Origin of the sequence: Streptomyces sp. NPDC006385 (assembly GCF_040612485.1) — a bacterium.
Taxonomy (GTDB): Bacteria; Actinomycetota; Actinomycetes; order Streptomycetales; family Streptomycetaceae; genus Streptomyces.
The window spans coordinates 57672-113725 of the sequence record NZ_JBEXQG010000002.1; the positions used below are offsets into that span (position 1 = coordinate 57672).

A 56054-nucleotide genomic window follows, 5' to 3' on the forward strand; every position below is an offset into this window, starting at 1 on the left:
CGGGCCTCGACAGCTGGATCGACTGTCTGGATCGCCGTGTCGAGGTCGGCCGTCAATGGATTGGGCTCGGTCGTCTCGAAGATGTTGACGCCCACGATCTTCTCTTGACCGGACTCAATACGGGCACGGCGCTCGGCGTGCGAGGAGACGAGCTGCGACTTGAGGTAGCCGGACTCGACGGCGGCCATCGCGCCGCCCATCTCCTGGATCCGCTCGATCTCGGCCAGGGACTCCTCGACGAGCTTGGCGACCTTCGCCTCGATGACGTGCGAGCCCTCGAAGATGTCCTCGTACTCCAGCAGGTCGCTCTCGTGCGCGAGGACCTGCTGGATGCGCAGCGACCACTGCTGATCCCAGGGGCGGGGCAGACCCAGCGCCTCGTTCCAGGCCGGCAGCTGCACGGCACGCGCGCGTGCGTCCTTGGAGAGGGTCACGGCCAGCATCTCCAGGACGATCCGCTGGACGTTGTTCTCCGGCTGCGCCTCGGTCAGCCCGAGGGAGTTGACCTGGACGCCGTACCGGAAGCGACGCTGCTTGGGGTTCTCGATGCCGTACCGCTCGCGCGTGATCTGGTCCCAGATCCGCCCGAACGCCCGCATCTTGCACATCTCCTCGATGAAGCGGACGCCCGCGTTCACGAAGAAGGAGATACGGGCCACGACGTCCCCGAACTTCTCCTCGGGGACCTGCCCTGAGTCGCGTACGGCATCGAGAACCGCGATCGCGGTGGACATCGCGTACGCGATCTCCTGGACCGGCGTGGCGCCCGCCTCCTGCAGGTGGTAGCTGCAGATGTTGATCGGGTTCCACTTCGGGATGTGGGAGACCGTGTACGCGATTATGTCCGTCGTCAGCCGGAGTGAGGGCCCCGGTGGGAAGACATGGGTCCCCCGCGACAGGTACTCCTTGACGATGTCGTTCTGGGTCGTGCCCTGGAGCTTGGTGATGTCCGCGCCCTGCTCCTCCGCGACGACCTGGTAGAGCGCCAGCAGCCACATGGCGGTGGCGTTGATCGTCATCGAGGTGTTCATCTGCTCCAGGGGGATGTCCTGGAACAGCCGGCGCATGTCACCGAGGTGCGCGACCGGCACGCCGACCCGGCCGACCTCGCCGCGGGCGAGGATGTGGTCGGAGTCGTAGCCGGTCTGCGTCGGCAGGTCGAACGCGACCGACAGGCCGGTCTGGCCCTTGGCGAGGTTGCGCCGGTACAGCTCGTTGGACGCCTCGGCCGTGGAGTGACCGGCATAGGTCCGCATGAGCCACGGCCGGTCCTTCTCCCGCTTGCCTTCGGCGGGCTGACGCTCAGTCATCTATGACCCCGGGTGTCTCAGATGTTGCGGAAGCGGTTGATGGCGTCGATGTGCTTGGCGCGCATCTCCTCGTCGCGCACGCCCAGGCCCTCCTCGGGGGCCAGGCACAGCACGCCGACCTTGCCCTGGTGGAGGTTGCGGTGCACGTCGTACGCGGCCTGGCCGGTGTCCTGAAGGGAGTACACCTTCGACAGGGTCGGGTGGATCTTGCCCTTCGCGATGAGCCGGTTGGCCTCCCAGGCCTCGCGGTAGTTGGCGAAGTGCGAGCCGATGATCCGCTTCAGCGACATCCACAGGTAGCGGTTGTCGTACTCGTGCATGTAGCCCGAGGTCGAGGCGCAGGTGGTGATGGTGCCGCCCTTGCGGGTGACGAAGACGCTCGCGCCGAAGGTCTCACGGCCGGGGTGCTCGAAGACGATGTCGATGTCCTCGCCGCCGGTGAGCTCGCGGATGCGCTTGCCGAAGCGCTTCCACTCCTTGGGGTCCTGGGTGTTCTCGTCCTTCCAGAACCTGTAGCCCTCGGCGTTGCGGTCGATGATCGCCTCGGCGCCCATGGAGCGGCAGATGTCCGCCTTCTGCGGCGAGGAGACGACGCAGATCGGGTTGGCGCCGCCGGCCAGCGCGAACTGCGTGGCGTACGACCCGAGTCCGCCGCTCGCGCCCCAGATCAGGACGTTGTCGCCCTGCTTCATGCCGGCGCCGTTGCGGGAGACCAGCTGGCGGTAGGCGGTGGAGTTGACCAGGCCGGGGGCGGCGGCCTCCTCCCAGCTGAGGTGGTCGGGCTTGGGCATCAGCTGGTTGGACTTGACCAGCGCGATCTCGGCGAGGCCGCCGAAGTTGGTCTCGAAGCCCCAGATGCGCTGCTCGGGGTCGAGCATGGTGTCGTTGTGGCCGTCGCTGGACTCCAGCTCGACGGACAGGCAGTGCGCGACGACCTCGTCACCGGGCTGCCAGGCGTTGACGCCCGGGCCGGTGCGCAGGACGACGCCCGCGAGGTCGGAGCCGATGATGTGGTACGGCAGGTCGTGGCGCTTGGCCAGCTCGCTGGTGCGGCCGTAGCGCTCCAGGAAGCCGAACGTCGACAGCGGCTCGAAGATCGACGTCCACACCGAGTTGTAGTTGACCGACGAGGCCATGACGGCCACCAGGGCCTCGCCCGGACCGAGCTCCGGCAGCGGAACCTCGTCCAGGTGGATCGACTTGCGCGGGTCCTTCTCGCGGGTCGTCATGCCCGCGAACATCTCCGTCTCGTCCTTGTGCACGGTGATCGCGCGGTACGACTCGGGCAGCGGCAGGGCGGCGAAGTCCTCCGACGTGGAGTCGGTCGACTGGATCGCGGCCAGGATGTCCTTCACGGTCACGGTGTTGCCTCCGGCGATGCGCACCCTGAGGGAGGGGTGCTGAGGGTTACGTCGGTGCTGCTGAGGGTTTGGGTTGGTTGCCGTCGGTTCGGCGGGTGGTGCTGTTCGGCAGCGCTTTGTGGCGCGGGAGGTTGCCTGTGACGCAGGCGCCGGGCGCGCAGGCCCCGGGAGGGGCTTGCGGGGACAGCCGGCGTACGAAAGGTCTCTGCACGCCGGCCGCCCGGACACTTTCAACGTATGGCACGGCGTGTCACCTGGCAAGGCACTGGGTGCCAGAACTTGCTCTCAGATGAAATCTTTACGTAACAAATGAGCGATGATCGATCGAATCGCCCTGGAGGGAAGGTTGAAAAGGGGCTTTGACATGCCAAAACGGCCACCCTGGGGGGTGGCCGTCAGCACAGCGGAAGAGGTGCCTCAGCGCTCCTTGAGCGCCTGCTCGATGGTCCGCATCACCTCGTCGAGCGGCGCGTCGGTCCTGGCCACCGCAACCAGCACCTCCCCTTCCGAGCCCACGGAGGCCGGCGCTGTACGCGGCGCGCTCTCCCGGCCCGCCCCGATGCCCGTCCCGAACGTCCTGCGCACGATCGCGAAGGCGTGGTCGAGCTGTGCCTCCACGTCGCCCTGGCCGCCCGCGCGCAGCCAGCGCCGCAGGACGTGGTTGTGCGCGGTGACGACCGCGGACGCGGCGACCTCCGCGAGCAGCGGGTCGTCGTTGGCGTCGTCGTCGTGCGCGTGCTCGTCGAAGTGGCCGAGGAGGTAGCGGGTGAACAGGCGCTCGTAGCGGGCCACCGAGGCGATCTCCGCCTCACGCAGGGTGGGCACCTCGCGCGTGAGCTTGTAGCGGGCGACCGAGATCTCCGGCCGGGCCGCGTACATCCGCATGACTTCCTTGATGCCGCGGCACACGGTGTCGAGCGGGTGCTCGTGCGCCGGTGCCGCGTTGAGTACGGCCTCCGCCCGGATCAGCGTGTCGTCGTGGTCCGGGAAGATCGCCTCTTCCTTCGAACGGAAGTGGCGGAAGAACGTGCGGCGGGCGACGCCGGCCGCGGCCGCGATCTCGTCGACGGTGGTCGCCTCGTACCCCTTGGTCGCGAACAGCTCCATCGCGGCGGCCGCCAGTTCTCGGCGCATCTTGAGTCGCTGGGCGGCCGCGCGACTGCCTGCGGCGCTCTCCGGCACGTCGGGCGTGGCTGGTGTACGTGAGGACTTGGCGGGCTGGGGCATGACCCGAACGTACTGCATGTGCGCAGCTTGATGCGCATGCACAGGGTTCCCGCCGCCCTCGGCGGGCGGGGCCGAGCCGCGCCGGGAGGCCGGGGGCGGGCTGCCGGGGTCCAGCAGTCCGCCCCACTCCTGACCGCTCCTGAACCGGTCCCCGGGCCGCTCAGCGCCGGGCATATTCGCGGAAGCCCCGGCCCGTCTTGCGGCCGAGGCAGCCCGCGGCCACCAAGTGCTCCAGGAGCGGTGCCGGAGCGAGACCGGGGTCGCGGAACTCGCGGTGCAGGACCTTCTCGATCGCGAGGGACACATCGAGTCCGACGACGTCCAGCAGCTCGAACGGGCCCATCGGGTAGCCGCCGCCCAGCTTCATCGCCGCGTCGATGTCGTCGAGCGACGCGTAGTGCTCCTGCACCATCTTGATCGCGTTGTTCAAGTACGGGAACAGCAGCGCGTTGACGATGAAACCGGCCCGGTCACCACAGTCGACCGCGTGCTTCTTGATCCTGACGCAGACCTCGCGGACCGTCGCGTGGACGTCGTCGCCGGTCAGCACCGTCCGGACGACCTCGACCAGCTTCATCGCCGGCGCCGGGTTGAAGAAGTGCATGCCGATCACGTCCTGCGGACGCGAGGTGGCTCGGGCGCAGGCGACCACGGGCAGCGACGAGGTGGTGGTGGCCAGCACCGCGCCCGGCTTGCAGACCTTGTCCAGCGTCGCGAACAGCTGCTGCTTGATCTCCAGGTCCTCGGCGACGGCCTCGACGGCGAGGTCGACGTCGGCGAACGCGTCGTACGAGCCCGCCGCGGTGATCCGGTCCAGAGTCTGCGCGGCGGCCTCGGCGGTCATCCGTCCCTTGTCGACAGAGCGGGAAAGGGACTTGCCGATCCGGGCCTTCGCCGCCTGCGCCTTCTCCTCGCTCCGGGCGGCGAGCACGACCTCGTACCCGGCCTTGGCGAACACCTCCACGATGCCGGACGCCATGGTGCCGGAGCCCGCGACACCGACGGAGCGCACCGTCCGACCGGGCGTCAGGGCGGCGCCCTCCAGCGGTGTCAGCGCGTCCCGCACGACGGTGGCGCTGCCGGGAGCCTCGTACGTGTAGAAGCCGCGGCCCGACTTACGGCCCGTCAGGCCCGCCTCGCTGAGCTGCTTGAGGATCGGGGCGGGGGCGTGCAGACGGTCGTGGGACTCGGCGTACATGGCCTCCAGGACCCTGCGCGCGGTGTCGATGCCGATCAGGTCGAGCAGCGCCAGCGGGCCCATCGGCAACCCGCAGCCCAGCCGCATCGCGGCGTCGATGTCCTCGCGGGAGGCGTACTTCGCCTCGTACATCGCCGCCGCCTGGTTGAGGTAGCCGAACAGCAGGCCGTCGGCGACGAAACCGGGCCGGTCGCCGACCGCGACGGGCTCCTTGCCCAGCTCGATCGCGAGGTCGGTGACCGCGGCGACGGCCTGGGGCGCGGTCAGCACCGAGGAGACGACCTCGACCAGCCGCATCGCCGGCGCGGGGTTGAAGAAGTGCAGGCCGAGCACGCGCTCGGGGCGGGCCGAGTCCGCGGCCAGGCGCGTGACCGAGAGGGCGTTGGTGCCGGTGGCCAGGATCGTCTCGGGGCGCACGATCCCGTCCAGCTCGCGGAAGATCTGCTGCTTGATCTCGTACGACTCCGGAGCCACCTCGATGACCAGGTCCGCGTCGGCCGCGGCCCGCAGGTCGGTGGAGGTGCGGACGCGGGCGAGGGCGTCCGCGCGGTCCTGCTCGGTCAGCTTGCCGCGCTCCACGGCACGGGCGGTCGAGGCCTCCAGGGCGGCGACCGACTTCGCGGCCGCGCCCTCGCTGATGTCGATGCCGATGACCTCGCGGCCGGCCTTGGCGAGGACCTCGGCGATACCGGTGCCCATGGTGCCGAGGCCGACGACGGCAACGGTCTTGAGCGGGGACGCGGGGGTGTCGGACAGGGGAGTGGCCATCGCGGGACTCCAGGGATGAGGGTGACGACTGGAAGCGCGCCCGGGTGCGCCGAAGGGGGCCCGACCGGAGTCGAAGCCGAACCATGGAGCGCACCGGGTGCGGAAGGAGTGCGGGTGTTGCCGGGCTGCGAGCGCACACGCCCGGTGCCGTCGCTGCGGACGTGCACACGTCCGAGGAGCGGTGATGACCGACCGGCCCTGTCCCGTGGCCGAGTCGTACTGCGGTACTCGATGTACCGAACCGACTGCATCTCGCGGCAACTGCGTCACCAGGCCGCCGCAAGGGGTTCGCGAGTGGGTGACTCGCTCGTATGAGCTTAACCAGTGGGTAACGAGCGCGCCAGTCCCCGAGTTTGTGATGTAGGTCCCGCTCGCCGACGGTCCGCTCTACGCTCGCCTTCATGGACGAAGAGTTGCGATCACTCACGGAGCGCTTACGGCAGGAGTCCGGGGCGTCGGCCGCGTACGACCGCCTGGTGGTGACCGAGGACCCCGACGAACTGGCCGACGTGCTCACCGCGCCGGGGCAGCCGCTGTGGGCCAGGGAGCTGGCCGCGTTCCGGCTGGGCCTCGCCGGGGACCGGCGTGCCTTCGAGTCCCTCGTCCTGCTGCTCAACCACCGCGATCCGCAGCGCTGTGCCTCCGCCGCCCACGCCCTGGCCCGCCTCGGCGACCCGCGCACCGCCCGCGCCGCGGCCGCCCTGGCCACCAACGAACTCCGCGTGGCCTACGCCCTGCACCCCGTCCGCCTCCTGACCGAGCTGCGCGCCCCCGAGTCCGTGCCGGCCCTGATCACCACCCTGGAGCGAAGGCTCCGCCCGCACGACCCCTACCGCCGTGTCGCCCTCGCCTGCGTGGAGGGCCTCGGCGCACTGGGCGACACCCGAGCCAGACGCGTCCTGAACGAGGCCCTGGCCCACCCGGCGCTGGCGGAGGCGGCGGTCCAGGCGCTGGCGCGGATCCCGAGACAGACGAGACAGACGAGACAGAGGTGATGCTCAGCCGGTCCCCAACTCCCGCACGTAGCGCACCTCCGGCACCGCCACGCCGTCCACCTCGAAGGGCTCCTCCGTGCCGTCCGCCCGGAAGCCCGCCCGTTCGTAGAAGCGCCGGGCGCGCGTGTTGTCCTTGAGGACCCACAGGAGCATGCGGGCGTGCCCCGCGGCCGTGCGCCGGCGTACCGACTCCTGGAGCAGGGCGCGTCCGATGCCGGCGCCGTACCGTCCGGGGTCCACGTAGAGGGCGTACAACTCGGCGTCGGCGGCGCCCGCTTCGCCTGACATGCCGTCGCGGTACGGGCCGTGGCAGGCCCAGCCGACGATCTCGCCGGCGCGCTCGGCGACCAGGTCCACCACGCTGCCGTCGGACTGCGAGAGATGGGCGCGGCGCCGCTCGGCGTCCCGCGTCACGTCGAGGGAGTCCAAGTACGACTGCGGTACCAGACCCTGATAGGCGCTCTGCCAGCCGCCGACGCGGATCTCGGCGACGCGGTCGCAGTCGGCCGGGGTCATGGGGCGGATGCGCGTGTGGTCGTCGTCCATGGCGGCACCGTAGACACCGCTCGCCCGGGGCCGCCTCCGATTAACCCGGCGATCGATCCGGCAGCACCGCGAACGCCTCGACCTCCATCAGGAACTCCGGCCGCACCAGCCCGGCGACGCGCACCGCCGACGCCGCGGGCAGCCGGTCGTCGGGTATGCGCTCGGCGCGGGCCGCGCGGAGGGCGGGCATGTGTGCCATGTCCGTGACGAAACAGTCCGGCCGCGGCCGGAGCGGCTCGCCGTCCTCGTCCAGGGGAGCCGGCCGGAGACGGCGACGAAACGGCCGGTGCCGAGCACGACATGCGCGTACTGGGCGGCGGGGCGACTCCGTCGGGGGCGGGGATCCTGGTCAGCTCACTCATGCGTCCATCGTGGACCACGGGTCTGACAACGCCCCCGACGGGCGGCCGGGCGGTCGGCCGCTCAGTGGCGGAAGCCGAGCAGTTCGTGCAGTTCGGCGCCGCGCGGTGAGATCGACGCCACCTTGGAGTTCAACGGCTTCGGGTCGGGCAGCGCCGCGCACACCGCGTCGAACTCACCCCTGCCGCGGGGCACCGTCCCGTCGGTCAGGTAGGCCGCGAGGTGCTTGTCCAGGCACCTGTTGCCGCCCAGCGTGATGCCGTGGTTGCCGCCGCCCCGCTCGACCACCAGGCTGGACCGGGCCAGCTTCCGGTGCAGCGTCACGCCGCCCTCGTACGGCGTGGCCGCGTCGTCGGTCGCCTGGAACAGCAGCATCGGCGGCACCTTGGCGTTGTCGACGTCCACCGTGCGGAGCGTGTCCGTCGGCCAGAACGCGCACGGCGCGTTGTACCAGGCGTTGTTCCAGGTCATGAACGGCGCCTTCGTGTACACGGCCCAGTTGTCCGCCCGCCACCGCTGCCAGCCGCGCGGCCAGGCGGCGTCACGGCACTGCACCGCCGTGTAGACGCTGTAGCCGTTGTCGTCGGACGCGTCGCCGGCGGCGAACTTCTCGTACGCCTCGACCAGCGGATCGGCGTCCTTGTCGTTCACGTACGCCGCGAACGCCTCGGCGAGATAGGGCCAGTAGCCGTTGTAGTACCCGCCGGGCAGGAAGGTGTCCTCCAGTTCCGAGGCGCCCACCTTCCGGTCGGCCGGCGTCTGGGCCAGGGCCGCCCGCATCGCGTACCACTTGGTCTCGATCACCGCCGGATCGGTCCCGAGCCCGTACGTGGCGTCGTGCTTGGCGACCCACGCCATGAAGGCGCGATGGCGGTCGTTGAAGGCGAGGTCCTGCGCGAGGTTGTCCTCGTGCCAGACACCGGTCGGGTCGACGACCGAGTCCAGGACCGCGCGCCGCACCCGCTGCGGGAAGAGTTTGGCGTAGACCGCGCCGAGATAGGTGCCGTACGAGTAGCCGAAGTAGTTGATCTGCTTCGCGCCGAGTGCCGCGCGGATCCGGTCCATGTCCCGCGCGGCGCTGATCGTGTTGATGTACGGCAGCACATCCGCGTACTTCTCGCCGCACGCCCGCGCGAAGGACCGGGCCCGGCGGAGGTTGGCCCGCTCGATCCACGGCGTCTTCGGCACGGAGTCCGGGCGCACCGCGTCGAAGTGGCCGGGCCGGCAGTCGAGGGCGGGTCTGCTCTTGCCGACGCCTCGTGGGTCGAAGCCGATGACGTCGTACTGTGCCGCCACCGCCTTGGGCAGGGCCGAGGCGACGAAACCGGCGAGTCGCAGACCGCTGCCTCCGGGCCCGCCGGGGTTGACCAGCAGGGGCCCCTGGGACTTCTCGGCGGTGTGCGGGACTCGGGTCAGGGCGAGGGTGATCTGTCGTCCCCGCGGACGGGAATGGTCGAGCGGCACCTCCAGGGACGCGCACTGGAGCGTCGGGTGGTCCTTGGTGCCGCACTTCTTCCAGGTGAGGGGCGCGGCGTGAGCGGGTTCCGGGGTGTGCCCGGCGCTCGCCTCGGTGGGGACGGCCGTCACGGCTCCGGCCATGACGACGGCGGCGCCGCACAGCACGGCTGCGCGTTTTCCCATGGGGTCCTCCCAGGACGGAGAGGTTCGGGCCGCGCGTGCCGCGGCCTCGCCGTATTCGTCCCGGAACGGGCGCGGGGGAGAACTGGTTCTGGTGAGACTTGACCCGATCGGGTCGAGAGATCCGCTCCGTTGCCCTCAGATGAGGGAGAGCTGTGTCGGTTCGGACAGCGCCTGCCCGGCCTGCTCGGGCTCGGGCTCGCGGATCCGCCGGGGCATCCCCGCGCGCGTGGGGCCCATGCCGTACTCCTGCGCCAGGTCGTGCACCTGACGGGTGATCCGGCGCTGGTACCACTTCGGCGCGTAGGCGCCGTCCGCGTACAGCCGCTCGTAGCGGCGCACCAGATGCGGGTGCTCGCGGCCGAGCCAGGCCATGAACCACTCGCGGGCCCCGGGCCGCAGATGCAGCACCAGCGGGGTGACGGAGGTGGCGCCGGAGGCGGCGATCGCGCGCACGGTGGCCCGTAGCTGTGCCGGGTCGTCGCTCAGGAACGGGATCACCGGCGCCATCAGCACACCGCACCCGAGCCCGTGCTCGGTGAGGGTCCGTACGACGTCCAGGCGCCGCTCGGGGGCGGGCGTGCCCGGTTCCACGGTGCGCCACAGCTCGGCGTCGGTGAAGCCGACCGAGACGGAGACGCCGACGTCCGTCACCTCGGCGGACTGCTTCAGCAGGTCGAGGTCGCGCAGGATCAGCGTGCCCTTGGTCAGGATCGAGTAGGGGTTGGCGTGGTCCCGCAGGGCGGTGAGGATGCCCGGCATCAGACGGTAGCGGCCCTCCGCGCGCTGGTAGCAGTCGACGTTCGTGCCCATCGCTATGTGCTCGCCCTGCCAGCGGCGCGAGGAGAGCTGGCGGCGCAGCAGCTCCGGGGCGTTCACCTTGACCACGATCTGGGAGTCGAAGCCGAGCCCCGTGTCGAGGTCGAGATAGCTGTGGGTCTTGCGGGCGAAGCAGTACACACAGGCGTGCGAGCAACCCCGGTAGGGGTTGACCGTCCACTCGAAGGGCATGCGGGAGGCGCCCGGCACCCGGTTGATGATCGAGCGGGCCCGGATCTCGTGGAAGGTGATCCCGCGGAACTCCGGGGTGTCGATCGTGCGGGTCGTGACCGCGTCCGCGCCGAACAGCGCGGCGTCGGCCCGGCTGTGGTCGGACTCCAGGGTGAGGTTCTCCCAGCGCATGGTGCCTCCTCGGTAGCACTGGGCCCCAGAATAGAACACATGTTCCCTTGATCGTGCGATCCCTGTCCGGGGTCCGTTTTCGATCACTGTGCGATCGCTTCGGTGTGCTGAGAGGGACCCCGATTTGGGCCGTCCGGGAGCGGGGTGGTTGGCTTGCCCCAACCCCGAGAACTCTGGTCCTGGAGGAAGTCAATGGCGCAGGTCGAGGCCACTACGGAGCGGGTCGTCGCGGCGGACGCGGAGAAGGTGTTCGACGCCCTCGCCGACTACAGCGGCACCCGGCACAAGCTCCTGCCCGAGCACTTCAGCGAGTACGAGGTGCGCGAGGGCGGCGACGGCGAGGGCACCCTCGTCCACTGGAAGCTCCAGGCCACCAGCAAGCGCGTCCGCGACTGCCTCCTGGAGGTCAGCGAGCCCACCGACGGCGAGCTCGTCGAGAAGGACCGCAACTCCTCCATGGTCACCACCTGGCGCGTCACCCCGGCCGGCGAGGGCAGGTCCCGGGTCGTCGTCACGACCACCTGGCAGGGCGCCGGCGGTATCGGCGGCTTCTTCGAGAAGACGTTCGCGCCCAAGGGGCTCGGCCGGATCTACGGCGTGCTGCTCGCCAAGCTCGCCACCGAGGTCGAGAAGTAACTCCCGGCCGCTGCGCCGACGGCTCGCAACGTGCCGCCCTCCGGCGGCCGTTGCCCTCGCTCACCGGATCGAGTGGATCTTTCCCTCGCCCGGCGAAGTGCCGTAACTCGTCGCGCTTGCTCGTAGTTGTCGCTTACGCGGGAATTGTGTGGCAGCGCGACGAGGGGAGCGGTACGTGGGCGGGATCACTCTGGTACAGGACGAACCGGCCGCGGCGCCCCCGGACGCCCCCGCTCCCGAGCAGGTCCGAGGTGCCGAACTCGGCCCGCGCCGGGTGCGGTTGGTCTTCTGCGCGCTGCTGCTCGCGCTGCTGCTGGCGGCGCTGGAGCAGATGATCGTCGCCACCGCGCTGCCGAAGATCGTCGGCGAGCTGCACGGCCTGGACCGGATGTCCTGGGCGATCACCGCCTATCTGCTCACCGCCACCATCGGCCTGCCGATCTACGGCAAACTCGGCGATCTCCTCGGCCGCAAGGGCGTCTTCCAGTTCGCGATCGTCGTCTTCGTCGTCGGCTCCGCGCTCGCCGGACGCGCCGAGACCATGGACCAGCTGATCGCCTACCGCGCCGTTCAGGGCGTCGGCGCGGGCGGCCTCATGATCGGCGTGCAGGCGATCATCGCGGACATCGTCCCGGCCCGGGAACGCGGCCGCTTCATGGGACTGATCGGCGCCGCCTTCGGGCTCGCCTCGGTCGCCGGGCCCCTGCTCGGCGGCTACTTCACGGACCACCTCTCCTGGCGGTGGTGCTTCTACATCAACGTCCCCTTCGGCCTGGTCACCCTGGCCGTCGTCGCCGTCGCCCTGAAGCTGCCCAAGCCGCGGACCAAGGCGCGGCTCGACATCCTCGGCTCCCTGCTGCTCGCCGCCGCCTCCACCTGCCTGGTCCTGCTCACCAGTTGGGGCGGCACGGAGTACGCCTGGGACTCCCGGGTCATCCTCGGCCTCGGCGCGGGCGCGGCCGTCGCCACCGTCCTCTTCCTCGTCGTCGAGCACTTCGCCGTCGAACCCCTCATCCCGCTCAGGCTGTTCAGGGACCCGGTCTTCAACGTCACCGGCCTCGTCGGCCTCGTGATCGGTGTCGCTCTGTTCGGCGCGGCCAGCTATCTGCCGACGTTCCTGCAGATGGTCGACGGGGCCACGGCCACCGAGTCGGGCCTGCTCATGCTGCCGATGATGGGCGGCATCGTCGGCGCCTCGATCATCTCCGGCCAGCTCATCAGCCGCACCGGCCGCTACAAACTCCACCCCGTGCTCGGCAGCGCGCTCGCGGTCGCCGGCATGTGGCTGCTGTCCCGCCTCGAAGCCGACACGCCCCGGCTGCACTACAGCGTCTGGATGGCCGTCCTCGGCGCCGGCATCGGCATGGTGATGCCGGTCCTGATCCTCGCCGTGCAGAACTCCGTACGTCCCGCCGACCTCGGCACCGCCACCAGCGCCAACAACTACTTCCGGCAGATCGGCGGCAGCGTCGGCGCGGCGGTCTTCGGCACCCTCTTCGCCGACCGGCTCCACCACGCCCTGGCCGAACGGCTGCCCGCGCGCGCGGGCGCCGACCTGCCCGACCCGGAGTCCCTCACCCCGCAGCTCGTCCACGCCATGCCCCCGGCCCAGCGCGACGCCTACATCCAGGCGTACGCCGACGCCATGCCGAGGATCTTCCTGTACCTCGTCCCGGTACTCGTCCTCGGCCTGCTCATCGCGCTCCTCCTCAAGGAGAAGCCCCTGGTGTCCCACGACGCCCCGGCTCCCGAGACGGAACAGGAGCCGGTGAACACCCAGGTCCCGCAGGCCCGTTCGCCGCACTCCGCCGCGGTCCCGGTCTTCGGCACGGTGCAGCACCCGGACGGGACCGTCGTACCGCGCGCCGCGCTCACGCTCATCGACGTCACCGGACAGCAGGTCGGACGCGGCGCGAGCGCCGAGGACGGGCGGTACGCGCTGGCGACGCCGGGCCAGGGGACGTATGTCATGATCGCCGCGGCGGGCGGCCACCAGCCGCAGGCCGTCTCCGTGACCGTCGGCGAACGCCCCGTCGAGGTGGACATCGTCCTCGGCGGCGCCGGACGCCTGGCCGGGAAGGTGCTCACCCCGGACGGCACGCCCGTGGACGCCACCGTCACGCTCACCGACGCCCACGGGCAGGTCGTCGCCACGACCCGCAGCGGCCGCGAGGGCGGATACGTCATCCCCGAACTGGTCGCCGGCGAGTACACCCTCGCCGCCAGCTCGCCCGCCTTCCGCCCGGCCGCCGTCCCCGTCACCGTCCAGGCGGCCCGCGAGACCCGCCGGGACATCGAACTCGCCGGCGGCGCCGTCCTGCGCGGCACCGTGCGGGCGGGCGGCGGGCGACCCGTGGAGGACGCGCGCGTGACCCTCCTCGACGCCGCCGGCACCGTCATGGACACCCTCACCACCGGCCCCGACGGAACCTTCCGGTTCGTCGACCTGTCCTCCGGCGAGTACACCGTCATCGCCACGGGTTACCCGCCGGTCGCCAGCGTGCTCCAGGTCGCCGGAGGAGGCCGTACGGAACGCGATCTTCACCTCGGGCACGAGGACTGAGGCGAGGAGCGGTGTGAGGAGCGGTGTACGGCGCTGTCCTGCGGGGACGCGAGAGGGGCGGGCGGTCCGCCACCCGAACGCGCCGCCGTGCGCCCGTCACACCAATTACCGTATTGCCGCACATCGTTTCCGTCCGGAGCCGTACGGTGGAGTAGGCGGCACAGATCTTGCGCAGCCGTGGGGAGAGAGGGCCTGGGGCATGAACCGTGGCACCGAGAGGGACGGCGCGGGGGCGGAGCACGCCGCGGCCGGCCGTATCCCGCTGGCCGTGGTCGTGGTGGACCGCGAGGGCCTCGTCTCCCACTGGAGTTCCGGCGCACGACGCCTGTTCGGCGCCGCGAGGGAAGAGGCGATCGGCCGCCCGGCCGTCGATCTGCTGCCCGTCTCCGGAGCGCTGCCCGAGGAGGAGGACGTCGCTCCGTACGGGGCGTACGCGGCGTACTCGGCGTACGACGGACACGGCCACGACCTCGAAACGTCCCTGGACGGACGGCTGTTCTACCCGGCCGCGGGGCGCGCCCGCCTCACCGTGCCCCAGCGAAGCGAGATGGGGGTCCCCCCGCCCGAAGGGTGGGGGAGCGACCGCGTCGACGTCCTGTGGTGGGCCTACCCGCTGGTCGGCCCCGGCCCCGAGCGGCTGCTCGTGCTCGCCGCCGACGTGGGCAGACTCCAGCAGGACGCGCAGCACGCGCAGGAGGACGCGGACACCGGCTTCGAGCGCGTCGCACCCGGCTTCGCCCTGCACACCGACTTTCCCGGCGCCGAGGAACTCGCGGGCAAACTCCCCGAGATCCTGCCCAGCATGAGCGTCGAGGAGAGCGCCCGCGTCGTCGGGCAGGTCCTCGAACTGGGTTATCCGGTCCTGGAGTTCAGCCAGAACGACCGGGTGCCCGTCACCCCCGACTGGGGCGTGCCCCGGCGCGCCGAGCGCAGGGCCCGCCGCCAGCGGGCCGCCCGGGCCGCCGCCGAGGGCCTGCCGTTACCGAAGGAGTACACCGACGAGGGCGAGGACCTCGAATACGTCGCCGTACGCGAACGCCTGGAGTTCCTCAACGAGGTCAGCGGCCGTATCGGCACCTCCCTCGACCTCGCGCAGACCATCATCGAGGTCAGCAAGGCCGTCGTGCCCCGCTTCACCGACGTCGCCGGCACCTATCTGCGCGAACAGGTCGTCGCCGGCGAGGGATTCCCCGACGGCGTGCCCGACACGACCACCATGTGGCACCGGGTCGCCGTCGAGCACACCGACGAACCCGGCCGCTGGGACGACGTCGTGCCGGTCGGCGAGGCCATGCCCTTCCCGGCGCACACGCCGTTCTTCCAGTGCATGACCACCGGCGAACCCGTCCTCGTGCCGCGCATCAGCGAGGAGATGGGCCACGCCATCGCCTCCCAGTTCGAAAAGCGGGACATCCGGCCGCTCATCACGGGCCGCTCCATGCTGGTCGTGCCGCTCAAGGCCCGCAATGTGGTGCTCGGCTTCATGATCCTGCTGCGCCACCCCGAGCGGCCCGTCTTCAACGACATGGACCGGGTCACCGGCGCCGAACTCGCCGCCCGCGCGGGCCTCGTGCTCGACAACGCGCGCATGTACACCTACCAGGAGGCCGTCGCCGAGACCCTCCAGGACAGCATGCTGCCGCACATCCCGCCGCGCAGGGCGGGCTGCGACATCGCCACCCGCTATCTGCCCGGCACCCTCCTCGGCCGGGTCGGCGGCGACTGGTTCGACTCCGTCAAGCTGCCCGGCGCCCGCACCGCCCTCGTCGTCGGCGACGTCATGGGACACGGCCTCAACTCGGCCGCGATGATGGGCCAGTTGCGTACGGCCGTGCAGACCATGGCCGCCCTCGACCTGCCGCCCTCCCAGCTGCTGCGCAACCTCGACGACCTCGCCCAGCGCCTCGGCGACACCTACCTCGCCACCTGTCTGTACGCCGTCTACGACCCGATCGCGAGCGAACTGCACCTCGCCAACGCCGGCCACATCCCACCCGTCCTGGTCCGCGCCGAGAACGGGCGCAGCGAACTGCTCGACCTGCCCACCGGCGCGCCGATCGGCGTCGGCGGAGTGCCCTTCGAGGCGGTACGCGTGCGCGTGGCGCCCGGCGACCGGATCGTGATGTGCACCGACGGTCTGGTCGAGGTGCGTGGCGAGGACATCGGGGCCGGCCTGGCCGCCCTGTGCGAGTCCGCCGCTCATCCGGCCGCGTCCATGGACGAGGCATGCGACACCATCATCCGCGCCCTCGCGGTGACATTCTCGAAAGCGGGCCGCGGCGGCCGCAAGGACGACGTGGCCCTGCTGATGGCCCGCCTCAACGGCATCGAACCGAAGGACGTCGCCGAATGGCGGTTCCCGATCGACCCGGTGGAGGTCGCACGGGCCCGCGCCGTCGTCCGTGAACAACTGCACGACTGGGGTCTGGCGAGGCTGGCCGACAGTGCGGAGCTCATGGTCAGCGAGCTCGTCACCAACGCCGTACGGCACTCGCACAGCCGTCCCGTCGAGCTGCGCCTCGTGCGGGGCGACGCACTGCTGTGCGAGGTGGACGACGACGACCACGACCTGCCCACCCTGCTCAGCGCGGGCCCCGGCGACGAGGCCGGGCGCGGGCTGCGGGTCGTGAGCACGCTGGCCCGCGAGTGGGGCGCCAGCCGTACCGGCGCCGGCAAGACCGTCTGGTTCGAACTCTCGCTCCCGCGCCGCTGAATCCGTGTGCCCCGCAAGGGCGTACGCCGGCGTACAGGTCTCGAATGCGCAGTGAAGGTATGCGCCATGCGCTTGTAGCCGTCACCGGGGCGCGATAGACCGTACTCGCCCGTCACTTCACGACGGGTCGGCATCGCACCCTGGGGAGTCGGTCATGAGCGTGACGAGTCGGTACCGCGAGGCATGGGAGGGCTTCTGGCGTGAGGCGCCCGGTGAACCGGGGGCCGTGCTCTGGGACGCGGAACCGGCCCTGACCGTCGGCCGCCATCTGACCCTGTTCGAGACGCACCTGACCGAACCCGGCCTGCCGATGGTGGACCTCGGCTGCGGCAACGGCACCCAGACGCGTTTCCTAGCCGACCGCTTCCCCCGCGTCGTCGGCGTCGATCTGTCCGACGCGGCCCTCGACCACGCCCGGAACGCCGACCCCGCGGGGCAGGCGACGTACCGGATGTTCGACGCCGTGGACAAGGCGGGGGCCGAGGCGCTGCACGCCGAACTCGGCGACGCCAACGTGTACATGCGGGGCGTACTGCATCAGGCCGAGCCCGACGACCGGCAGCCGTTGGCGGACGGGATCGCCACGCTGGTGGGTGAGCGCGGCCGTGTCCTTCTCGTCGAACTCTCCGAGTCCGCGAAGCCCGTCCTCATGGGCCTCGCCCAGAGCCCGGCCGGACCGCCGCCCAAGCTCGTGCCCATCTTCCGGCACGGCATCGCCCCCGGCGAGGTGGCCGACGCCGCGGTGCCCGAGTATCTGCGGGCAGCCGGGCTGACCGTCCTCGCCGGCGGCGAACTGCCGCTGATCACCACGGAGTACGGGCCCGACGGCACGCGGATCGAGCTGCCGTCGAGGTGGGTGGTGGCCGGCCGGACCGCGTGACGGAGGGCGAACTCGTCCCCAGGGCCGCTCAGTTGACGCTACGACCCCTGCGGTACGCCGCCCAGCCCGCGGCGAGCAGCACGGCCGCGAGCGCGGCGACGGAGAGCACCGTGACACCGGTGGAGGCGAGGCTGCCGCCCGTGGTGGAGGCGGTGTCCGTGCCGCCGCTGCCGTCGGTGCCGCCGCCCGTGGTGCCCGTGCCGGGGTTGCCGTTGCCGCCCGTGCCGCCCGTGCCGCCGGTGTCGTCGTCCGTGTCCACCGGGTCCTGTCCGACGAAGGCGACCGGGACCTTGACGTCCTGGGAGCGGTCGCCGGAGAGGGTGTGGTCGTTGCGGGTGGCCAGGACGCAGGTGACCTTGAAGCAGTCGGTGTACTCGTCCTTGGCGTCGACGGTCAGCTCGACCTCGAAGGTGCCGCCCGCGCCGTACGGGATCGCCAGGTCCTCGCCGTAGTCCGGTGGGTCGGAGGAGATCCACGCGGAGGAGTGCGAGCCGCCGGTCATGTCGACGCCGCCGATGCACGGCGTGGGCAGTTCCCCGTCGCCGTTGTCGACGCACAGGGCGACGTAGATGCCCTTCTTCGCGTCGTAGCCGGAGCCGGTGACCTTCAGGGTCTGGTTCTCGGTGGCGAGGTTGTTGACCGGGGTGACGGTGAGCTTCTGGCCGTTCGGGCCGGTGACGGTCTTCGAGCCGGACGGCTCGCTGTCCTGGCCGTTCCCGCCGTCGTCACCCCCGCCCCCGCCATCGCCGCCATCGCCGCCGCCCCCGCCGTCGCCCGACTCGGTGACCGTGAGGGTGATCGGTGATGTGCGGGTCGTGCCGGCGGAGTTGGTGAACTCGGCGCGGTAGCGGTAGCCGTCGTGCGAGGCGCGGGCGGTGAAGGTGTACGCGTTGTCCGTCGCCGCCTCGACCGTGGACCACGTCTGGCCGCCGTCGGGGCTGACCTGCCAGCGGACGGTGGGCTCGGGCGTGCCCTCGGCGGCGGCGACGAAGGTGACCTTGTCGCCGGGTGCGACGGCCTGGTCGGTAGGGGACTGGACGACCTTCGGGGAGAGGCGGCGGTCGAGTTTGACGACCTTGCTCTCGGCCTGGTTGGTGACGTAGACGGACGTGGCGCCGGGGGCGACGGCGACGCCAGCGTAGGCGCCGGCACGGCTGCCGGGCAGGGCGACGGGCTCGGCCGCCCGCTCGAACGAGGCGCTGTCGTAGACCTCCAGGGCGCCGACCTGGTCCGCGCCGTCGTCGGCGGTGCCCCAGTCCTCGCGCAGGACGAATGCCTCGCCGCTCGTCCGGTCGAAGGCCGTCGCCGTGGCCCGGTCCTTGCCGGTGAGCTTGGCCAGCGGCTTGCCGTCCTTGTCGAAGACGAGCACGTCGTAGGCGCTGCCCACCCAGACGTTGCCGGTCGCCGGGTCCGTCTCGACGAAGTAGACGGCCGCCGCGGGGAGTTCGACGGTGGCGGTGACGGTGAGGGAGCCGGTGTCGACGCGGTACAGCTTTCCGCCCGTGGAGTCCGCCGACCAGGCGGTGCCGCGCGCGGTGTCGACGCCGAGGATGCCGCCGCCTTCCAGAGCGGCCGTCTGCTTGACGGTGCCGGTGGCCGTCTCGACCTCGGACAGAACGGCGCCCTGGGCGACCAGCGTGGTCGTCCTGGCGGTGCCGGGGCCGACGCCGGTGACCGCGCCGCCGGCCAGCCACACGCCCTTCGCCGCCGGGTCGCCGTCCTTCGCGGTGCCTATGCCGCGCAGCGGGTAGTGGAAGACGACGCCGTCGCCGGCCAGCGGGGCGGCGATCCAGCGGACCACGCGGCTCGCGAGCGCGCCGTTGGAGCCGGGGGCCTGCTGGATGTGACCGAGGAGCTTGCCGTCCTTTGCATCGAGGGCGTACAGGCCCTGTTCGGCGACGTCCGCGGTGTCGGGGATGTTGTCCGAACCGACGTACAGCTTCCCGGAGTCGGGATGCAGCAGCAGGTCCAGTGGGCGGCCCGCGGTGGTGAACTCGGCTGCCTGGACGTAGGAGACGGTGCCCGGCGGCATGTCCACGCCGTCGCCGCCGTCGTCCCCATCGCCGGGGTCCTGGCCCTCGAAACCGACGGGGACACGCACGTCCTGGGAGCGGTCGCCGGGGTTGCGGTGGTCGACACGGGTGACCACCGAGCAGGCGACCTTGGCGCAGTCGAGGCTGCTGTCCTTGGCCTTGACGTCGATCTCGACGTCGAAGGTGCCGCCCGCGCCCCAGTGCACGGCCAGGTCACCCGCGTACGCGTCGCCCTCGGGGACGATCCACTGCGAGGAGCTGCCGGTGCCGCTCTGGTCGGCGCCGCCGAGGCACGGCGAGGGGACGCGGTTGTCGCCGTTGTCCTTGCACAGGGCGACGTAGACGGCCTTGGCCGCGTCGTAGCCGGAGCCGGTGACGCGGAGCGTCTCGCCGTCCGGGTCGAGGCGGGCGGAGGCGGAGACGGTGAGCTTCTGGCCGTTCTTGCCGAGGGCCGTCTTCGGTGTGTCGGCTGCCTGCGCGGCGCCGCCGGCGGCCACGGAGGCCAGCACCGAGGCGGCCACGAGCGCGGCGGCGCCCAGGAGCGCCGCCGGTCGTCTGTGCTGCATGGGGGTTCCTCCGGTCACTGGAAGGTGATCGGCACGTGGACGTCGTACTTGCGGTCCTCGCTGTCGAAGTGGTCCGCGCGCGTCACGACGGCGCATGTGACGTCCTCGCCGCAGACGCTGCCGTCGTCGAGGGCGGCCTTGACGTGGATCTTCACGCTGAAGGTGCCGCCCGCGCCGAACTTGGAGCTGTTGGCGAACATGCCGCCGAAGGTGTTGTTGACCCAGTGCGAGGCACCGGTGGTGCCGCTCTCGTCCTGGCCGCCCAGGCACGGGGTCGGCTTGCTCGCGCCCTGCGCCCCGTCGACCACGCACAAACCGACGTAGATGCCCTGGCCGGGGTTGTAGCCGGAGCCGGAGACGGTGATGACCTGGCCGCCGGCGGCGGCCGTGCCGGGCGAGTTCAGTGACAGGTTGTACGTCGCGCCGCCGTCGGTGACCGTGCGGGTCGAGGTGGCCGCGGAGGCCGAGGTGGCCAGGCCCAGGGTCAGGGCGGCGGAGGCGGCGACGGCGAGGGCCGCGCGGGCGGCGGGGAGGGCTCTCATGAGGAACGGGACCTTTCCAGGAGGCGTAAGCCTTGACTTAGGTAAGGCTAACCTAAGTATCTGTCGGGGCTGTTTGTCAACGGAGGGTGAAGGGCCGTCAACCACACGGTCAGGAAGCGGAATTGGCGCGCACGGCGAACTCCGTGACTGCGGTCCGTGCGCCGTCCACCGTGGACAGCTCGACCGTGTGCGCGCCCTCGGCGGCGCTGTCGTACACCGGGAAGGACCGGGAGACCCGTCCCGCCTCGTCGGCCACCGCCTGGTACCGGGTGTCCCCGTCGATCGCGACCAGGACGACCTCGCCGGGCTCGAACCCCGTGCCGCTGACGGTCTGTTCGCCGCCCGCGGCCAGTGCGTCGACGGTCACGGCCGCGCCGGGGGCGGGCGTTTTCGGCAAGGCCGGGGCATGGGTGCTCTGTGAGGGCGGCGGTGGCGGTGCCGGCGCCCGGTCCGGCGGGGCGGGGTCGGTGGGCTCGGGGGAGCCCGGGGCGCCGGTCCTCACCGTCACGTCGAACCGGCCCAGTCCGTCACCCCGTGTGAAGGGGTCCCCGCTCCACGCCGACAGCAACGTCGCGCCCTCGGCGGTGAGTGACGCCCGCAGGCCGGTCCACGTCACGCCGCCCGCCCGTACGACTGGGGCGGCGCCGCTCGTCGTCACGTCCGCCAGCGGCAGTTCTCGCGCCCGGCCGTCGACGGCCGTACGGGCGTAGAGCACGCCGTCGTCGGCACCCGCCAGCCGCAGCCGCAGGCCGCCGAGCGTCAAGGGCGGCAGCGTGTCGGCGGACGGGACGAACCGGGCGGCGCCCCCCAGGTCGACGTCCACGGCGCCGGTTTCGAGATCGGCGCTGCCGCCCGTGGCCGGGAACGACGTGCGGTGCTCGGATCCCCGTACGGCGGGTTCGGTGACGTCGATCGACATCCCGTGCCCGGTCGGCTCCGCGTCGGTCGTCGTCCAGTGCGCGTCCCCGCCGGAGACCGCGCGCGGGAACGCCTCCGCGTCCTGTGCCACCGCCGACCCCGCGGCGGGGCAGAGCAGTGCGAGCAGGGCGCCGCCCGTCACGGCGGCGGCGGTGCGGGGTCTCTTCGCCATCTTCAAGTCTCCCTGGGAAGTGTCAGGTCGAGTGGGAGTGTCAGGTCGAGTACGTACGGATCAGTCCGCTGTCGCCGCCCGGCGCCTGCGTGCCCAGAGCCAGGCCCCGGTGCCGGCCGCGACAAGGCCCGCCGCCGTCGCGCCCGCCGTCAGGGCGACCGAACCGGTGCTCGCGAGCGGCCCGTCGGCGGCCTGCTCGGCGCCGTCACCCGAGCGGCCCGTACCGCCACCGCCGGTCGTGTTCGCGTCCGCTGTCGCGGTAGGCGTCGCCGGGGCGCCCTCCCCGCCCGACGCGCCCGGGCCGCTGCCGCCGAAGGTGACCGGGACCCTGACGGTCTGGCTCTGGTCGCTGCCCCGGGTGTGGTCGTTGCGGGTGATGACGGCACACCGCACGCCGGGCTTGGCGCAGTCGGTGTTCGCGTCCTTGGCCCGCACGGCCAGCCGCACGCTGAACGAGCCCTTGTGGCCGCTGCCTTCGTACGGTTTCGCCAACCCCTCGCCGTACGACGGCGGGTTGGAGGAGATCCACGCGGACGCGCCGGACTCGCCGGCCATGTCCACTCCGCCCACGCAGGGCGTGGGGGTCTTCCCGGCGCCGTTGTCCACGCAGAAGGCGACGTAGATGCCCTTCTCGGTGTTGTAGCCGGTGCCGGTCACCGTCACCGTCTCGCCCCCCGGATCGAGGCCGGCGGACTTGGAGACGGTGAGTTTCTGGCCCTCGGGGCCCGTCGCCGAGCCGCCCGCGGCCCAGGACTGTCCGGAGGTCGCGAGCAGCAGGGTGACCGCGCCGGCCAAGCCCAGGACTGCTCCAACTCCCTTGCGATGCAGGCCACTTGCCCATGCCATGAGGAACCCCCACCAGAAGAAACTAAGGCAAGGCTAACCTAAAGTACTGCTTACTTGTGTGCCAGGAGAGAGAGGAAAGAAACCATGCGCGCATCCCGGAGACGCCTCGCCGCCCTCGGTCTGACACTCGCCCTGCTCACGGCCGCCTGCGGTGGGGGCGCGGGCGTGTCGGACGGTCCGGACCCCTCCGCGGACTCCGCGAGCGCACGCGCCGCCGCGGCTGGGAGGCAGCTCGCGAAGAACACCCTCGAACCGCTCCAAGGCAAGCCGCCCGCACCGAAGTTGCCGGTCACCGTCGACTCCGCCGACGGGCGCGAGGTGACCGTCGAGAACGCCTCGCGGATCCTGCCGCTCAACGGCGGTGTGGCGGAGATCGTGTTCACGCTGGGCCTCGGCGACCGAGTCGTCGGCCGGGACATCACCGCCACCTTCGCGGAGGCGAAGAAGCTCCCGCAGGTCACCAAGGCGCACGACGTGAGCGCGGAGAGCGTGCTCTCGCTGCGGCCGACCGTCGTGCTCGCCGACACCGACACCGGGCCGAAGGAGGCCATCGACCAGATCCGCGGCGCCGGTGTCCCCGTCGTCGTACTCGACCCGGCCACCGAACTCGCCGACGTCACCACGCGCACCACCCGCGTCGCCGAGGCGCTCGGCGTCCCCGAAGCGGGCAAGGCCCTGAACAAGCGCATGAGCGACGAACTCACCGCGGCCCGCGCCGCCGTGCCCGAGGGAAGCAGGCCCAAGGTCGCCTTCCTGTACCTCCGCGGCAGCGCGGCCGTCTATCTGATCGGCGGCAAGGGTTCGGGCGCCGACTCGCTGATCGAGGCCGCGGGGGCGGTGGACGCGGGCAAGGACGCCGGGCTGGACAAGCCGTTCACGCCGATCACCAGCGAGGCGCTGGTGCGGGCCCAGCCCGACGTGATCCTGATGATGACCAAGGGGTTGGAGTCGGTCGGCGGTGTCGACGGGCTGGTCGACATCCCCGGGGTCAGCCAGACGCCGGCGGGGATGAACCGCCGGGTCGTCGACATGGAGGACGGCGTCCTGCTCGGTTACGGGCCGCGGACGCCGTTGGTGATCGACATCCTGGTGGACCGCATCCACCGGACGTGAGGCACCCGCATCCGCTGGAGCCGCGGGGGAGGGGCAGACCCGCCGGCTTCCGCGGCCCCGGGAGGGCCGGCGCGTCCCAGCCTCCCGCATGCGCGGTGCAGGCCACCGACCTCGCGGCCGAACACCTCGCCCATGGGAACGGCACCGCCCGGCCGAGCTGCTCGCCGCCCGCACGGCGCCTGGCCGACGCGCACGGCGCCCGCTGCCCGCCGACACCGGCGACCGCCACGCCGACCGCCTCCTCTACCGTGAAGGGCCTGGACCTCGCCGCATGCCGGGTCGCGGCGTTGGTCAGCGCCTCCGTGGGCTTTTCGTGACTTGGCGGCGAGGGGCGTACTCGTCGCCGGCGGAGCCCGGTGCAAGGCCCGCTCCCCGCGGCACCGGGGACCGGTGCGAGTGGCTCACCGGACGCGCCGACGCCTCGATGGCGACGTGCGGTGGGCAGGCCGTTCCCAGGGGACTCGGCGTGGCCGAGAATGATCGACATCCTCAGCCCTCCTTCTTGTCGCCGTGGACGAGTCCGGGGTCGGCCACCTGCGGGCGTTCCGACCAGAAGGCGGGTGCCCTCAGATGCCACACGCCCATGAGGACCACCCCCGTGAGGGCGATGCCGATGCCGATGAGCAGCGGCGGGCCGAGCCCGAACCACGAGACGCCGCTGTAGGAGTTCTCGGGATCGGACATGTCGCCGACCGACTCGACCAGCAGCCAGACCAGCAGCCCGGCGCCGACCAGCGGGCCGAGACCGAAGAAGACGAAGTGGCACAGGCTCTCGGTGAGATGGCGGCGGTAGTAGACCGCGCACGCGAGGCCCGTCAGCGCGTAGTAGAACGCGATCAGCAGGGACAGCGCGGTGAGCGAGTCGAAGAGGGCGTTCTCGCTGATCCGGCGCACGGCGAGGTACCAGGCGATGGCGATGCCGGCGACCCACCACGTGCTCACGTCAGGGGTGCGGAACCGTGCGTGGATGTGGGCGAAGTGCGTCGGCAGCGCGTGCCGGCGGGCCATGGACAGGGCCGTGCGCGAGGCGGGGATGATCGTCGTCTGCGTCGACGCCAGCGCGGAGGTCGAGACCGCCAGCAGGACGACCCAGTCCCAGGCCCCCATCGCCTCGCCGGCGAGCAGGGCGAAGACGAACTCCTCCTCCTCGGCGTTCCCGGCGAGGAACGCCGGCCCGGCGTAGGCCACGACGGCGAGGGCGACCGCCACATAGGTCACCAGCAGGATGACCGTCGACCACACGGCGGCCCTGCCGGGAGCGGTGGCGGAGTTCTCGACCTCCTCGGTGAGGTTCACCGCCGACTCCCAGCCCCAGTACATGAACACGCCCAGCAGCAGACCCGCCGTCAGCTCGGCGCCCCCCGCACCGAAGGGGTCCAGCCAACTGATCGACGGTCGCACGGAGTCGGGCGTGCCGGTGCCCGCGTACACCCGGTGGATCGCCACCACGGCGAACGCGAGCAGGCAGGCGACCTGTGCGAGGATCAGCGCGTTCTGCACCTTGGCCGACACCTCGGTGCCGATGACGCACACGGCCGTCATCACGACGATGACCAGCACCGTGAGCAACTGGCGCACGAACTCGTTCCCGACCCAGTGGTCGAGTCCGAGGGCGAGCAGGGCGAAGGTCCCCGCGACGTCCGCCAGCGATCCGACCACCAGGACCCCGGTCATCGTGATGGCCCATCCGCCGAGCCATCCGGCCCACGGCCCCATCGCCCGGGTGACCCACGAGAAGGTCGTCCCGCAGTCCTGGTCGACCCTGTTGAGGGAGGAGAACGCCGACGCGATCAGCAGCATCGGGGCGAACGAGGCGAGCATGACGCCGGGAGCGTGGACCCCCACGAGAGCCACCACCGGGCCGATGACCGCGGCCAGCGAGTACGCGGGCGAGGTGGAGTTGAGGCCGATGACGAGTGCGTCGAGGAACCCGATCGCATCGGCCTTCAGACCCTCGGGTGGGTGGCTGTCCGCGGCGCCTTCGGCCATGCTCCCTCGCTCAGGTCGGGTACGACCTCATCAAACCGGGAAGCGTGGGGCCCGCCGTATCTGTGCTGTCCGGTCGCGGCATGTGTCACCCGTGTGCGCCTCGTGCGGACACGTCACCGTCGGCCGCTACCGCGGGAGGCGTGCCCGCCGCTGCCATGGCGGCCAGTTCGTCCGGACTGCGCGGACCGGGTGCCGTGTCGTCCAACAGTCCCTGCGCCCGCAGCAACCGGGCGGCCGCGATGCCCCAGGGCAACCGCAGCCCCGCCTGCCGGAGGAGATCGGTGCGGGCCAGCATCGCGGCCGCCGGGCCGGTGCGCACCCCGGACGGGGTCAGGAGCGCCGCGTCGTCCGCCCAGCGCAGGGCGAGGTCGACGTCGTGGGTGGCCATCACCACCGTGGTGCCGCCCGCGCGGAGCCCGTCGAGGGTGGCGAGCAGGCGTTCCTGGCCGTCCGGGTCGAGCCCGGCGGTCGGCTCGTCCAGGATCAGCACACGGGGCCGCATCGCCACCGCGCCCGCGACGGCCGTGCGCTTGCGCTGCCCGTACGACAGCAGGTGCGTGGGCCGGTCGGCCAGCGCGGTGATGTCCAGGGCGGCGAGCGCCTCGTCGACTCTTGCCCGCACCTCGGCGTCGGACAGGCCGAGGTTCAGCGGTCCGAAGGAGACGTCCTGGGCGACGGACGCGGCGAACAGCTGGTCGTCCGGGTCCTGCACCACCAACTGCACGGTCGTCCGCAGCCGTGTCAGCCCCTTGCGGTCGTACGTCACCGGCGAACCCTCCACCGTCAACCGGCCCTCGTGCGGGCGCAGTCCGCCGCTGAGCAGCCGCATCAGCGTGGTCTTGCCGGTGCCGTTGCGGCCGAGCAGCGCCAGCGCGCGCCCCTCGGACACGTCGAAGTCGAGGTCGCTGAGGACGAGAGGGCCGTCCTCGTAGGCGTAGGACACGCCCCGCAGGGCGACGAGGGCGGTGGGCTCGCTCATGGCAAGGCCCTTTCCAGTACGAGGGTGAGGGCGGCCAGCGCCACAAGCAGTGCGCAACTCGCGGCCGTGAAGCGGACGGAGACCCGGGCCTCGGGCACCAGGACGCGCAGGGTGCCGTCGTAGCCGCGCCCGGCGAGCCCGGCCTGGAGCCGGGTGGCCCGGTCGAAGGCCCGTACGAAGGCGGTGGCGCCGAGCCCGGCGAGGGAACGCCACTCCGCGGCCCTGCCGGTGTGCCCGAGCCGGGCGGCCTGGGCCTCCCGGATGCGGCGTACCGAGTCCAGGAGCAGGAAGCTCATGCGGTACGTCACCAGGGCCACGTCGACGACGGGCGCGGGCACACCGGCCTTCACCAGGCGGGGCAGCAGGTCGGACATCGGGGTGGTGAAGGCGAACAGCAGCACGCCGAGGGAGGCGGCCGAGGTGCGCAGCAGCAGCTCCCCGGCCCGCAGCGGACCGTCGTGCGCGAGGGACACGAAGCCCTGCGGCCCGCCGACCTGGACGACCAGCGTGACCGCGCCGGTCACGCAGAAGCCCAACGGCACGCGGTACGCCCGCCACAGCCGGCGCCCGGGCACGCCCGCCGGCCCCAGCAGCACCACGAGGGAGGTCACGAGCACCAGGGCCGCGCCCGGCCAGGGCGGCAGCGAGATCGCGAGCACGGTGAGGCCGAGCCCGAGCACGGCCTTGTCCACGGGGTGACGGCGGCGCCAGCGGCTGCTGTGCGCCGCCGCGTCGATCGGCAGCACGAGAGATCAGGACCTTTCGGCCGTGGACTCCTCGGCGGTGTCACCGGCCGCGCTCTTGGGGGCCCGTTCCCGCTCCAGCGCCCGTTGCTCACCCTGCCGCCGCCCCCGGTGCAGGCCGAAGTAGTAGGCGAGGACTCCGGCACCGAGGGCGGCCTGGAGGGAGAACAGCGCCGACTCGATCTCACCGGACGGCGGCTCGTACAGTGGCGAGAACCAGGGCTCGTAGTCCGGCTCGATCTCGGTGATGGCCGTCTCCGCCTCGCCGTCGGCGCCCGCGAACGGCTCCTCCTTGTGGTCGCCGAGGCCGAGGGCCAGCGGCAGCACCGCGAGCGCGGCCACGACGAGCAGCAGCAGGACGTTGATCTTCGTGTTCTTGCTCATCGGGCCACCGCCTCGGTCTCGGTCCGGGACCGCCTCGTGGCGAAAAGCACGCCCAGCCGGGTCAGTTCGCCCTTGCTGGACTGCACCAGCAGCCGCATGACGAGCACCGTGAGCAGGCCCTCGCTCACCGCGAGCGGGATCTGCGTGACGGCGAAGATGGAGCCGAACTTGCCGAGCGCGCCCAGGAATCCGCTGCTCGGGTCGGGGAAGGCGAGCGCCAGCTGGACGCTGGTGACGCAGTAGGTGGACAGGTCGGCGACGAACGCGCCGAAGAAGACGGCGACCATCAGCGGCACGTCGTACCGCCGCAGCAGTCTGTAGGCCGCGTACCCGGCCCAGGGGCCGGCGATCGCCATGGAGAAGACGTTGGCGCCGAGCGTGGTCAGGCCGCCGTGCGCGAGCAACAGGGCCTGGAAAAGCAGGGTGATGGTGCCCAGGACCGCCATGATCGGGGGCCGGAACAGGATGGCGCCGAGCCCGGTGCCGGTGGGGTGCGAGCAACTCCCGGTCACCGAGGGCAGCTTCAGCGCGGACAGGACGAACGTGAAGGCTCCGGAGGCGCCGAGGAGCAGTGTGCTCTCGGGATGCTCCCTGACCTCACGGGTGAGCGACCGGACTCCGTGGACGACGAACGGCGCCGACGCGACGCCCCAGGCGACCGCGTGCGCCGGAGGCAGAAAACCCTCGGCTATGTGCATGGCTCAGCAGACCCTCTCCAGCACCTCGTGGATGGTTGACGCGCCTTGGCCGGTCTCCTGGCTTACGGGTACCACCGCCCGTGCTCCGCCTTCCCGGGTCCCGAGGACCCAGTGGCTGCCCGTGAGGGCCGGAGCCGGACTTCCCGATTCACAGTGGCGAGGGCCGCACCGGCATCACACCGGATTTCCCGTTCACCAAGGCGTGGTGACAGTAGTGCCCGCACAGGGTGGCTGACAAGCGTGCCTGGGGGCGTGAAAGGGGCGTTCGCCTGCGGCGCGGCGCGGCGCGGAACGTGGCCGGGCGCGAGGCTGTGCGGGAGGTGCTGGACAGGCAGGCCCTACTGGTCGGCCTCGCCCGATGGGCGGCGGCGCCGCTGCGGCCGGGACGGGTCGAGGCTCTGGACCTGCCAGAGGCGCGGCGGAGCTGGGCAACGCGGTCGGCTACCACTGCCCCCCACCGGACGTCGGAGGGAGTCCTGGAGCAGCAGTACCCACCGGACGCTGGTGGGAAGGACTACTACCGCCCCACGCAGCACGGCGGGGAACGCATCCTGCACGAGCGCCTCACCAAGCTCCGCCGTGTCGTCCGCGGCGAGTAGAGGCACGAGCAGCGCAGGAGACGAGGTCACATCAAGCGACTGCGGTTCCCTCAAGCTCGACCATCTGGCCGGGAATGGCCAGTCGCGTCACCCCGAGCATCGCGGTGGTCGGCGCGACCTTGGCGGCGCCCAGCCGTGCGGCCAGCACGCCGTAGTGCTGGAGGATCAGATCGACGTCGGTCGTGTAGACGTTGAGCCGGACGAGGTTCGCGAGAGACATGCCGGCCTCGGCGAGCACGGCCTCCACGTTGTCGATGGCCAGAGCCAACTGCGCCGCCATGTCACCGTCATGCTCGGGCTTGCCTTCGCCGCTCATCGCGGTCTGCCCCGAGATGTACAGGGTCCGTGAGTGCCCGGAGACGACCTCACCCTGGTTGAAGCCCATCTCCACCCACCACTGGTGCTACTGCTGCGCCAGCGCGGTCGGCTGACCGCGGACACTCTGGCCCGCGAGCTGGAGGTATCCACCCGCACCGTGCTGCGCGACAGAGAGGCACTGTCCGCAGCCGGCGTCCCGGTCTCAAGGTGGCCGACGCACTGCCCGAAGGGCTTCGGGACACCGCGGCCGACGCGGCGCGGCGCTTACTCATCGACCCGGAGACCGACCTTCTCTCGCGTCGCGTGGCCGCCGAGGAGGTGCCCGACACCATAGCGGCCGAGCTCCGGCGCGCGGTGTTCGCCGGACACAAGCTGCGCATCCACTAAGCGGCTGTGGACCAGAACCCGAAGTGGCGCACGGTGGATTTGATTGGCCTGGTCACCGTAGGGGGCCAGGGCTACTTGCTGGCCACGAGGGCCGGCGCGGACCGCACCTACCGGCTGTCCCGGGTGCTGGCGGCCGAGGAACTCGACGAACCCGCGCAGCGACCGGACACAGTCGATCTGGACCAGGCCTGGCAGGAACGTAACACGCGGTTTCGGACCGGCGGCGACCAAGTCGTCGTGCGGGTACGGGTGGACCCGGCGCGGCGGGACGACCTGGTGGGCACCGCGCTGGCCGTCCGCGCCGAAGAGGCCGAGGCGGACGGCTGGCTGCGGCTGGACGTGACCTTCCAGGATTCCAGACACGCCGAATGGGCGCTGTGGCAGCTCGCCACGAACGCGGAAGCCCTGGCCCCGCAGTGGCTGCGCGCCTCCCTGCGCAACCGTGCCGCCGCGATCGCCACCCGCTATGGAGTGCCACACCGAGAGGGCGCTTCGTGAGCCATGTCCGTTCCGAGAGGTGGGCGGGGGCACGACCGCCGGTCTCGGGACCTCGTCGGTTTCTGTCGTCGTCGGACGCAGTGAGGATGCGGGGGTGGTCCGGGTGGACGGACAGATCCGGGCTGGTCATAGGCCGTATGAGGTGAGTTCGGTGGTCCGGACCACCGATGGTCATCCACAGCCCTGGCCGAGGCGGCCGGCCGACGCGTACCGTTTCGAGGCATGAAAATCCTGATCAGTGCCGACATGGAGGGCGCCACCGGCGTGACCTGGCCGGGTGACGTATTGCCGGGGACGCCTCAGTGGGAGCGGTGCCGGGGGATGTTCACCTCGGACGTCGACGCCGCCGTGCTGGGCTTCTTCGACGGGGGTGCCGACGCCGTCGTCATCAATGAGGCGCACTGGTCCATGCGCAACCTGCTGCTCGAACGACTGGACGAGCGGGCGGAGATGCTGACCGGCCGGCACAAGGAGCTCTCCATGGTCGAGGGCGTGCAGCACGGCGACGTGGACGGTATCGCCTTCGTCGGCTACCACGCGGGCGCCGGCATGGAGGGCGTCCTCGCCCACACCTACCTCGCGAACCAGATCACAGGGGTGTGGCTGAACGACGTCCGCGCGAGCGAGGGACTGCTGAACGCGCACGTCGCCGCCGAGTACGGCGTACCCGTCGTGCTCGTCACCGGCGACGACGTCGCCTGCGAGGACGCGCTCGGATACGCGCCCGAGGCGCTGAAGGTCGCCGTCAAGGACCACGTCTCGCGGTACGCGGCCGTGTGCCGTACGCCGGCCAGGACCGCCGCCGACATCCGTGCCGCGGCGAAGGAGGCCGCCGCGCTGGCGGTACGCCAGGAACCGGTGAGCGCCGGACCGTTCACCGTCGCCGTCGAGTTCGACGCCGAGCACCTGGCGATGGCCGCCACCGTCGTCCCGGGTGTCGAACGGATCGGGGAGCGGAAGGTGGAGTACACCAGCGAGCGCATGTACGACGGTATCCGTACCTTCAAGGCAGTGACCACGATCGCCTCGGCCGCGGTGGAGGAGCAGTATGGCTGACCGGCAGGCACTGGACGAGGTCGTGACGTTCACCTCCGACCTCATCCGCGTCGACACCACCAACCGCGGCGGCGGGGACTGCCAGGAGCGCCCCGCCGCCGAGTACGCCGCCGCACGGCTGGCCGAGGCGGGCCTGGAGCCCACGCTGCTGGAGCGCGCCAGGGGCCGCACGAACGTGGTCGCCCGCATCGAGGGCACCGATCCGTCGGCGGACGCGCTGCTCGTCCACGGCCATCTGGACGTGGTGCCCGCACAGGCCGCCGAGTGGAGTGTGCACCCCTTCTCGGGGGAGATCCGCGACGGCGTCGTGTGGGGCCGGGGCGCGGTCGATATGAAGAACATGGACGCGATGATCCTCGCCGTCGTCCGGGCCTGGGCCCGGCAGGGCGTACGGCCACGACGGGACGTCGTCATCGCGTTCACCGCCGACGAGGAGGCGAGCGCCGAGGACGGCTCCGGATTCCTCGCGGACCGGCACGCCGGGCTGTTCGAGGGCTGCACCGAGGGCATCAGCGAGTCCGGCGCGTTCACCTTCCACGACGGCGCCGGCCGGCGGATCTACCCGATCGCGGCCGGGGAACGCGGCACCGGCTGGCTCAAGCTGACGGCTCGCGGACGGGCGGCGCACGGCTCCCAGCCGAACCGGGACAACGCGGTGACCCGCCTCGCCGCGGCCGTCACCCGCATCGGCGCCCACGAGTGGCCGCTCCGGCTCACCCCGACGGTCCGCGCCGCCCTCACCGAACTCGCCGCGCTGTACGGCATCGACACCGGCCTGGACGACGTGGACCGCCTGCTGGAGAAGCTCGGCCCGGCGGCCGCGCTCGTCGAGGCGACCGTCCGCAACAGCGCCAACCCGACCATGCTGGAGGCGGGTTACAAGGTCAACGTGATCCCGGGCGAGGCGGTCGCCTACGTCGACGGGCGCTATCTGCCCGGCGGCGAGGACGAGTTCCGCACCACCCTCGACCGGCTCACCGGCCCCGACGTGGAGTGGGAGTTCCACCATCACGAGGTCGCCCTCCAGGCGCCGGTCGACTCGCCGACGTACGCCAGGATGCGCGCCGCCGTCGAGGAGTTCGCCCCCGAGGGGCACGTGGTGCCGTACTGCATGCCGGGCGGCACGGACGCCAAGCAGTTCTCCCGGCTCGGCATCACCGGCTACGGCTTCTCCCCGCTGAGGCTGCCGGAGGGCTACGACTACGGCGCCATGTTCCACGGCGTCGACGAGCGCGTGCCCGTCGAGGCGCTGCACTTCGGCGTCCGGGTGCTCGACCGCTTCCTGCGGACGGCCTAGGCGAGGTGGGGAGGACAGTGCGGACCCTGGCGTACGGCTCCTGGCCCTCACCCATCGACGCGGCCCTCGCCGCCGCGCACGACGGGCACCCCGAGTACGTGGGCTTCGTCGGTGACGAGGTGTGGTGGACCGAACCGCGGCCCACGGAGGGCGGCCGGCGCACGCTGGTGCGGCGGCGGAATGAGGAGGTGGGGCGCGAAGCGCCTCCTTGGAAGGGCGGTGGTGGGAGAGGGGCGGGCGGCCACGAGGAGTCGGTCCTGCCCGCTCCGTGGAACGTGCGCAGCCGGGTCGTCGAGTACGGCGGTCAGCCCTGGGCCGGCGCGATGGTCGACGGACGGCCGCTCGTCGTCTTCGTCGACTTCGCCGACCAGCGGCTCCACCGGTACGAGGAGGGAAGCGACCCGCGTCCGCTCACTCCCGTGTCCGCGGTGGGCGGCGGACTGCGCTGGGTGGAGCCGCAGGTGCGCCTCGAACGCGGTGAAGTGTGGGGTGTGCTGGAGGAGTTCACGGGGGAGGGGCCCACCGATGTGCGGCGCGTCCTGGCCGCCGTCCCGCTGGACGGCTCGGCGGCCGAGGACCGGAGCGCGGTACGCGAACTCACCGACGGCCGGCACCGGTTCGTCACCGGGCCCCGGATCTCGCCCGACGGGCGGCGCGCGGCATGGCTCGCCTGGGACCATCCGCGCATGCCGTGGGACGGCACGGAGCTGCTCGTCGCCGACGTCGGCGCCGACGGCACCCTCGGCGGCCCGCGGACCGTCGCCGGTGGCCCGCGGGAGTCGATCGCGCAGGTCGACTGGTCGGAGGACGGCCGACTGCTGTACGCGAGCGACCGCGGCGGCTGGTGGAACCTCTACCGCGACGGCGACCCCCTGTGCCCGCGCGAGGAGGAGTTCGGCGGGCCGCTGTGGAAGCTCGGCCTGCGCTGGTTCGCCCCGCTGGCGGGCGGGCTGATCGCCGTCGTGCACGGTCGCGGGTCCACCGCCCTCGGGGTACTGGACCCCGAGACCGGTGAGATCGTCGACGCGGCGGGCCCCTGGACCGAGTTCGAGCCCACCCTCGCGGCGCACGGCGAACGGGTGATCGCCGTCGGCGCCAGTCCGCGCAGCGCCCACGAGGTGGTCGAGCTCGACACCCGCACGGGCCGGGCCCGGGTGATCGGAGCCGAGCACGTCGACGCCGTCGACCCCGCCTACTACCCCGAGCCACAGATCCGCACCTTCACCGGCCCCGCCGGGCAGGACATCCACGCGCACATCTACCCGCCGCACAACCCCGGCTGCGTGGCCCCCGGCGGCACCCCGCCGCCGTACGTGGTCTGGGCGCACGGCGGCCCCACCTCCCGGGCGCCCCTCGTGCTCGACCTGGCCATCGCCTACTTCACCTCGCGCGGCATCGGCGTCGCCGAGGTCGACTACGGCGGCTCCACCGGGTACGGCCGGGCGTACCGCGACCGGCTGCGCGAGCAGTGGGGCGTGGTCGACGTCGAGGACTGCGCGGCCGTCGCGCTCGCCCTCGCCGACGAGGGCACCGCCGACCGCGCCCGGCTCGCCATCCGGGGCGGCAGCGCGGGCGGCTGGACGGCGGCCGTGTCGCTGACCACGACCGACGTCTACGCCTGCGGCACGATCCTCTATCCGATCCTCGACCTGACCGGCTGGGGCACGGACGAGACCCATGACTTCGAGTCCCGGTACCTGGAGAGCCTCGTCGGACCGCTCGCCGAGGTCCCCGCACGGTACGCGCAGCGGTCGCCCGTCGCGCACGCCGACCGCCTCACCGTGCCCTTCCTGCTGCTCCAGGGCCTGGACGACGTGATCTGCCCGCCCGCCCAGTGCGAGAGGTTCCTGGCCCGGATGGCGGGGCGCCGGGTGCCGCACGCCTACATCGCCTTCGAAGGGGAGGGCCACGGCTTCCGGCGGGCGGAGACGATGATCCGGGTCCTGGAGTCCGAACTCTCCCTGTACGCCCAGGTCTTCGGCCTGCACCCGCCCGGCATCCCGATCCTGGAGCTCGCCGAGTGAATCCGACCGTACGGCCACTCCTCCGGCCGCCCCGGCTCGTCCCCGGCGCCCGTGTGGCCGTCGTCGCGCCCAGCGGGCCCGTGCCCGAGGAACGGCTCCAGAGCGGGCTGGACGTGCTGCGCGGCTGGGACCTCGACCCGGTGGTGGCGCCCCATGTGCCGGCCCGGCACGGCGCGTTCGGCTATCTCGCGGGCGCGGACGCCGACCGGGCGGCCGATCTCCAGAACGCCTGGTGCGATCCGTCCGTCGACGCCGTGCTGTGCGCCCGCGGCGGCTACGGGGCACAGCGCATGGTCGACCTCCTCGACTGGGCGGCGATGCGGGCGGCCCGGCCGAAGGTGTTCGTCGGCTTCAGCGACGTCACGGTGCTGCACGAGGCGTTCGCCGCCCGGCTGGGCCTGTCCACCCTCTACGGGCCGATGGCGGCCGGCGTCGACTTCATCAAGAACGCGCGGGCGCAGGAGCATCTGAAGGCCACGCTGTTCGAGCCGGAGTCGGTGCGCACGATCACCTCCACCGGCTCGGCGCTGGTCCCGGGCCGGGCGCGGGGCGTCACGCTCGGCGGCTGCCTGTGCCTGCTCGCCGCCGAGTCGGGCACCCCGCACGCCCGGACCTCCGCGCGCGGTGGCCTGCTGTGCCTGGAGGACGTGGGCGAGGAGACGTACCGGCTCGACCGCTGTCTCACCCAGCTCCTGCGCGCCGGTGTGTTCGACGGCGTGCGCGGCGTGCTGCTCGGGTCGTGGCAGGAGTGCGGGCCGTACGAGCGGGTGCGGGCGCTGCTTCTCGACCGGTTGGGTGACCTCCGTGTGCCGGTGGTGGAGGAGTTCGGGTTCGGGCACTGTGAAGATGCGCTGACGATCCCCTTCGGAGTGAGCGCCGAACTCGACGCCGAGGCAGGGACCTTGACGCTCGACGTGCCCGCCCTCAAGTGATCCGCCTTCACTGAATGTCCGTCAAGAAACCTCCGTTTCGCCGATTGACCCGGTCTGACACGTGTCACACCATGACAACCGACCAGTACTTACTGGTCGGTAAGCAGGGCTGTCCTCAGTGTGGAGGTCTCAGTGTCCCGTCGTGTGCCCAGATTCCGAGCCCCTCTCGCCCTCCTCCTCGGCGCCGCCCTCACCGCACCCCTCGCCCTCCCCGCTCCGGCCGCCGCGACCGGCCGGTTCACCGTCACCGCCCTGCGGTTCACCGTCCAGGCGGGCGGCCGTAGCTGCACCGTCGACGCCGACCTGTACCGGCCCGCGGGCGTGGACCGCGCCCACCCGGCGCCCGCCGTCCTCGCCACCAACGGCTTCGGCGGCAGCAAGTCCGACGGCTCCACCGACGCCATCGGCAAGGCGTTCGCCCAGCGTGGATACGTCTCGCTCGTCTACTCCGGGCTCGGCTTCGGCAGGTCCGGCTGTCTGATCTCGCTCGACGACCCGGGCATCGACGGTGCCGCCGCCTCGCAACTGATCGACTTCCTGGGCGGCAGGCGCACCGCCGACGACGGCACCAGGACCGACTTCGTCACCCTCGACACCCCCGGCGACCCGCGCGTCGGCATGGTCGGCGGCTCCTACGGCGGGGCCATCCAGTTGGCCACGGCGGCCGTCGACCGGCGCCTCGACGCGCTGGTGCCGATGATCACCTGGAACGACCTGGCGTACTCCCTCGACCCGAACAACGCGGTGGGCGGCGGCGGCGTGCCCGGCGCCTTCAAATGGCAGTGGGCGAACGCCTTCTACCTCATCGGCGAGGGCCAGCCCCTGCTGGAACCGAGCCTCGACCCGTCCCGCGTCAACTCCCTCGCCTGCCTGCACTTCGTCACCAAGGCCTGCCGAACCGTCCGCACCCTCAACTCCGGCCGCTACCCGGCGAAGGAGACCGCCGAACTGCTCGCCTACGCGCACAGCGTCTCCCCGGTGTCGTACCTGAGCCGCGTCAAGGCACCCACCCTCCTCGTCCAGGGCCAGGCCGACAGCCTCTTCAACCTCAACGAGGCGACGGCGACGTACAAGACCCTCAAAGCCCAGGGGACACCGACGAAGATGATCTGGCAGTCCTGGGGCCACAGCGGCGGCCTCACCGGCCCGGCCGCCGGTGAACTCGACCTGGACCGCGGCAACCTGGAGACCAGCTACGTCGGCCGGCGCATCCTCGCCTGGTTCGACCGCCACCTCCGCGAGAACGACGTCGACACCGGGCCGGCCTTCGCCTACTACCGCGACTGGATCACCGACCCGGACAGCACCTACGCCACCGCCGACCGCGTCCCCGCGCTCAGCCGGACGTTCTACCTCTCCGGCGACGGCAAACTCGTCGACAACCGCGCCAAGGTGGCACGCGGCAGCCGTACGTACACCAACTGGCCGGTGTCCACGAGCCATTCGGAGAGCTCGCTGTCGGGGATGCTCGGGATGCCGGACCCGGCGCCCTACGACACGAAAGGCACCTACCTCGGCTGGACCAGCGAGCCGCTCGCACGCACGACGGATGTCGTGGGCGCCCCCCGGGCCACGCTGAAGGTCGTCTCCCCGAAGGCCGAGCGGACCCAGCACTCCCAGGACGCCGCCGACAAGCTCGTCCTGTTCGCCAAGCTGTACGACGTCGCGCCGGACGGCACGCAGACGCTGGTGCGCCGGCTGGTCGCGCCGGTGCGGGTGCCCGATGTCACGCAGCGCTTCACCGTGACCCTGCCGGGGATCGTGCACCGGTACGACAAGGGGCACCGGCTGCGGTTCGTGATCGCGGCGAGCGACGACGCCTACTTCGGGAACCGCGGGATCAAGCCGGTCACGGTGGTCAGTGCGCCGGGGGACACGGGGGTGCTCCGGCTGCCGGTGATCGGCTGAACCCCGCGGAGGTCCGGCGAAACCGGTGGCCGTCGTAGGCTGGCGCAATGCCGCACCCCGCGACCCGCTATCTCGCCGAAGGCCCCCGCGTGGGCATACGTCACTTCACCTACGACGACGGCGCCGAGTTCACCGCGCGCGCCCGGGAGAGCAAGGAGCTGCACCACCCGTGGCTGTTCCCGCCGGACGGCGCCGCGGCGTACGCCGCCTACGCCGGGCGGCTGATCGAGGATCCGGCCAAGGCGGGGTTCCTGGTCTGCGCGAAGGACGACGGCGGGGGCATCGCCGGGTTCATCAACATCAACAACATCGTCGAGGGCGCCTTCCGGAGCGGCGCCCTCGGCTACGGCGCCTTCGCCCACGCCGCCGGGCGCGGCCTGATGCGGGAGGGCCTCGACCTGGTGATCGGGCACGCCTTCGGACCGATGCGGCTGCACCGGCTGGAGATCAACGTGCAGCCCGCCAACACCGCCTCGATCGCCCTCGCCCGCGCCTGCGGCTTCCGCCTGGAGGGCTTCTCGCCGAACATGCTCTACGTCGACGGCGCCTGGCGCGACCATGAGCGGTGGGCCGTCACCGTCGAGATGCGGAGCTCCGCCTGATCCTCGTCATCCAGCCTGGCGGTCCACGTACTCGTACACCGCCCCGTCCGGATGCATGGCGATCAGATTGCGGCCCGCCGGCGTCGGGACCGGGCCCGCGATGATATGGGCACCCAGCTCGCTGAGCACCTGATGGGTCTCCTCGACGTCCTTGACGGCGATCGTCGCCGCGACCTTGCGCAGGACCTCCAGCTCCGCCTGCGGACCGCTCATCAGCAGGAAGCAGCCGATCGCCGCCACCTGCACGCCACCGCGTTCGAAGCGGAGGGCGGTGCCGCCCGCGAGGCGTTCGTAGAAGGGGACCGCGGCCTCCAGGTCGTCGACGCACACGCGCAGCGTGGCTCCCAGAATCTCCATGCGAGAAGCCTAGTTGGGGGCGGCCGGAGAGGGAGATCGTTTCACGCGATCCCCTCACTCACCGTTATGCGTACGCGTGTACGGGTACTCGGCGGCCATGGACCGCTTGGATCACCTTGAGCATCTCGACAAGCACCTGGTCGACGAGCTGGCGCAGGTGGCGCGCGAGACGGTACGTGACGAGCTGCGCGAACAGACGCGCAGGCAGCGCCGCAGGGCCATGCTGTACGCCGCGTCCGGCGCCGTCGCCCTGTACGCGGGCGCCTCCCTCGCGCTCGCCCTGGGGCTGGGCCTCGCGGCAGGGCTGCCGGACTGGGCCGCGGCGCTGATCACCGCGGCGATCCTCGGCGTGGCGGCGTACGTGCTGCGTGGCGCGGCGCGTCCGTCGGCTTCGCGGCCGACGCCGGAGCATCGGGCCGGGGCGGTCACCGCGCCCGACCGCGTCGTCGGCGGCACCGCGCCGGGCTCCCCGCCGAGCGGGCTCGGCGTGCCGTACCCGCCGATGCCGCCCGGGGCACAGCCGCCGGGCCCTGACGACATCAACCCCGAGCGGCCGCACCACCGGGCGTGACACCCGTGCGCAGACCGTGGAAGGGGAACCCGCCCGGGCGCGGCAGGGCCGTGGTGGTCACCGGGGCCAGCGGCGGCGTGGGCCGGGCCACGGCCCGCGCCTTCGCCGCGCGCGGCGACCGGGTCGCCCTGCTGGCCCGGGGGCGCGAGGGCCTGGCCGGCGCGGCGGACGAGGTGCAGCGGGCCGGAGGCGAGGCCTTGGTCGTCAGCGTGGACATGGCCGACGCCAAGGCCGTCGACAACGCGGCCCAGCAGGTCGTCGAGGCGTTCGGGCACATCGACGTCTGGGTGAACAACGCCTTCGCCGGGATCTACGCGCCGTTCACCGAGGTCACCCCGGAGGAGTTCCGGCGGGTGACCGAAGTGACGTACCTGGGCTATGTCTTCGGCACCCGCGCCGCCCTGCGTCACATGCTGCCGCGCGACCGGGGCACCATCGTGCAGGTCGGGTCCGCGCTCGCCTACCGGGGCATTCCGCTGCAGTCGGCGTACTGCGGGGCCAAGCACGCCATCCAGGGGTTCAACGAGTCGTTGCGCTGCGAGCTGCTCCGCGACGGGAGCCGGGTGCGGACGACGATGGTGCAGTTGCCGGCCGTCAACACCCCGCAGTTCGACTGGGTGTTGAACCGGCTGCCGGGACGGGTCCGTCCGGTGGCGCCCGTGTACCAGCCGGAGGTGGCGGCGCGGGCGATCGTGCACGCCGCCGGGCACGCGCGACGCAGGGAGTACTGGGTGGGGGGCGCCACGGCGGCGACGCTGGTCGCCAACGCGGTCGCCCCCGGGTTCCTGGACCGGTACCTGGCGCGGACCGGCTTCGACGCGCAGCAGGACGAGGGCGAGCCCACGGGACCGGGCAATCTGTGGACGCCAGCGGACGGACCGCACGGGCGGGACTTCGGGGCGCATGGCCGCTTCGACGAGGAGTCCCGGCCGAGGAGCCCGCAACAGTGGTTCTCCCGCAATCGCGGCAGGATGGGGCAGGCCCTCACGCTCGGTGCCGGCGTTCTGGCCGCGCGACGGCTGACCCGTCTGACCCGTCGCTAGCCGACCCGGTACTCCTGGACCTCCTCCGCCCGTAGCGTCAGGCCGTGGCCGATGCCCTGGGCCGGGGTGATCGTGCCGCCCAGTCGCCGATCGCCGCCGGGCCGTACGCCCAGCCGGCCGGTGCCGGTCGCGTCGCCCGCCGTCACCTCGACGATCACCACCGTCGTGGCGTTCCAGGACAGCGTGCCGTCGGCCCAGGTTCATTCGCCCAGGCCCGCCCCTCGTCACCGCTGGAGCTGCGGCAGCACCTTCGTGCGGTAGAAGTCGAAGAAGCCGCGCTGGTCGGGGCCGATCTGGTTGACGTAGATCCGGTCGAAGCCCGCCTCGGCGAAGGCGTCGAGCGCGCCGACGTGCTCCTCGACGTCGTCCCCGCACACCGTGTTCTCGCTCACCATCTGCTCGGTGACCAGCGGTTCCAGCTGCTCGAAGTGGCGGGGCGAGGGCAGGATCTGGCCCATCTCGCCGGGCAGCAGCTGGTTGGACCACAGCCGGCGCACCGTGCGCACGGCCTCGTCACGGTCGGCGCCGTAGCAGACCTTCGTGCCGCCCATGACCGGCTTGCCGTGCCCGCCGCCCTTGCGGAACTGCGTCACCAGCTCCTCGTCCGGCGTCATCGTGATGTAGCCGTCGCCGACCCGGGCCGCCAGAGCCGTCGCCGCCGGTCCGAAGCCGGAGATGTCGATCTGGACCGGCTCGTCGGGGACCGTGTAGAGGCGGGCGTTCTCCACCCGGTAGTGGCTGCCGTAGTGGCTGATCTCCTCGCCGGAGAACAGCCGGCGCATGATCAGGATCGCCTCCTCCAGCATCTCCAGGCGGACGCTCGCGGGCGGCCACACATGGCCGAGGATGTGCTCGTTCAGGGCCTCGCCGGAGCCGACGCCGAGCCGGAAGCGGCCGTTCGTCATCACCGCGCAGGTCGCCGCCGCCTGCGCCACCACCGCCGGATGGATCCGCACGGTCGGGCAGGTCACGGCCGTCTCGATGGGCAGCGACACCGCCTCCGAGATCGCACCGATCACCGACCACACGAAGGGGCTCTCGCCCTGCGCGTCGTTCCACGGGTGGTAGTGGTCCGAGATCCACAAGGACTGGAATCCGGCCTGCTCGGCCATCCTCGCCTGCTCGACGAGATCGGCGGGACGGAACTCCTCGGTCGCCAGGAAGTAGCCGTATTCGGGCATGGGGGGCACCTCCGGAACTGCCGCGACGGCGGCGGGGACGGTCGCCGTCCGGGTACCCGGCGGCCCGGCGGGAAACCGGTCCGGCCGGTTCTACCTGCCGGAAGGCGGCGCTGTCCGGGCCGACGTTTGGCGGCCCCGACCAGGGGGACGCGGAAGGCTCCCGAACCGAGGTGAGCGACACCGGGCTGAAGACGCCCGTGGGCGAAACGAGCCATCAAGAACGTCGGAGGCCAACCGTGAGTCGACCCCGCATCGTGATCGTCGGCGCCGGATTCGCCGGGTACCGTGCGGCCCGCACGCTGTCCCGGCTCACCCGGCACCGTGCCGAGATCACCCTGCTGAACCCGACCGACTACTTCCTGTACCTGCCCCTGCTGCCCCAGGTCGCCGCCGGCATCCTGGAACCCCGCCGGGTGACCGTCTCGCTCTCCGGCACCCTGCCCCGGGTACGGCTGGTGCTGGGCGAGGCCGACGGCATCGACCTCGACGGGCACACCGTGCACTACACCGGGCCCGAGGGCGATGCCGGGACCCTGCCCTTCGACCGGCTGATCCTCGCCGCGGGCAGCGTCAACAAGCTGCTGCCCATCCCCGGTGTCGCCGAGCACGCGCACGGCTTCCGCGGTCTTCCCGAGGCGCTGTACCTGCGCGATCACGTGACCCGGCAGGTGGAACTGGCGGCCGCCGCCGACGACCCGGAGAGCTGCTCGGCGCGCTGCACGTTCGTCGTGGTGGGCGCCGGATACACCGGTACGGAGGTCGCCGCGCAGGGCCAGTTGTTCACCGACGCCCAGGTGCGCAAGCACCCCATGCGGTCCGGCATGCGGCCGCGCTGGCTGCTGCTCGACATCGCCGACCGCGTCCTGCCCGAACTGGACGAGAGGCTGTCGCGCACCGCCGACCGGGTGCTGCGGCAGCGGGGCGTGGACGTGCGGATGGGCACCTCCGTGAAGGAGGCCACGCACGAGGGTGTCCTGCTGACCGACGGCGAGTTCGTCGACACCCGCACGCTGGTGTGGTGCGTCGGCGTACGGCCCGATCCGCTCGCCGAGTCCCTCGAACTGCCCCTGGAGCGGGGCCGTCTGCTCGTCGACCCGCACCTTCAGGTGCCGGGCCGGCCCGAGCTGTTCGCCGCCGGGGACGCGGCCGCCGTGCCCGACCTGGAGAAGCCCGGACAGTACACGCCGATGACCGCCCAGCACGCCTGGCGGCAGGGCAGGACCGTCGCCCAGAACGTCGCCGCGTCCCTGGGGTTCGGGGAGCGGCGTGCCTACCGGCACCGCGACATGGGCTTCGTCGTGGACCTGGGCGGCGTCAAGGCGGCCGCCAACCCGCTCGGCGTGCCGCTGTCCGGCGTGGCGGCGGGCGCGGTCACCCGCGGCTACCACCTCGCCGCGATGCCCGGCAACCGGGTCCGCGTCGCCGCCGACTGGATCCTGGACGCCGTACTGCCGCGCCAGGCCGTGCAGTTGGGGCTCGTACGGTCGTGGTCGGTACCGCTGGACACCGCGTCGCCGGAGCTGGTGCGGATGCCGAACGGTTCGCAGAAGGGGGCGGCCGAGCGGGGCAAGGGCGACGACAAGGGCGAGGGCAAGGGCGAGGGCAAGGGCAAGGGCGACGACAAGGGCGAGGGCGAGGAGCAGCCAAAGAGCGGCGGTGAGTCCGCCAAGGGCAAGCGCTCCGGCGCCCCGGCTTCCGTTCGGCGTCCCGACGCCGTCCAGGACCCCGACGCCACCAAGCATCCCGAACCCCCCGGCCCCGTGAAGCGGCCGACTCGCTCAGCGGGTCACGAGCCACGCCGCGGCGCCCCCGCGAGCCCCGCGTCCCGATCCCGATCCCGCAACCCCTCGGAAGGAGACACATGAACACCGCCGAACTCGTCGAGCTCGCCCAGCAGTTGCGGGTGGACAGCGTGCGGGCCTCGGCCGCCGCGGGGTCGGGGCATCCGACGTCGTCGATGTCCGCCGCCGATCTGACGGCCGTACTCCTCGCCAACCACCTCTGCTACGACTTCGAGCGGCCCGCCCACCCCGCCAACGACCGCTTCGTGCTCTCCAAGGGACACGCCTCGCCCCTGCTGTACGCCGCCTACAAGGCGGCGGGTGCCATCGAGGACGGTGAACTGGTCACCTTCCGCAAGATCGGCAGCCGTCTCGAAGGGCACCCCACACCGCGCCGGCTGCCGTGGGTGGAGACGGCGACCGGATCGCTCGGGCAGGGCCTGCCGATCGCAGTGGGGATCGCGCTGGCCGGGAAGCGGCTGGACCGCAGCGGGTACCGGGTGTGGGTGCTGTGCGGGGACAGCGAGCTCGCCGAGGGCTCCGTGTGGGAGGCGGCCGAGCACGCGGCGTACGAGCATCTGGACAACCTCACCGCGATCGTCGACGTGAACCGGCTCGGCCAGCGCGGACCGACCCGGCACGGTCACGACCTCGACGCCTACGCCCGCCGCTTCCAGGCCTTCGGCTGGCACACCGTCGAGGTGGACGGCCATGACGTGGACGCCATCGACCGGGCGTACGGCGAGGCCAGGTCCACCACCGGGCAGCCCACCGTCATCCTCGCCCGCACCCTCAAGGGCAAGGGCGTCGAGGCCGTACAGGACCGGGAGGGACTGCACGGGAAGCCGCTGCCGGAACCCGAGGAGGCGATCGCCGAGCTCGGCGGGCCGCGCGACATCCGCGTCAGCGTCCATGAACCGCCCGCCGCCCGCATGCTGCACGCCGTGCACACCGGGAACCTCGAACCGCCCCACTGGGAGAAGGGGGAGGAGGTGGCCACGCGCAACGCCTACGGTGAGGCGCTCGCCGCCCTCGGCACCATGCGGTCCGACGTGGTCGCCCTCGACGGCGAGGTCAGCGACTCCACCCGCGCCGAGTTCTTCGCCAAGGAACACCCCGACCGGTTCTTCGAGTGCTACATCGCCGAGCAGCAGATGGTCGCCGCCGCGGTGGGGCTCTCGACGCGCGGCTGGGTGCCGTACGCCTCCACCTTCGCCGCCTTCCTGACCCGCGCCCACGACTTCGTGCGCATGGCGTCGGTCAGCGGCGCCGGCATCAACCTCGTCGGCTCGCACGCCGGCGTCGCCATCGGACAGGACGGGCCCAGCCAGATGGGCCTGGAGGACCTGGCGATGATGCGGGCCGTACACGGCTCGACCGTGCTGTACCCCTGCGACGCCAACCAGACCGCGGCACTCGTCGCCGCCATGGCCGGCCTCGACGGCATCCGCTATCTGCGCACCTCGCGCGGCGGCAGCCCGGTCATCTACGGCCCCGACGAGGAGTTCCCGGTCGGCGGCAGCAAGGTGCTGCGCTCCAGTGACCGCGACCGGCTGACCGTCGTCGCGGCCGGCGTCACCGTGCACGAGGCACTCGCCGCCGCCGACGCCCTGGACCGCGACGGCATCCAGGTCAGGGTCGTCGACCTGTACTCGGTCAAGCCCGTCGACCGGGAGACGCTGCGCCGGGCCGCCGAGGAGACCGGCTGCCTGCTCACTGTGGAGGACCACCACGAGGAGGGCGGCATCGGCGACGCCGTCCTCGACGCGTTCCTCGACGGGCGCCCGGTACCGCGCCTGGTGCGGCTCGCCGTCCGCATGATGCCGGGCTCGGCGTCCCCGGACGAGCAGCTGCACGCCGCCGGCATCGACGCCGCGGCCATCGCCGCCGCGGGGAAGCTGCTGGTGGAGGAGGCGGTCGTCCGATGACCGGTGACGGCGGCACCAGGAAGGTGCGGGCGGGTCGCCGTACGGTCGAGGTCAAACGCGTCGACAAGGTGCTCTTTCCCGGGGACGGGGACGGGGACGGGGACGGGGACGGGGGCGCGAAGGAGTACACCAAGGGCGATCTCGTCGACTACTACCGGTCCGTCGCCCCGTTCATGCTGCCGCACCTGCGGGGCCGCCCGCTGATGCTGGAGCGGCACCCCGACGGCGTCGACGGACCGACGTTCATGCAGAAGAACACCCCGGAGCACTACCCGGACTGGATCACCCGCGTCGAGGTGCCCAAGGAGGACGGCACCGTCTGCCACACGGTCTGCGACGACACGGCCACCCTCGTCCACCTCGCCGACCAGGCCTGCCTCACCCTGCACCGCTGGCTGTCGCGCACCGCTCACCTCGACCGGCCCGACCGCCTGGTCTTCGACCTGGACCCGGCCGAGGACGACTTCGGGCAGGTGAGGGAGGCTGCCGGACTCCTCGGCGAACTGCTCGACGCGCTGAAGCTGCCGTCGGCGCCGATGACCACCGGCTCGCGCGGACTGCACATCGTCGTGCCGCTCACCGGGCGGCAGGACTTCGACGAGGTGCGCGCCTTCGCCCGCGACGTCGCCGACACCCTCGCCGACGCCCACCCGGACCGGCTCACCACCGCCGCCCGCAAGAAGGACCGCGGCGACCGCCTCTACCTGGACGTGCAGCGCAACGCCTACGCCCAGACCGCGGTCGCCCCGTTCACCGTCCGGGCCCGGCCAGGGGCGCCCGTCGCCACGCCCCTGACCTGGGACGACCTGGACGACCCCGCCCTCGACGCCCGCCGCTGGACCATCGCCGACGCCGTCGAACAGGCCCGCGCCAACCCCTGGGCGGGAGTGATGGGCCGCGCCCGTGCCCTGGGGCCCGCGCGGCGCCGGCTCGAGGCACTGCGTGGCTGAAACACGCGAACTCATGGGTTTGGCCAACGCCTGTCGGGCCACTCGCCGTTGGAGGCGCCCATGACTGATTCACAGAACACCCCCAAAACGTCCAGAAACCGACAGGGCGGGGCGGACGACAACCCGACCCCCATGGAAGTGCTGCGCCAGGCGCGCGCCCAGCTCGCCGAGCTCACCGGCAAGGCCGCGGAGACGGTGTCCTCGTTCGAACAGACCGAGGACGGCTGGGTGCTGGAGATCGAGGTCCTGGAGCTGGCCCGTGTCCCCGACACGATGAGCCTGCTGGCGAGCTACCAGGTGGAACTCGACCCCCAGGGGCAGCTCACCGGCTACCGCCGGGTCCGCCGCTACGAACGCGGACGGTCCGACGCACACCGGCCGGGCGGCCGGTAGGCCGCCCGCCCACGCCCGTCACACCATCCCCAGACAAGGAGGAACGGTCGGCATGACCGTAGTCCCGGCACAGCAGACCGGAGGCGGAGGCGGCAGCAGCGGCCTCTACGACGTCCTGGAACTCGTCCTCGACAGGGGGCTGGTCATCGACGCGTTCGTGCGGGTCTCCCTCGTCGGCATCGAGATCCTGAAGATCGACGTACGGGTCGTCGTCGCCAGCGTCGACACCTATCTCCGCTTCGCCGAGGCGTGCAACCGGCTCGACCTGGAGGCCGGTCCGCGCAAGAGCCCGGGCCTGCCCGACATGGTCGGCGAGATCACCGAGTCCGGCGCGCGCGGCAAGTCCAAGGGGGCGCTGTCCGGCGCCGCCCAGACCATCTCCGACGCCTTCAAGCAGGCGCGTGAGGAGGGCGAGAGCGAGCCCAAGCCGCGCGCCCGCAAGTCCACCTCGGCGCGCAGGAAGGAGGAGCAGGAGTGAGCACGTACGTGTACGGCATCACCGCGAGCTCGCATCCCGCCCTGCCCAAGGACTTCGATGGCGTCGGCGACCCGCCGCGCCCCGTGCGCGTACTGAAGGAGGGCGGACTGGCCGCGCTGGTCAGCGACGCCCCCGAAGGGCTGCGTCCCAAGCGCAAGGAGCTGCTCGCCCACTCGAACGTGCTCGCCGAGGCCGGGGCGAACGGCTGTGTGCTGCCCATGCGGTTCGGCAGCGTCGCGCCCGACGACGACGCGGTCACCTCGGTGCTCGCCGAACGCGCGGAGCATTACCAGGAGCGCCTGCGGACCCTGGACGGCAAGGTGGAGTACAACGTCAAGGCCACCCACGTCGAGGAGGCCGTCCTGCACCGAGTGATGGCCGGCAACCCGGAGATCCGGGCCATGACGGAGGCCAACCGGCAGGCCGGCGGCGGCTCCTACGAGGAGCGGCTGAGGCTCGGCGAGATGGTGGTCGCCGCGGTCAAGGCGCAGGAGGCCGAGGACGCGACCGACGTCCAGCACACCCTGGAACCGGCCGCGGCCGCGGTCAGCGTGGGCCCCGAGTCCACCGGCTGGCTCGCCAACGTGTCCTTCCTGGTGGACCGCGACGAGGTCGAGACGTTCCTCACCGCCGTGGAGCAGCTCCGCAAGGGCCATCCGCACCTCGACCTGCGGGTGAACGGCCCGCTGCCGCCGTACAGCTTCGTCGAGCCCGGCCCCGCCGGGCCCGCGGGCACCACGATCGGCGCGGAGAGCGCGGAGAGCGCGGAGAGCGCGGAGAGCGTGGAGGAGTGAGGCCGTGGGACTGATCGGAGAGGTACTGCTGCTGCCGTTCGCCCCGGTGCGCGGCAGCGCATGGGTGATCAGACAGGTCTTGCAGGAGGCGGAGCGCCTCTACTACGACCCGGCCGCCGTGCGCGGCGAACTGGCCGCGCTGGAGGAGAGGTTGTCCGCGGGTGAGATCACCGAGGAGGAGTTCGACCGCCTGGAGGACGAGCTCCTCGACCGGCTGGAGACCGGCCTTGCGCGCACGGCACGGGCAGGCGAGGGGACGGCACGATGAACAGAGTGGGACTGGGCCTCGCGGTAGGGGCCGGATACGTCCTCGGACGCGCGAAGAAGATGAAACTGGCGTTCGCCGTCGGCACCCTGGTGGCCGGCAGGCGGATGCGCCTGAGCCCGCGGGCGCTCGCGGACCTGGTGTCCCGGCAACTGCGGAACAACCCGCAGTTCAAGGAGATCGGGGACCAGCTCCGCGAGGACCTGCGCGGTGTGGGCACGGCCGCCTCGGGCGCCATGGTCGAGCGGCGGCTCGACGCGCTCGCCGACCGGCTGCACGAACGTACCGCGCAGGTGCGTGACCAGTTGGCCGGGGTGGCTCCGCAGACGGATCGCGGTGCGGACGACGAGGGGGCCGAAGGGGCCGAGGAGGAGCCGCCTCGCAAGGCGGCGAAGAAGGCTCCGGCGAAGAAGGACGCAGCGAAGAAGGCACCCGCCAAGAGGGACGCCGCCGGCAAGCCGACGGCGAAGAAGGCGGCTGAGAAGAAGCCGGCCGCAAAGAGGACGCCGACCAAGAAGGCGGCTGCCAAGAGGACGGCTGCCCAGAAGACGGCGGCCAAGAAGGCGGCGGACCGGAAGCCCGCCGGCAAGAAGACGACCGCGGCGCGCGGGGCCGCCCGCAGCGCGCGGACCCGGCTGCCGAAGGGCGGTGACGAGCGATGACCGAGACACTCGGTTCCGCGACCTCCGCGACCTCCGCGGCTGGCGGGGCCACCGGACCGCTCGCCGGCGTGGCCCGCAGCGAGGCCGCCGACCGGCTCAAGGCCGAACTGCGGGAGTACCTCGCCGCCCAGGCCACCCGGCTGCTGACCGGCGCCGGCCGCAAACTCGGCGAGGCCACGGTCAAGTTGACCGACATGGCCGAGGGCCGCAGCCCCGGCCTCGCCCAGCTCGCCCTCGACGGCGGCCGCAAGCTCGCCGAGGGCAAGGGACCGCTGCGCAGCGCGCTGGAGCTCGGCGCCGCACGCGCCAAGGACAACGTCACCGACGCGTTCAAGAACCTCGGCGGCGGCAAGGGCAAGGGCGGTGCGGGCGGCAAGCCGACCGTCATCATCGAGTACGTCGACGTCGGCGTCCCGCTGCGCACCGCGTACGACCAGTGGACCCGGTACCAGGACTTCAGCACCTTCGCGAAGGGCGTCAAGAGCGCGAGCCGCGCCGACGACACGAGCTCCGACTGGCAGCTGAAGGTCTTCTGGTCCAACCGGAGCTGGACGGCGCACACAACCGAGCAGCGGCCCGACGACCGCATCGCGTGGACGTCGGAGGGCGCGAAGGGCACCACGAAGGGCGTCGTCTCCTTCCACCGGCTCGCCGACAACCTCACCCGCGTCCTGCTGGTCGTCGAGTACTACCCCAAGGGCCTCTTCGAGAGGACCGGCAACCTCTGGCGCGCCCAGGGCCGCCGTGCTCGCCTCGACCTCAAGAACTACGTCCGCTTCATCACCCTCAAGCCAGAGGTGGAGGACGGCTGGCGCGGCGAGATCCGCGACGGCGAGGTCGTCCGCAGCCATGACGACGCGGTCGCGGAGGAGGACGACGCCGAGGACGAGAACGGGGAGTACACGGACGAGGACGCGGAGGAACCGGAGGACGCGTACGAGAGCGAGGGCGAGAGCGAGGACGCGTACGAGGATGAGGAGCCCGAGGTCGAGGCCGAGTACGCCGGTGGCGGGAGCCGCCGATGACGACGCCCAGTCGGCTGCCCGACCCCTACGGCCACAACGGGGGCGCCAACCTCGCCGACATCCTGGAGCGGGTGCTCGACAAGGGCGTGGTCATCGCGGGCGACATCCGGATCAACCTGCTCGACATCGAACTCCTCACGATCAAGCTGCGCCTCATCGTCGCCTCGGTCGACAAGGCGAAGGAGATGGGCATCGACTGGTGGGAGGACGACCCGGCGTTGTCCTCCCGCGCCCGCCGCGACGAACTCGCCCGGGAGAACGCCGAGTTGCGCGAGCGCCTGGCCCAGCTGGAGCCGGCCCGGCGACAGGAGGAGACCTCATGACCGGACTGCGCTACGTCTACGCCGTCTGCCACCCCTTTCGCTCGCCCCTCCAGGTCCAGCTGACGGGGGTGGCCGGGGCACCGCCGAAACAGCTCACCCACCGCGGCCTGGTCGCCGTCGTCAGTACGGTGCCCGAGGCGGACTTCGCCGAGGAGCCGCTCCGCGCCCACCTGGAGGACCTGGACTGGCTCACCGCGACGGCCCGCGCCCACCAGCAGGTCATCGACGCCCTCACCGTCGTCACCACGCCGCTGCCGCTGCGGCTCGCCACCGTCTTCCGGGACGACAGCGGCGTACGGAGCATGATGGAGGCCCGCGAGGAGGACTTCCGGCGCGTCCTCGACCGGCTCGAGGGACGGGTGGAGTGGGGCGTCAAGGTGTACGCCGACATGAGGCCCGCGGAGTCCGAGGAGTCCGTAGAGCCCGCCGCGTCCGCGGAGGGCTCCACGACGGAGGCGAAGCCCATGTCGGGCCGGGACTATCTGCGACGGCGCCGTACGCAGACACGGGCCCGCGAGGACGTGTGGCAGAATGCCGCCGCGTTCGCCGGGCGCCTGCACGAAACGCTTTCCGCGTTCGCCGAGGATTCCCGGCTGCACGCCCCGCAGAGCGCCGCGCTTTCCGGCGCGGCCGGACAGAACATGCTCAACGCCGCCTATCTGGTGCCGCGCTCGGATTCCGAGGAATTCGTGGAACTGGTGGACCGGGAGAAGGACGACGCTCCGGGAATCCGGGTGGAACTCACCGGGCCCTGGGCGGCCTATTCCTTCACGGGGGAGTTCGAGCAGGAGCGGACGGAGGAGGGGCCGTGACCGTCGTGGAACGCCGTGAGATCGCCCTCGTTGACCTGCTCGACCGGCTGCTGGCCGGCGGGGTGGTCGTCACGGGGGACATCACTTTGCGCATCGCGGACGTCGACCTCGTCCGCATCGACCTGAACGCACTGATCAGCTCCGTCAACGAGCAGGTTCCGTCGCCCTGGGGGGACTGACGTGTCGTCACAGCGCAACCGGCTCGACCTCGACCCCGACACCGTGGAACGCGACCTCGTCAAGCTCGTCCTGACCGTCGTGGAGTTGCTGCGCCAGCTCATGGAACGCCAGGCGCTGCGCCGCTTCGACGAGGGTGGTCTGAGCGAGGAGCAGGAGGAGCGGATCGGGCTCACGCTGATGCTGCTCGACGACCGGATGACCGAGCTGCGCGAGCGCTACGGACTGCGGCCCGAGGACCTGAATCTGGACCTCGGGCCGCTGGGGCCACTGCTTCCCCGGGAGTGAATCAATCACTCGTGAGTGAATCAGTCACTCACTGTCGAGAGTCGAGTCTCACCGGATTTCTCACCACCGATACCAGCGACCCCTGCCTCCCGCCGCGGTCGTGCCACGCAGCAGGAAACCCAGGAGCCACACCACGAGAACCGCGATCGCGATCCACCACAACGCCTCCAGCGCGAATCCGGCACCGAACAGAATCAGAGCCAGAAGCAGCACGAGCAGAATAGGAACCATAGTTTTCGACCTCCTGCTCGCCGGGTTTCCAGAAAAGCGCGATTCAGGCGTCTTTCCGGCACAGAATCTCCCCGTGGAGCACGCTGAACCAGCCGTCCTCCTGGCGGCCCCACTCCCGCCAGGCGTCCGACACGGCCCGCAACCGCTCCGCGCTCGCGTGTCCGCCCCCGATGGCCCGCTCGGCATACGCCGAGGCCAGCGTGCGGTCCGCCCACAGGCCGCTCCACCAGGCCCGCTCGTCCGGCGTCGAGAACGTCCAGGTGCTCGAGCCGGCCGTGATGTCCGTGAGCCCGGCCTCCAGCGCCCAGGACTTCAGGCGGCGTCCGGCGTCCGGCTCCCCGCCGTTGGCGCGGGCGACGCGGCGGTACAGGTCCAGCCAGGCGTCCATCCCCGGGGACGCCGGGTACCAGGTCATGGCCGCGTAGTCCGAGTCGCGGACCGCGACGAGGCCACCCGGCCTGGTCACCCGCTTCATCTCGCGCAGCGCCCCGACCGGATCACCGACGTGCTGCAGCACCTGGTGGGCGTGGACGACGCAGAACGTGTCGTCCGGGAAGTCCAGGGCGTGCACGTCCGCCACCGCGAAGTCGACGTTCGTCAGACCGCGCCCGGCGGCCGTGGCCCGGGCCTGCTCCAGGATCTCCGGCGCCCGGTCGACACCGGTGACGTGCCCGTCGGGGACCAGGGCCGCGAGGTCGGCGGTGATCGTGCCGGGACCGCAGCCGACGTCCAGCACCCTCATGTGCGGCTTCAGCGAGCCGAGCAGATGGGCCGCGGAGTTGGCCGCGGTGCGCCAGGTGTGCGAACGCAGCACGGACTCGTGGTGCCCGTGCGTGTAGACGGCGGTCTCCTGTGCCTTCGACATGGCCGTTCCCCTCGTGTCGTCGTGCCGGATCGCGGGGCGCACGGCCCCGCCGGGCGGTACGCGACACCGTACGTCCGCATGTCGCATGCTGAGATATGCGTTTCAGTATCCGGACGGACGGAGGTGCGTCGGCCCCGCCCAGGCGCCGGCTGCCCTCGGGCTGATCAGGAGCCGGGCAGCGGACGGTAGACCGTCAGCGCCTCCGGCAGTTTCTCCAGCGTCACCTCGCCCCCCACCTCGGTGACTTCACCGTCGTACGCGAGCAGCGCGCCCGGCGTCACCCCCGACAGCCGCAGCCGGCCCACCTGGACCGCCGCGTGGGCCGGAGAGCGGGTCAGCGGCCCCGCGAGGGCGGCCGCGAGCAGCCGCAGGGCGGGGCGGCGGCCGCCGTGCACGACCCGTACGTCGAGTACGCCGTCCGCGAGGTCCAGGCGCCGGGCGGGGGCGAGGCCCACCCGGTGGTAGGTGCCGTTCCCGGCGAACAGCAGCCACAACGGGTGGGCGCGGCCGGCGACTTCGGCGTGCAGCGGGTGGCGTTCGCGGCGCAGGACGCGCAAGGCCGCCAGCACCCCGGCCGGCCAGGCGCCGACCCTGGGCGAGAAGCCGTCCCGCTCGCGTACCAGCTCCGGATACACGCCCAGGCTGCACGTGTTGAGGAACAGGCCCTGCCGTCCGTCGCAGGTGAACCGGCCCACGTCCACGCGCACGGCCTCACCGCGCCGCACCGCCCGGCTCAGATCGCGTTCGTCCTCCACGCCCAGGTCGAGGGCGAAGTGGTTCAACGTGCCGCCGGGCAGCACCGCGAGGGGCAGACCGTGCCGGAGCGCCACCTCCGCCGCCGCGTTCACCGTGCCGTCGCCGCCGCACACGCCGAGCACCCGGGCGCGGGTCGCCGCCTTCCGCAACTCGGCGCCGGTGTCGGCCGGTTCGCACTCGACGAGCTCGGCGCGCGGCAGCATGTCCAGCAGGGCGTGCACCCGGTCGGCGGTGCCCGACGCCTTGTTGGCCACCATGACCAGGCCCTCCCCGTCCGGCAGGGCGGGGACGTCCGTACGGGGCCGGGCCGGCGGGACCAGCCGGTCACGCGTCGGCACCATGCCCCGTACGGCGAACGCGGCACCCGCGCCCAGGGCCGCGCCCGCCAGCACGTCGCTCGGGAAGTGGACGCCGGTGTACACGCGGGACAGCGCCACCGACCAGGCGACCGGGGCCACCGCCATGCCCCAGGCGGGCGACTCCAGGGCGACACCCGTCGCGAAGGCGGCCGCCGAAGCGGAGTGACCGGACGGGAACGAGGTGGTGATCGGCTGCCGCTTGAGCTGCCGGACCAGCGGCACGGGGTCCAGGGTCGGGCGGGGGCGGCGCACCGACCGCTTGCCGAGGGTGTTGATGGTCAGCGAGGCCAGGCTGAGCGAGGCCAGGCCCCGGGCCGCCGCCCGGCGGGCCCGAGGCGTGCGGCTCGCGGCGAGCACGGCGGCCGTCGCGAACCACAGCACCCCGTGGTTCGCGCTCCGGCTCAGCCTCGGCAGGACCCGCTCGGCAAACGGCCAGTTCCGCTCCGCCGCGAACTCGAACAGCCGCGAGTCGAGGGCGAGGAGCCGGTCGCGCAGGGCATGCCGGCCGCGGGTGGCAAGGGTGAGATCGACGTCTGGGCTCATAAGGGCTGGGTACCCTGAAGTGGCCGAATGCTGTCCGTCCGACGGTGAGCGACCCACGGAGGAACCCGCCCCATGCGCCTGCTCCTGATCCGTCACGGCCAGACGCCCTCCAACGTGGACCACCTGCTGGACACGGCCGTCCCGGGCCCCGGTCTGACCGCGCTCGGCGAAGCACAGGCCGCGGCCCTGCCCGAGGCCCTCGTCGGCGAGGACATCGAGGCGGTCTACGCCTCCACCCTGATCCGCACCCAGCGCACCGCCGCCCCGCTGGCCGCCGCGCGCGGTCTCGACGTGCTCGTGCGGGACGGCATCCGGGAGCTGTCCGCGGGCGACCTGGAGATGCTGCCGGGCGACGCGGAGCAGGCGGAGCCCTACATGAAGACGGTGTTCGCCTGGGCGGCCGGCGACACGGAGCTGCGGATGCCGGGCGGCGAGAGCGGCGCGGAGGCGCTGGCGCGCTACGACGCGGTGGTGGCGGAGGCCGCCGACAGCGGGGCCGGGACCGTCGCCATGGTCAGCCACGGTGCCGCGATCCGCATGTGGACGGCGGCCCGGGCGGTCAACGTGGACGTGCCCTTCGCCGCGGCGCACCCGCTGGCGAACACGGGAGTGGTGATCCTGGAGGGTTCGCCCGCCGAGGGCTGGAAAGCGCTGGAGTGGGCGGGAGCGATGGTGTCGCCCGCGGGGGAGGGCGGCCCTGCGGGGTGGCCCGTCGGCGGGGACGTGCCCTAGAGGTGCGCACCTGACGGCGGGTGCGTGCCCGGCGCACGAAAGGGCCGGGCGTGCGGAATAAGCGTTTGCCCGGGTCCGGTGGCGGCCCGCAGAATTCGGCCCCATGGGACATCTGGAAGCCGCGCACCTCGAGTACTACCTCCCCGACGGGAGGGCGTTGCTCGGCGACGTGTCCTTCCGGGTGGGTGAAGGCGCCATCGTGGCGCTGGTCGGGCCCAACGGCGCCGGCAAGACGACCCTGCTGCGGCTGATCTCCGGCGAGCTGAAACCGCACGGCGGCACCGTCACCGTCGGCGGTGGGCTCGGCGTGATGCGCCAGTTCGTGGGATCCGTACGGGACGAGACGACCGTACGCGACCTGCTCGTGTCGGTCGCGCCGCCCCGCATCCGCGCGGCCGCGAAGGCCGTCGACGCCGCCGAGCACGCCCTCATGACCGTCGACGACGAGGCCGCCCAGCTCACGTACGCGCAGGCGCTCGCCGACTGGGCCGAGGCGCGCGGCTACGAGGCCGAGACGCTGTGGGACATGTGCACCACGGCCGCGCTCGGCGTGCCGTACGAGAAGGCGCAGTGGCGCCAGGTGCGGACCCTGTCCGGAGGCGAGCAGAAGCGGCTGGTGCTGGAGGCGCTGCTGCGCGGCACGGACGAGGTGCTGCTGCTCGACGAGCCCGACAACTATCTCGACGTACCCGGCAAGCGCTGGCTGGAGGAGCGCCTGAAGGAGACCCGCAAGACGGTCCTCTTCGTCTCCCATGACCGCGAACTCCTGGCCCGCGCCGCCGAGAAGATCGTCTCGGTCGAGCCCTCACCGGCCGGCGCGGACGCCTGGGTGCACGGCGGTGGTTTCGCGACGTACCACGAGGCCCGGCGGCAGCGCTTCGCCCGCTTCGAGGAGTTGCGCAAACGCTGGGACGAGAAGCACGCCCAGCTCAAGAAGCTGGTCCTGACGCTCCGTCAGGCCGCCGAGAACAGCCCCGACATGGCCTCCCGCTACCGTGCCGCCCAGACCCGGCTGCGCAAGTTCGAGGAGGCGGGACCGCCCCCGGAGCCGCCGCGCGAGCAGGACATCAGGATGCGGCTCAAGGGCGGACGCACCGGGGTGCGGGCCGTCACCTGCGCGGGACTGGAGCTCACCGGCCTGATGAAGCCGTTCTCGCTGGAGGTCTTCTACGGCGAACGCGTCGCCGTCCTCGGCTCCAACGGCTCCGGCAAGTCGCACTTCCTGCGCCTGCTGGCCGGCGACGACGTGGCGCACACGGGGGAGTGGAAGCTCGGCGCGCGCGTCGTGCCCGGACACTTCGCGCAGACGCACGCGCATCCCGAGCTGATCGGCCGCACCCTCCTCGACATCCTCTGGAAGGAGCACGCCCAGGACCGGGGCGCCGCGATGTCCCGCCTGCGCCGCTACGAGCTGACCCACCAGGCCGAGCAGACCTTCGACCGGCTCTCCGGCGGCCAGCAGGCCCGCTTCCAGATCCTGCTGCTGGAACTGCGGGGCGCCACGGCCCTGCTCCTCGACGAGCCGACCGACAACCTCGACCTGGAGTCCGCCGAGGCAC

The 56054-nt window shown here is 72.0% G+C and carries 54 protein-coding genes, 2 pseudogenes and 1 riboswitch (2 of these 57 cut by a window edge); of the genes and pseudogenes, 32 read left to right on the plus strand and 24 right to left on the minus strand.

What is annotated here, in order from left to right:
• From ABZ078_RS01730 to ABZ078_RS01745, 4 genes are all read right to left on the minus strand, one after another.
• On the minus strand, positions 1-1310 hold the 5' portion of the coding sequence (locus ABZ078_RS01730; protein WP_356570559.1) for a protein meaA. The gene continues 739 nt to the left of window position 1, outside the view; 1310 of the gene's 2049 nt are visible here — the first part of the coding sequence; its start codon is at positions 1308-1310; the stop codon falls past the left edge of the window.
• A 17-nt stretch (positions 1311-1327) separates the two neighbouring features.
• Positions 1328-2665, minus strand: coding sequence for a crotonyl-CoA carboxylase/reductase (ccrA, locus tag ABZ078_RS01735; RefSeq protein WP_356570892.1), 1338 nt, complete (start codon positions 2663-2665; stop codon positions 1328-1330).
• 423 nt (positions 2666-3088) lie between these two features.
• Positions 3089-3898, minus strand: a complete 810-nt coding sequence (locus ABZ078_RS01740; RefSeq protein ID WP_356570561.1) for a TetR family transcriptional regulator — start codon at positions 3896-3898, stop codon at positions 3089-3091.
• A 160-nt stretch (positions 3899-4058) separates the two neighbouring features.
• Positions 4059-5864, minus strand: a complete 1806-nt coding sequence (locus tag ABZ078_RS01745; protein ID WP_356570563.1) for a 3-hydroxybutyryl-CoA dehydrogenase — start codon at positions 5862-5864, stop codon at positions 4059-4061.
• 401 nt (positions 5865-6265) lie between these two features.
• On the opposite strand from ABZ078_RS01745, the gene ABZ078_RS01750 reads away from it, so the two are divergent.
• Positions 6266-6859: an adenylosuccinate lyase gene (locus ABZ078_RS01750; RefSeq protein WP_356570565.1), complete on the plus strand. Its 594-nt coding sequence runs from the start codon at positions 6266-6268 to the stop codon at positions 6857-6859.
• A 3-nt stretch (positions 6860-6862) separates the two neighbouring features.
• Here ABZ078_RS01750 and ABZ078_RS01755 read toward each other — a convergent pair whose 3' ends face one another.
• The 4 genes and pseudogenes from ABZ078_RS01755 to ABZ078_RS01770 form a co-directional block, all read right to left on the minus strand.
• Positions 6863-7405 carry a GNAT family N-acetyltransferase gene (locus ABZ078_RS01755; protein WP_356570567.1) on the minus strand — a complete coding sequence of 181 codons (543 nt, stop codon included), beginning with the start codon at positions 7403-7405 and terminating at the stop codon, positions 6863-6865.
• Between the two features lie 40 nt (positions 7406-7445).
• Positions 7446-7767 (minus strand): annotated as a pseudogene (locus ABZ078_RS01760) (Rid family hydrolase).
• Between the two features lie 61 nt (positions 7768-7828).
• Entirely contained in the window at positions 7829-9406 is a 1578-nt protein-coding gene (locus tag ABZ078_RS01765) for an alpha/beta hydrolase (RefSeq protein ID WP_356570569.1), read from the minus strand.
• A 135-nt stretch (positions 9407-9541) separates the two neighbouring features.
• On the minus strand, positions 9542-10585 hold the full coding sequence (locus ABZ078_RS01770) for an Rv2578c family radical SAM protein (RefSeq protein ID WP_356570571.1): 1044 nt from the start codon (positions 10583-10585) through the stop codon (positions 9542-9544).
• 192 nt (positions 10586-10777) lie between these two features.
• Here ABZ078_RS01770 and ABZ078_RS01775 point away from each other — a divergent pair, with 192 nt between their 5' ends.
• The 4 genes from ABZ078_RS01775 to ABZ078_RS01790 all read left to right on the plus strand — a co-directional run bounded on the left by ABZ078_RS01775 (position 10778) and on the right by ABZ078_RS01790 (position 17377).
• Entirely contained in the window at positions 10778-11221 is a 444-nt protein-coding gene (locus ABZ078_RS01775; RefSeq protein WP_356570573.1) for an SRPBCC family protein, read from the plus strand.
• A gap of 175 nt (positions 11222-11396) precedes the next feature.
• Positions 11397-13784: an MFS transporter gene (locus ABZ078_RS01780; RefSeq protein ID WP_356570575.1), complete on the plus strand. Its 2388-nt coding sequence runs from the start codon at positions 11397-11399 to the stop codon at positions 13782-13784.
• A gap of 199 nt (positions 13785-13983) precedes the next feature.
• On the plus strand, positions 13984-16497 hold the full coding sequence (locus tag ABZ078_RS01785; protein ID WP_356570577.1) for a SpoIIE family protein phosphatase: 2514 nt from the start codon (positions 13984-13986) through the stop codon (positions 16495-16497).
• A 154-nt stretch (positions 16498-16651) separates the two neighbouring features.
• On the plus strand, positions 16652-17377 hold the full coding sequence (locus ABZ078_RS01790) for a class I SAM-dependent methyltransferase (protein WP_356570579.1): 726 nt from the start codon (positions 16652-16654) through the stop codon (positions 17375-17377).
• Positions 17378-17405: 28 nt separating this feature from the next.
• Here the strand turns inward: ABZ078_RS01790 and ABZ078_RS01795 are convergent, their stop codons facing one another.
• The 4 genes from ABZ078_RS01795 to ABZ078_RS01810 form a co-directional block, all read right to left on the minus strand.
• On the minus strand, positions 17406-19976 hold the full coding sequence (locus tag ABZ078_RS01795; protein ID WP_356570581.1) for an immunoglobulin I-set domain protein: 2571 nt from the start codon (positions 19974-19976) through the stop codon (positions 17406-17408).
• 14 nt (positions 19977-19990) lie between these two features.
• Positions 19991-20518 (minus strand): neocarzinostatin apoprotein domain-containing protein, encoded by a 528-nt coding sequence (locus tag ABZ078_RS01800; RefSeq protein WP_356570583.1) that lies wholly within the window; start codon positions 20516-20518, stop codon positions 19991-19993.
• Between the two features lie 109 nt (positions 20519-20627).
• Positions 20628-21608: an HtaA domain-containing protein gene (locus ABZ078_RS01805; protein ID WP_356570585.1), complete on the minus strand. Its 981-nt coding sequence runs from the start codon at positions 21606-21608 to the stop codon at positions 20628-20630.
• Between the two features lie 60 nt (positions 21609-21668).
• Entirely contained in the window at positions 21669-22403 is a 735-nt protein-coding gene (locus ABZ078_RS01810; protein WP_356570587.1) for a hypothetical protein, read from the minus strand.
• 135 nt (positions 22404-22538) lie between these two features.
• On the opposite strand from ABZ078_RS01810, the gene ABZ078_RS01815 reads away from it, so the two are divergent.
• Positions 22539-23567 (plus strand): hemin ABC transporter substrate-binding protein, encoded by a 1029-nt coding sequence (locus ABZ078_RS01815; RefSeq protein WP_356570589.1) that lies wholly within the window; start codon positions 22539-22541, stop codon positions 23565-23567.
• 95 nt (positions 23568-23662) lie between these two features.
• Complete coding sequence (locus tag ABZ078_RS01820; protein ID WP_356570591.1) at positions 23663-23884, plus strand: hypothetical protein; 222 nt, start codon at positions 23663-23665, stop codon at positions 23882-23884.
• 172 nt (positions 23885-24056) lie between these two features.
• On the opposite strand, the gene ABZ078_RS01825 is transcribed toward ABZ078_RS01820, so the two are convergent.
• From ABZ078_RS01825 to ABZ078_RS01845, 5 genes are all read right to left on the minus strand, one after another.
• Positions 24057-25556, minus strand: a complete 1500-nt coding sequence (locus ABZ078_RS01825; RefSeq protein ID WP_356570593.1) for an APC family permease — start codon at positions 25554-25556, stop codon at positions 24057-24059.
• Positions 25557-25641: 85 nt separating this feature from the next.
• Positions 25642-26535 (minus strand): ATP-binding cassette domain-containing protein, encoded by an 894-nt coding sequence (locus ABZ078_RS01830; RefSeq protein WP_356570595.1) that lies wholly within the window; start codon positions 26533-26535, stop codon positions 25642-25644.
• Positions 26532-27281 carry a cobalt ECF transporter T component CbiQ gene (gene cbiQ / locus ABZ078_RS01835; RefSeq protein ID WP_356570597.1) on the minus strand — a complete coding sequence of 250 codons (750 nt, stop codon included), beginning with the start codon at positions 27279-27281 and terminating at the stop codon, positions 26532-26534. The genes ABZ078_RS01830 and cbiQ overlap by 4 nt, the downstream gene beginning before the upstream one ends.
• A 6-nt stretch (positions 27282-27287) precedes the next feature.
• Positions 27288-27662, minus strand: a complete 375-nt coding sequence (locus tag ABZ078_RS01840; RefSeq protein ID WP_356570599.1) for an energy-coupling factor ABC transporter substrate-binding protein — start codon at positions 27660-27662, stop codon at positions 27288-27290.
• Entirely contained in the window at positions 27659-28360 is a 702-nt protein-coding gene (locus ABZ078_RS01845; RefSeq protein WP_356570601.1) for an energy-coupling factor ABC transporter permease, read from the minus strand. The genes ABZ078_RS01840 and ABZ078_RS01845 overlap by 4 nt, the downstream gene beginning before the upstream one ends.
• A 29-nt stretch (positions 28361-28389) precedes the next feature.
• Positions 28390-28575, minus strand: a riboswitch (cobalamin riboswitch).
• 12 nt (positions 28576-28587) lie between these two features.
• On the opposite strand from ABZ078_RS01845, the gene ABZ078_RS01850 reads away from it, so the two are divergent.
• Positions 28588-28959, plus strand: a complete 372-nt coding sequence (locus ABZ078_RS01850) for a hypothetical protein (protein ID WP_356570603.1) — start codon at positions 28588-28590, stop codon at positions 28957-28959.
• Between the two features lie 31 nt (positions 28960-28990).
• Here ABZ078_RS01850 and ABZ078_RS01855 read toward each other — a convergent pair whose 3' ends face one another.
• Positions 28991-29344, minus strand: coding sequence for a RidA family protein (locus ABZ078_RS01855; RefSeq protein ID WP_356570605.1), 354 nt, complete (start codon positions 29342-29344; stop codon positions 28991-28993).
• Positions 29345-29356: 12 nt separating this feature from the next.
• Between ABZ078_RS01855 and ABZ078_RS01860 the strand changes: the two are divergent.
• The 7 genes and pseudogenes from ABZ078_RS01860 to ABZ078_RS01890 all read left to right on the plus strand — a co-directional run bounded on the left by ABZ078_RS01860 (position 29357) and on the right by ABZ078_RS01890 (position 37981).
• Positions 29357-30162 (plus strand): annotated as a pseudogene (locus ABZ078_RS01860) (transcriptional regulator).
• 222 nt (positions 30163-30384) lie between these two features.
• Positions 30385-31218 carry a M55 family metallopeptidase gene (locus tag ABZ078_RS01865; RefSeq protein WP_356570607.1) on the plus strand — a complete coding sequence of 278 codons (834 nt, stop codon included), beginning with the start codon at positions 30385-30387 and terminating at the stop codon, positions 31216-31218.
• Positions 31211-32515 (plus strand): M20/M25/M40 family metallo-hydrolase, encoded by a 1305-nt coding sequence (locus ABZ078_RS01870; protein WP_356570608.1) that lies wholly within the window; start codon positions 31211-31213, stop codon positions 32513-32515. Before ABZ078_RS01865 ends, ABZ078_RS01870 begins: the two co-directional genes overlap by 8 nt.
• A gap of 17 nt (positions 32516-32532) precedes the next feature.
• Positions 32533-34539, plus strand: coding sequence for a prolyl oligopeptidase family serine peptidase (locus ABZ078_RS01875; protein ID WP_356570610.1), 2007 nt, complete (start codon positions 32533-32535; stop codon positions 34537-34539).
• Positions 34536-35471 carry an LD-carboxypeptidase gene (locus ABZ078_RS01880; protein ID WP_356570612.1) on the plus strand — a complete coding sequence of 312 codons (936 nt, stop codon included), beginning with the start codon at positions 34536-34538 and terminating at the stop codon, positions 35469-35471. The genes ABZ078_RS01875 and ABZ078_RS01880 overlap by 4 nt, the downstream gene beginning before the upstream one ends.
• 120 nt (positions 35472-35591) lie before the next feature.
• Entirely contained in the window at positions 35592-37379 is a 1788-nt protein-coding gene (locus ABZ078_RS01885) for a CocE/NonD family hydrolase (RefSeq protein ID WP_356570614.1), read from the plus strand.
• Between the two features lie 47 nt (positions 37380-37426).
• Positions 37427-37981 (plus strand): GNAT family protein, encoded by a 555-nt coding sequence (locus ABZ078_RS01890; RefSeq protein WP_356570616.1) that lies wholly within the window; start codon positions 37427-37429, stop codon positions 37979-37981.
• 6 nt (positions 37982-37987) lie between these two features.
• Here the strand turns inward: ABZ078_RS01890 and ABZ078_RS01895 are convergent, their stop codons facing one another.
• The gene (locus tag ABZ078_RS01895) at positions 37988-38338 is read right to left on the minus strand and encodes a VOC family protein (RefSeq protein ID WP_356570617.1); all 351 of its coding nucleotides are present in this window, start codon (positions 38336-38338) and stop codon (positions 37988-37990) included.
• 97 nt (positions 38339-38435) lie between these two features.
• Between ABZ078_RS01895 and ABZ078_RS01900 the strand changes: the two genes are divergently transcribed.
• The gene (locus tag ABZ078_RS01900) at positions 38436-38909 is read left to right on the plus strand and encodes a phage holin family protein (protein ID WP_356570619.1); all 474 of its coding nucleotides are present in this window, start codon (positions 38436-38438) and stop codon (positions 38907-38909) included.
• Positions 38910-38914: 5 nt separating this feature from the next.
• Complete coding sequence (locus ABZ078_RS01905) at positions 38915-39952, plus strand: SDR family oxidoreductase (RefSeq protein WP_356570621.1); 1038 nt, start codon at positions 38915-38917, stop codon at positions 39950-39952.
• Here ABZ078_RS01905 and ABZ078_RS01910 read toward each other — a convergent pair.
• A complete protein-coding gene (locus ABZ078_RS01910) occupies positions 39949-40113 on the minus strand; it encodes a hypothetical protein (RefSeq protein WP_356570623.1) in 165 nt (54 codons plus the stop codon). The genes ABZ078_RS01905 and ABZ078_RS01910 overlap by 4 nt on opposite strands.
• A 63-nt stretch (positions 40114-40176) precedes the next feature.
• Entirely contained in the window at positions 40177-41133 is a 957-nt protein-coding gene (locus ABZ078_RS01915; protein WP_356570625.1) for an LLM class F420-dependent oxidoreductase, read from the minus strand.
• A gap of 236 nt (positions 41134-41369) precedes the next feature.
• Here ABZ078_RS01915 and ABZ078_RS01920 point away from each other — a divergent pair, with 236 nt between their 5' ends.
• From ABZ078_RS01920 to ABZ078_RS01980, 13 genes are read left to right on the plus strand one after another with little or no spacing between them, the layout of a single operon-like run.
• Positions 41370-42998: an FAD-dependent oxidoreductase gene (locus tag ABZ078_RS01920; RefSeq protein WP_356570627.1), complete on the plus strand. Its 1629-nt coding sequence runs from the start codon at positions 41370-41372 to the stop codon at positions 42996-42998.
• Positions 42995-44842, plus strand: a complete 1848-nt coding sequence (locus ABZ078_RS01925) for a transketolase (RefSeq protein WP_356570629.1) — start codon at positions 42995-42997, stop codon at positions 44840-44842. The genes ABZ078_RS01920 and ABZ078_RS01925 overlap by 4 nt, the downstream gene beginning before the upstream one ends.
• Positions 44839-45792, plus strand: coding sequence for a non-homologous end-joining DNA ligase (ligD, locus tag ABZ078_RS01930; RefSeq protein ID WP_356570631.1), 954 nt, complete (start codon positions 44839-44841; stop codon positions 45790-45792). The genes ABZ078_RS01925 and ligD overlap by 4 nt, the downstream gene beginning before the upstream one ends.
• Positions 45793-45852: 60 nt before the next feature.
• The gene (locus tag ABZ078_RS01935) at positions 45853-46185 is read left to right on the plus strand and encodes a gas vesicle protein (protein WP_356570633.1); all 333 of its coding nucleotides are present in this window, start codon (positions 45853-45855) and stop codon (positions 46183-46185) included.
• Positions 46186-46237: 52 nt separating this feature from the next.
• On the plus strand, positions 46238-46663 hold the full coding sequence (locus ABZ078_RS01940; protein WP_356570635.1) for a gas vesicle structural protein GvpA: 426 nt from the start codon (positions 46238-46240) through the stop codon (positions 46661-46663).
• On the plus strand, positions 46660-47457 hold the full coding sequence (locus tag ABZ078_RS01945; protein WP_356570637.1) for a GvpL/GvpF family gas vesicle protein: 798 nt from the start codon (positions 46660-46662) through the stop codon (positions 47455-47457). Before ABZ078_RS01940 ends, ABZ078_RS01945 begins: the two co-directional genes overlap by 4 nt.
• Before the next feature lie 4 nt (positions 47458-47461).
• Positions 47462-47725, plus strand: a complete 264-nt coding sequence (locus tag ABZ078_RS01950; RefSeq protein ID WP_356570639.1) for a gas vesicle protein GvpG — start codon at positions 47462-47464, stop codon at positions 47723-47725.
• Positions 47722-48384, plus strand: a complete 663-nt coding sequence (locus tag ABZ078_RS01955) for a DNA primase (RefSeq protein ID WP_356570641.1) — start codon at positions 47722-47724, stop codon at positions 48382-48384. Before ABZ078_RS01950 ends, ABZ078_RS01955 begins: the two co-directional genes overlap by 4 nt.
• The gene (locus ABZ078_RS01960; protein ID WP_356570643.1) at positions 48381-49409 is read left to right on the plus strand and encodes an SRPBCC family protein; all 1029 of its coding nucleotides are present in this window, start codon (positions 48381-48383) and stop codon (positions 49407-49409) included. Before ABZ078_RS01955 ends, ABZ078_RS01960 begins: the two co-directional genes overlap by 4 nt.
• Positions 49406-49732: a gas vesicle protein gene (locus tag ABZ078_RS01965; RefSeq protein WP_356570645.1), complete on the plus strand. Its 327-nt coding sequence runs from the start codon at positions 49406-49408 to the stop codon at positions 49730-49732. Before ABZ078_RS01960 ends, ABZ078_RS01965 begins: the two co-directional genes overlap by 4 nt.
• Positions 49729-50544, plus strand: a complete 816-nt coding sequence (locus ABZ078_RS01970; protein ID WP_356570647.1) for a GvpL/GvpF family gas vesicle protein — start codon at positions 49729-49731, stop codon at positions 50542-50544. Before ABZ078_RS01965 ends, ABZ078_RS01970 begins: the two co-directional genes overlap by 4 nt.
• Complete coding sequence (locus ABZ078_RS01975) at positions 50541-50723, plus strand: gas vesicle protein (protein WP_356570648.1); 183 nt, start codon at positions 50541-50543, stop codon at positions 50721-50723. Before ABZ078_RS01970 ends, ABZ078_RS01975 begins: the two co-directional genes overlap by 4 nt.
• A 1-nt stretch (position 50724) precedes the next feature.
• Positions 50725-51009, plus strand: a complete 285-nt coding sequence (locus ABZ078_RS01980) for a gas vesicle protein K (protein WP_356570650.1) — start codon at positions 50725-50727, stop codon at positions 51007-51009.
• Between the two features lie 60 nt (positions 51010-51069).
• On the opposite strand, the gene ABZ078_RS01985 is transcribed toward ABZ078_RS01980, so the two are convergent.
• The 3 genes from ABZ078_RS01985 to ABZ078_RS01995 form a co-directional block, all read right to left on the minus strand.
• Positions 51070-51240 (minus strand): hydrophobic protein, encoded by a 171-nt coding sequence (locus ABZ078_RS01985; RefSeq protein WP_356570652.1) that lies wholly within the window; start codon positions 51238-51240, stop codon positions 51070-51072.
• 43 nt (positions 51241-51283) lie between these two features.
• Complete coding sequence (locus ABZ078_RS01990; RefSeq protein WP_356570654.1) at positions 51284-52105, minus strand: methyltransferase domain-containing protein; 822 nt, start codon at positions 52103-52105, stop codon at positions 51284-51286.
• 164 nt (positions 52106-52269) lie between these two features.
• Positions 52270-53763 (minus strand): phosphatase PAP2 family protein, encoded by a 1494-nt coding sequence (locus tag ABZ078_RS01995; protein WP_356570656.1) that lies wholly within the window; start codon positions 53761-53763, stop codon positions 52270-52272.
• 72 nt (positions 53764-53835) lie between these two features.
• Here ABZ078_RS01995 and ABZ078_RS02000 point away from each other — a divergent pair, with 72 nt between their 5' ends.
• Complete coding sequence (locus ABZ078_RS02000; RefSeq protein ID WP_356570658.1) at positions 53836-54495, plus strand: histidine phosphatase family protein; 660 nt, start codon at positions 53836-53838, stop codon at positions 54493-54495.
• 103 nt (positions 54496-54598) lie between these two features.
• Positions 54599-56054 carry the 5' portion of an ATP-binding cassette domain-containing protein gene (locus ABZ078_RS02005; RefSeq protein ID WP_356570660.1) on the plus strand. Its footprint extends 164 nt past the window's final position, so the window shows 1456 of its 1620 coding nt (coding positions 1-1456); its start codon is at positions 54599-54601; the stop codon falls past the right edge of the window.

Excerpts from the sequence above, each read along its gene's own strand:
- ABZ078_RS01785 (WP_356570577.1), top strand. The coding sequence starts at position 13,984 with ATGAACCGTGGCACCGAGAGGGACGGCGCGGGGGCGGAGCACGCCGCG.
- ABZ078_RS01740 (WP_356570561.1), bottom strand. The coding sequence starts at position 3,898 with ATGCCCCAGCCCGCCAAGTCCTCACGTACACCAGCCACGCCCGACGTG.
- ABZ078_RS01815 (WP_356570589.1), top strand. The coding sequence starts at position 22,539 with ATGCGCGCATCCCGGAGACGCCTCGCCGCCCTCGGTCTGACACTCGCC.
- ABZ078_RS01890 (WP_356570616.1), top strand. The coding sequence starts at position 37,427 with ATGCCGCACCCCGCGACCCGCTATCTCGCCGAAGGCCCCCGCGTGGGC.
- ABZ078_RS01925 (WP_356570629.1), top strand. The coding sequence starts at position 42,995 with ATGAACACCGCCGAACTCGTCGAGCTCGCCCAGCAGTTGCGGGTGGAC.
- ABZ078_RS01895 (WP_356570617.1), bottom strand. The coding sequence starts at position 38,338 with ATGGAGATTCTGGGAGCCACGCTGCGCGTGTGCGTCGACGACCTGGAG.
- ABZ078_RS01995 (WP_356570656.1), bottom strand. The coding sequence starts at position 53,763 with ATGAGCCCAGACGTCGATCTCACCCTTGCCACCCGCGGCCGGCATGCC.
- ABZ078_RS01915 (WP_356570625.1), bottom strand. The coding sequence starts at position 41,133 with ATGCCCGAATACGGCTACTTCCTGGCGACCGAGGAGTTCCGTCCCGCC.
- ABZ078_RS01940 (WP_356570635.1), top strand. The coding sequence starts at position 46,238 with ATGACCGTAGTCCCGGCACAGCAGACCGGAGGCGGAGGCGGCAGCAGC.
- ABZ078_RS01750 (WP_356570565.1), top strand. The coding sequence starts at position 6,266 with ATGGACGAAGAGTTGCGATCACTCACGGAGCGCTTACGGCAGGAGTCC.
- ABZ078_RS01840 (WP_356570599.1), bottom strand. The coding sequence starts at position 27,662 with ATGAGCAAGAACACGAAGATCAACGTCCTGCTGCTGCTCGTCGTGGCC.
- ABZ078_RS01900 (WP_356570619.1), top strand. The coding sequence starts at position 38,436 with ATGGACCGCTTGGATCACCTTGAGCATCTCGACAAGCACCTGGTCGAC.
- ABZ078_RS01755 (WP_356570567.1), bottom strand. The coding sequence starts at position 7,405 with ATGGACGACGACCACACGCGCATCCGCCCCATGACCCCGGCCGACTGC.
- ABZ078_RS01790 (WP_356570579.1), top strand. The coding sequence starts at position 16,652 with ATGAGCGTGACGAGTCGGTACCGCGAGGCATGGGAGGGCTTCTGGCGT.
- ABZ078_RS01855 (WP_356570605.1), bottom strand. The coding sequence starts at position 29,344 with ATGGGCTTCAACCAGGGTGAGGTCGTCTCCGGGCACTCACGGACCCTG.
- ABZ078_RS01770 (WP_356570571.1), bottom strand. The coding sequence starts at position 10,585 with ATGCGCTGGGAGAACCTCACCCTGGAGTCCGACCACAGCCGGGCCGAC.
- ABZ078_RS01765 (WP_356570569.1), bottom strand. The coding sequence starts at position 9,406 with ATGGGAAAACGCGCAGCCGTGCTGTGCGGCGCCGCCGTCGTCATGGCC.
- ABZ078_RS01745 (WP_356570563.1), bottom strand. The coding sequence starts at position 5,864 with ATGGCCACTCCCCTGTCCGACACCCCCGCGTCCCCGCTCAAGACCGTT.
- ABZ078_RS01960 (WP_356570643.1), top strand. The coding sequence starts at position 48,381 with ATGACCGAGACACTCGGTTCCGCGACCTCCGCGACCTCCGCGGCTGGC.
- ABZ078_RS01825 (WP_356570593.1), bottom strand. The coding sequence starts at position 25,556 with ATGGCCGAAGGCGCCGCGGACAGCCACCCACCCGAGGGTCTGAAGGCC.
- ABZ078_RS01935 (WP_356570633.1), top strand. The coding sequence starts at position 45,853 with ATGACTGATTCACAGAACACCCCCAAAACGTCCAGAAACCGACAGGGC.
- ABZ078_RS01990 (WP_356570654.1), bottom strand. The coding sequence starts at position 52,105 with ATGTCGAAGGCACAGGAGACCGCCGTCTACACGCACGGGCACCACGAG.
- ABZ078_RS01805 (WP_356570585.1), bottom strand. The coding sequence starts at position 21,608 with ATGGCGAAGAGACCCCGCACCGCCGCCGCCGTGACGGGCGGCGCCCTG.
- ABZ078_RS01965 (WP_356570645.1), top strand. The coding sequence starts at position 49,406 with ATGACGACGCCCAGTCGGCTGCCCGACCCCTACGGCCACAACGGGGGC.
- ABZ078_RS01830 (WP_356570595.1), bottom strand. The coding sequence starts at position 26,535 with ATGAGCGAGCCCACCGCCCTCGTCGCCCTGCGGGGCGTGTCCTACGCC.
- ABZ078_RS01800 (WP_356570583.1), bottom strand. The coding sequence starts at position 20,518 with ATGAGAGCCCTCCCCGCCGCCCGCGCGGCCCTCGCCGTCGCCGCCTCC.
- ABZ078_RS01970 (WP_356570647.1), top strand. The coding sequence starts at position 49,729 with ATGACCGGACTGCGCTACGTCTACGCCGTCTGCCACCCCTTTCGCTCG.
- ligD (WP_356570631.1), top strand. The coding sequence starts at position 44,839 with ATGACCGGTGACGGCGGCACCAGGAAGGTGCGGGCGGGTCGCCGTACG.
- ABZ078_RS01865 (WP_356570607.1), top strand. The coding sequence starts at position 30,385 with ATGAAAATCCTGATCAGTGCCGACATGGAGGGCGCCACCGGCGTGACC.
- ABZ078_RS01775 (WP_356570573.1), top strand. The coding sequence starts at position 10,778 with ATGGCGCAGGTCGAGGCCACTACGGAGCGGGTCGTCGCGGCGGACGCG.
- ABZ078_RS02000 (WP_356570658.1), top strand. The coding sequence starts at position 53,836 with ATGCGCCTGCTCCTGATCCGTCACGGCCAGACGCCCTCCAACGTGGAC.
- ABZ078_RS01955 (WP_356570641.1), top strand. The coding sequence starts at position 47,722 with ATGAACAGAGTGGGACTGGGCCTCGCGGTAGGGGCCGGATACGTCCTC.
- ABZ078_RS01795 (WP_356570581.1), bottom strand. The coding sequence starts at position 19,976 with ATGCAGCACAGACGACCGGCGGCGCTCCTGGGCGCCGCCGCGCTCGTG.
- ABZ078_RS01845 (WP_356570601.1), bottom strand. The coding sequence starts at position 28,360 with ATGCACATAGCCGAGGGTTTTCTGCCTCCGGCGCACGCGGTCGCCTGG.
- ABZ078_RS01870 (WP_356570608.1), top strand. The coding sequence starts at position 31,211 with ATGGCTGACCGGCAGGCACTGGACGAGGTCGTGACGTTCACCTCCGAC.
- ABZ078_RS01985 (WP_356570652.1), bottom strand. The coding sequence starts at position 51,240 with ATGGTTCCTATTCTGCTCGTGCTGCTTCTGGCTCTGATTCTGTTCGGT.